General features: G+C 66.8%; 59 protein-coding genes and 1 tRNA gene (1 of these 60 only partly in view). 30 read left to right on the top strand and 30 right to left on the bottom strand.

All coding sequences use genetic code 11. The annotated features are described in order from the left end of the window. From argS to B4A72_RS06495, 7 genes are all read left to right on the top strand, one after another. Positions 1-468: the 3' portion of an arginine--tRNA ligase gene (gene argS / locus B4A72_RS06525; RefSeq protein WP_292957866.1), read on the top strand. It extends 1,275 nt beyond the left edge of the window; only the last 468 of its 1,743 coding nucleotides appear in the window; the start codon falls outside the window, past its left edge; it ends in the stop codon at positions 466-468. 69 nt (positions 469-537) lie between these two features. After that, a complete protein-coding gene (locus B4A72_RS06520) occupies positions 538-1,680 on the top strand; it encodes an SPOR domain-containing protein (protein WP_292957863.1) in 1,143 nt (380 codons plus the stop codon). Next, a complete protein-coding gene (gene nagZ / locus B4A72_RS06515) occupies positions 1,680-2,660 on the top strand; it encodes a beta-N-acetylhexosaminidase (protein ID WP_292957860.1) in 981 nt (326 codons plus the stop codon). Before B4A72_RS06520 ends, nagZ begins: the two co-directional genes overlap by 1 nt. 134 nt (positions 2,661-2,794) lie before the next feature. Then, positions 2,795-3,592, top strand: coding sequence for a segregation and condensation protein A (locus B4A72_RS06510; RefSeq protein WP_292957971.1), 798 nt, complete (start codon positions 2,795-2,797; stop codon positions 3,590-3,592). Between the two features lies 1 nt (position 3,593). Further along, positions 3,594-4,277, top strand: coding sequence for an SMC-Scp complex subunit ScpB (gene scpB, locus B4A72_RS06505; protein ID WP_292957857.1), 684 nt, complete (start codon positions 3,594-3,596; stop codon positions 4,275-4,277). A 9-nt stretch (positions 4,278-4,286) separates the two neighbouring features. Further along, positions 4,287-4,481: a hypothetical protein gene (locus B4A72_RS06500; RefSeq protein WP_292957854.1), complete on the top strand. Its 195-nt coding sequence runs from the start codon at positions 4,287-4,289 to the stop codon at positions 4,479-4,481. A gap of 39 nt (positions 4,482-4,520) precedes the next feature. Next, positions 4,521-5,624 carry a THUMP domain-containing class I SAM-dependent RNA methyltransferase gene (locus B4A72_RS06495; protein WP_292957852.1) on the top strand — a complete coding sequence of 368 codons (1,104 nt, stop codon included), beginning with the start codon at positions 4,521-4,523 and terminating at the stop codon, positions 5,622-5,624. A 17-nt stretch (positions 5,625-5,641) separates the two neighbouring features. Here the strand turns inward: B4A72_RS06495 and B4A72_RS06490 are convergent, their stop codons facing one another. The 4 genes from B4A72_RS06490 to ihfA all read right to left on the bottom strand — a co-directional run bounded on the left by B4A72_RS06490 (position 5,642) and on the right by ihfA (position 7,862). Then, positions 5,642-6,709 carry a 2'-deoxycytidine 5'-triphosphate deaminase gene (locus tag B4A72_RS06490; RefSeq protein WP_292957849.1) on the bottom strand — a complete coding sequence of 356 codons (1,068 nt, stop codon included), beginning with the start codon at positions 6,707-6,709 and terminating at the stop codon, positions 5,642-5,644. 69 nt (positions 6,710-6,778) lie between these two features. After that, positions 6,779-6,856: transfer RNA gene (locus tag B4A72_RS06485), tRNA-Pro, on the bottom strand. Positions 6,857-6,926: 70 nt separating this feature from the next. Then, the gene (locus B4A72_RS06480) at positions 6,927-7,553 is read right to left on the bottom strand and encodes a MerR family transcriptional regulator (RefSeq protein ID WP_292978244.1); all 627 of its coding nucleotides are present in this window, start codon (positions 7,551-7,553) and stop codon (positions 6,927-6,929) included. A gap of 6 nt (positions 7,554-7,559) precedes the next feature. Further along, entirely contained in the window at positions 7,560-7,862 is a 303-nt protein-coding gene (ihfA, locus tag B4A72_RS06475) for an integration host factor subunit alpha (RefSeq protein WP_292957843.1), read from the bottom strand. Positions 7,863-8,044: 182 nt separating this feature from the next. Here ihfA and B4A72_RS06470 point away from each other — a divergent pair, with 182 nt between their 5' ends. Next, on the top strand, positions 8,045-8,320 hold the full coding sequence (locus tag B4A72_RS06470; RefSeq protein ID WP_292957840.1) for a DksA/TraR family C4-type zinc finger protein: 276 nt from the start codon (positions 8,045-8,047) through the stop codon (positions 8,318-8,320). Positions 8,321-8,332: 12 nt separating this feature from the next. Here B4A72_RS06470 and B4A72_RS06465 read toward each other — a convergent pair whose 3' ends face one another. From B4A72_RS06465 to B4A72_RS06450, 4 genes are all read right to left on the bottom strand, one after another. Further along, entirely contained in the window at positions 8,333-9,307 is a 975-nt protein-coding gene (locus B4A72_RS06465; protein ID WP_292957837.1) for a beta-ketoacyl-ACP synthase III, read from the bottom strand. Beyond that, complete coding sequence (plsX, locus tag B4A72_RS06460; protein WP_292978243.1) at positions 9,304-10,410, bottom strand: phosphate acyltransferase PlsX; 1,107 nt, start codon at positions 10,408-10,410, stop codon at positions 9,304-9,306. The genes B4A72_RS06465 and plsX overlap by 4 nt, the downstream gene beginning before the upstream one ends. A 22-nt stretch (positions 10,411-10,432) precedes the next feature. Then, positions 10,433-10,639, bottom strand: a complete 207-nt coding sequence (gene rpmF / locus B4A72_RS06455) for a 50S ribosomal protein L32 (RefSeq protein ID WP_090742511.1) — start codon at positions 10,637-10,639, stop codon at positions 10,433-10,435. Between the two features lie 248 nt (positions 10,640-10,887). Further along, positions 10,888-11,436 (bottom strand): YceD family protein, encoded by a 549-nt coding sequence (locus B4A72_RS06450; RefSeq protein ID WP_292957825.1) that lies wholly within the window; start codon positions 11,434-11,436, stop codon positions 10,888-10,890. Positions 11,437-11,579: 143 nt separating this feature from the next. Here B4A72_RS06450 and B4A72_RS06445 point away from each other — a divergent pair, with 143 nt between their 5' ends. Then, positions 11,580-12,023 (top strand): outer membrane protein assembly factor BamE, encoded by a 444-nt coding sequence (locus B4A72_RS06445; RefSeq protein WP_292957822.1) that lies wholly within the window; start codon positions 11,580-11,582, stop codon positions 12,021-12,023. Between the two features lie 22 nt (positions 12,024-12,045). Here B4A72_RS06445 and B4A72_RS06440 read toward each other — a convergent pair whose 3' ends face one another. Next, positions 12,046-13,038 (bottom strand): serine hydrolase domain-containing protein, encoded by a 993-nt coding sequence (locus tag B4A72_RS06440; protein WP_292957819.1) that lies wholly within the window; start codon positions 13,036-13,038, stop codon positions 12,046-12,048. Between the two features lie 96 nt (positions 13,039-13,134). On the opposite strand from B4A72_RS06440, the gene B4A72_RS06435 reads away from it, so the two are divergent. Both B4A72_RS06435 and B4A72_RS06430 read left to right on the top strand, forming a co-directional pair. Continuing rightward, complete coding sequence (locus B4A72_RS06435; RefSeq protein WP_292957816.1) at positions 13,135-13,866, top strand: SseB family protein; 732 nt, start codon at positions 13,135-13,137, stop codon at positions 13,864-13,866. 75 nt (positions 13,867-13,941) lie between these two features. Then, entirely contained in the window at positions 13,942-14,640 is a 699-nt protein-coding gene (locus B4A72_RS06430) for a CDP-alcohol phosphatidyltransferase family protein (protein WP_292957813.1), read from the top strand. 90 nt (positions 14,641-14,730) lie between these two features. Here the strand turns inward: B4A72_RS06430 and B4A72_RS06425 are convergent, their stop codons facing one another. Both B4A72_RS06425 and B4A72_RS06420 read right to left on the bottom strand, forming a co-directional pair. Beyond that, the gene (locus B4A72_RS06425; protein WP_292957810.1) at positions 14,731-16,278 is read right to left on the bottom strand and encodes an alanine/glycine:cation symporter family protein; all 1,548 of its coding nucleotides are present in this window, start codon (positions 16,276-16,278) and stop codon (positions 14,731-14,733) included. Positions 16,279-16,301: 23 nt separating this feature from the next. Next, positions 16,302-16,736, bottom strand: coding sequence for a universal stress protein (locus B4A72_RS06420; RefSeq protein ID WP_292957807.1), 435 nt, complete (start codon positions 16,734-16,736; stop codon positions 16,302-16,304). A gap of 399 nt (positions 16,737-17,135) precedes the next feature. Between B4A72_RS06420 and B4A72_RS06415 the strand changes: the two genes are divergently transcribed. From B4A72_RS06415 to B4A72_RS06385, 7 genes are all read left to right on the top strand, one after another. Continuing rightward, on the top strand, positions 17,136-18,692 hold the full coding sequence (locus B4A72_RS06415) for a 2-isopropylmalate synthase (protein WP_292957804.1): 1,557 nt from the start codon (positions 17,136-17,138) through the stop codon (positions 18,690-18,692). Between the two features lie 363 nt (positions 18,693-19,055). Then, a complete protein-coding gene (locus B4A72_RS06410; protein WP_292957801.1) occupies positions 19,056-20,090 on the top strand; it encodes a rod shape-determining protein in 1,035 nt (344 codons plus the stop codon). Between the two features lie 35 nt (positions 20,091-20,125). Next, the gene (mreC, locus tag B4A72_RS06405) at positions 20,126-21,079 is read left to right on the top strand and encodes a rod shape-determining protein MreC (protein ID WP_292957798.1); all 954 of its coding nucleotides are present in this window, start codon (positions 20,126-20,128) and stop codon (positions 21,077-21,079) included. Then, a complete protein-coding gene (locus B4A72_RS06400; RefSeq protein ID WP_292957795.1) occupies positions 21,076-21,615 on the top strand; it encodes a rod shape-determining protein MreD in 540 nt (179 codons plus the stop codon). The genes mreC and B4A72_RS06400 overlap by 4 nt, the downstream gene beginning before the upstream one ends. Continuing rightward, positions 21,612-23,558: a penicillin-binding protein 2 gene (gene mrdA, locus B4A72_RS06395; RefSeq protein ID WP_292957792.1), complete on the top strand. Its 1,947-nt coding sequence runs from the start codon at positions 21,612-21,614 to the stop codon at positions 23,556-23,558. Before B4A72_RS06400 ends, mrdA begins: the two co-directional genes overlap by 4 nt. 15 nt (positions 23,559-23,573) lie before the next feature. After that, positions 23,574-24,713 carry a rod shape-determining protein RodA gene (gene rodA, locus B4A72_RS06390; protein WP_292957789.1) on the top strand — a complete coding sequence of 380 codons (1,140 nt, stop codon included), beginning with the start codon at positions 23,574-23,576 and terminating at the stop codon, positions 24,711-24,713. A 4-nt stretch (positions 24,714-24,717) separates the two neighbouring features. After that, complete coding sequence (locus B4A72_RS06385; protein WP_292957786.1) at positions 24,718-25,626, top strand: 2-hydroxyacid dehydrogenase; 909 nt, start codon at positions 24,718-24,720, stop codon at positions 25,624-25,626. Between the two features lie 14 nt (positions 25,627-25,640). On the opposite strand, the gene B4A72_RS06380 is transcribed toward B4A72_RS06385, so the two are convergent. The 4 genes from B4A72_RS06380 to folK all read right to left on the bottom strand — a co-directional run bounded on the left by B4A72_RS06380 (position 25,641) and on the right by folK (position 29,596). Further along, positions 25,641-26,372, bottom strand: coding sequence for a DUF2062 domain-containing protein (locus B4A72_RS06380; protein ID WP_292957783.1), 732 nt, complete (start codon positions 26,370-26,372; stop codon positions 25,641-25,643). A gap of 64 nt (positions 26,373-26,436) precedes the next feature. Next, on the bottom strand, positions 26,437-28,551 hold the full coding sequence (locus B4A72_RS06375; RefSeq protein ID WP_292957780.1) for a RelA/SpoT family protein: 2,115 nt from the start codon (positions 28,549-28,551) through the stop codon (positions 26,437-26,439). A 30-nt stretch (positions 28,552-28,581) separates the two neighbouring features. After that, positions 28,582-28,935, bottom strand: coding sequence for a DNA-directed RNA polymerase subunit omega (gene rpoZ, locus B4A72_RS06370; protein WP_292957777.1), 354 nt, complete (start codon positions 28,933-28,935; stop codon positions 28,582-28,584). Between the two features lie 67 nt (positions 28,936-29,002). Then, positions 29,003-29,596 (bottom strand): 2-amino-4-hydroxy-6-hydroxymethyldihydropteridine diphosphokinase, encoded by a 594-nt coding sequence (folK, locus tag B4A72_RS06365; RefSeq protein ID WP_292978242.1) that lies wholly within the window; start codon positions 29,594-29,596, stop codon positions 29,003-29,005. Positions 29,597-29,703: 107 nt separating this feature from the next. Here folK and B4A72_RS06360 point away from each other — a divergent pair, with 107 nt between their 5' ends. After that, a complete protein-coding gene (locus tag B4A72_RS06360; protein WP_292957772.1) occupies positions 29,704-30,252 on the top strand; it encodes an NYN domain-containing protein in 549 nt (182 codons plus the stop codon). 19 nt (positions 30,253-30,271) lie between these two features. Beyond that, positions 30,272-31,495: an MFS transporter gene (locus B4A72_RS06355; RefSeq protein ID WP_292957769.1), complete on the top strand. Its 1,224-nt coding sequence runs from the start codon at positions 30,272-30,274 to the stop codon at positions 31,493-31,495. A 33-nt stretch (positions 31,496-31,528) separates the two neighbouring features. Here the strand turns inward: B4A72_RS06355 and B4A72_RS06350 are convergent, their stop codons facing one another. The 3 genes from B4A72_RS06350 to secG all read right to left on the bottom strand — a co-directional run bounded on the left by B4A72_RS06350 (position 31,529) and on the right by secG (position 34,978). Continuing rightward, entirely contained in the window at positions 31,529-32,440 is a 912-nt protein-coding gene (locus tag B4A72_RS06350) for an aminoglycoside phosphotransferase family protein (protein ID WP_292957767.1), read from the bottom strand. A 169-nt stretch (positions 32,441-32,609) separates the two neighbouring features. After that, positions 32,610-34,253 carry a CTP synthase gene (locus tag B4A72_RS06345; RefSeq protein ID WP_292957765.1) on the bottom strand — a complete coding sequence of 548 codons (1,644 nt, stop codon included), beginning with the start codon at positions 34,251-34,253 and terminating at the stop codon, positions 32,610-32,612. A gap of 152 nt (positions 34,254-34,405) precedes the next feature. Continuing rightward, a complete protein-coding gene (gene secG, locus B4A72_RS06340) occupies positions 34,406-34,978 on the bottom strand; it encodes a preprotein translocase subunit SecG (RefSeq protein WP_292957763.1) in 573 nt (190 codons plus the stop codon). Positions 34,979-35,050: 72 nt separating this feature from the next. Between secG and B4A72_RS06335 the strand changes: the two genes are divergently transcribed. From B4A72_RS06335 to queF, 5 genes are all read left to right on the top strand, one after another. Further along, positions 35,051-36,511 carry a cobyric acid synthase gene (locus tag B4A72_RS06335; RefSeq protein ID WP_292957759.1) on the top strand — a complete coding sequence of 487 codons (1,461 nt, stop codon included), beginning with the start codon at positions 35,051-35,053 and terminating at the stop codon, positions 36,509-36,511. A gap of 102 nt (positions 36,512-36,613) precedes the next feature. Continuing rightward, complete coding sequence (gene ispH / locus B4A72_RS06330) at positions 36,614-37,573, top strand: 4-hydroxy-3-methylbut-2-enyl diphosphate reductase (RefSeq protein WP_292957756.1); 960 nt, start codon at positions 36,614-36,616, stop codon at positions 37,571-37,573. Between the two features lie 236 nt (positions 37,574-37,809). After that, complete coding sequence (gene rnhA, locus B4A72_RS06325; protein ID WP_292957754.1) at positions 37,810-38,259, top strand: ribonuclease HI; 450 nt, start codon at positions 37,810-37,812, stop codon at positions 38,257-38,259. Then, a complete protein-coding gene (locus B4A72_RS06320) occupies positions 38,256-38,894 on the top strand; it encodes a trimeric intracellular cation channel family protein (RefSeq protein WP_292957748.1) in 639 nt (212 codons plus the stop codon). The genes rnhA and B4A72_RS06320 overlap by 4 nt, the downstream gene beginning before the upstream one ends. 74 nt (positions 38,895-38,968) lie before the next feature. Beyond that, a complete protein-coding gene (gene queF / locus B4A72_RS06315) occupies positions 38,969-39,430 on the top strand; it encodes a preQ(1) synthase (protein ID WP_292957745.1) in 462 nt (153 codons plus the stop codon). Between the two features lie 3 nt (positions 39,431-39,433). Here queF and B4A72_RS06310 read toward each other — a convergent pair whose 3' ends face one another. The 4 genes from B4A72_RS06310 to B4A72_RS06295 are packed head-to-tail and all read right to left on the bottom strand — an operon-like array spanning position 39,434 to position 41,853. Next, positions 39,434-39,919 (bottom strand): MarR family winged helix-turn-helix transcriptional regulator, encoded by a 486-nt coding sequence (locus B4A72_RS06310; protein ID WP_292957742.1) that lies wholly within the window; start codon positions 39,917-39,919, stop codon positions 39,434-39,436. A gap of 3 nt (positions 39,920-39,922) precedes the next feature. Continuing rightward, positions 39,923-40,780, bottom strand: coding sequence for a carbon-nitrogen hydrolase family protein (locus tag B4A72_RS06305; RefSeq protein ID WP_292957739.1), 858 nt, complete (start codon positions 40,778-40,780; stop codon positions 39,923-39,925). After that, positions 40,777-41,049, bottom strand: a complete 273-nt coding sequence (grxC, locus tag B4A72_RS06300; protein ID WP_292957736.1) for a glutaredoxin 3 — start codon at positions 41,047-41,049, stop codon at positions 40,777-40,779. The genes B4A72_RS06305 and grxC overlap by 4 nt, the downstream gene beginning before the upstream one ends. A gap of 33 nt (positions 41,050-41,082) precedes the next feature. Then, positions 41,083-41,853, bottom strand: a complete 771-nt coding sequence (locus tag B4A72_RS06295; RefSeq protein WP_292957733.1) for a ComF family protein — start codon at positions 41,851-41,853, stop codon at positions 41,083-41,085. A 1-nt stretch (position 41,854) separates the two neighbouring features. Here B4A72_RS06295 and B4A72_RS06290 point away from each other — a divergent pair, with 1 nt between their 5' ends. The 3 genes from B4A72_RS06290 (at position 41,855) to B4A72_RS06280 (ending at position 44,507) form a co-directional block, all read left to right on the top strand. After that, the gene (locus B4A72_RS06290) at positions 41,855-42,697 is read left to right on the top strand and encodes a methyltransferase domain-containing protein (protein ID WP_414692492.1); all 843 of its coding nucleotides are present in this window, start codon (positions 41,855-41,857) and stop codon (positions 42,695-42,697) included. Then, positions 42,694-43,734, top strand: coding sequence for a ferrochelatase (gene hemH, locus B4A72_RS06285; protein ID WP_292957727.1), 1,041 nt, complete (start codon positions 42,694-42,696; stop codon positions 43,732-43,734). The genes B4A72_RS06290 and hemH overlap by 4 nt, the downstream gene beginning before the upstream one ends. A gap of 257 nt (positions 43,735-43,991) precedes the next feature. Continuing rightward, entirely contained in the window at positions 43,992-44,507 is a 516-nt protein-coding gene (locus tag B4A72_RS06280) for a CAP domain-containing protein (RefSeq protein ID WP_292957724.1), read from the top strand. 37 nt (positions 44,508-44,544) lie between these two features. Here B4A72_RS06280 and B4A72_RS06275 read toward each other — a convergent pair whose 3' ends face one another. The 6 genes from B4A72_RS06275 to B4A72_RS06250 all read right to left on the bottom strand — a co-directional run bounded on the left by B4A72_RS06275 (position 44,545) and on the right by B4A72_RS06250 (position 50,961). Then, positions 44,545-45,060, bottom strand: coding sequence for a L,D-transpeptidase family protein (locus B4A72_RS06275; protein WP_292957721.1), 516 nt, complete (start codon positions 45,058-45,060; stop codon positions 44,545-44,547). Positions 45,061-45,121: 61 nt separating this feature from the next. After that, positions 45,122-46,345 carry a class I SAM-dependent RNA methyltransferase gene (locus B4A72_RS06270; RefSeq protein WP_292957719.1) on the bottom strand — a complete coding sequence of 408 codons (1,224 nt, stop codon included), beginning with the start codon at positions 46,343-46,345 and terminating at the stop codon, positions 45,122-45,124. Beyond that, the gene (locus tag B4A72_RS06265) at positions 46,342-48,186 is read right to left on the bottom strand and encodes an ABC transporter ATP-binding protein (protein WP_292978240.1); all 1,845 of its coding nucleotides are present in this window, start codon (positions 48,184-48,186) and stop codon (positions 46,342-46,344) included. The genes B4A72_RS06270 and B4A72_RS06265 overlap by 4 nt, the downstream gene beginning before the upstream one ends. Next, positions 48,183-49,343 (bottom strand): CCA tRNA nucleotidyltransferase, encoded by a 1,161-nt coding sequence (locus tag B4A72_RS06260; RefSeq protein WP_292957713.1) that lies wholly within the window; start codon positions 49,341-49,343, stop codon positions 48,183-48,185. Before B4A72_RS06260 ends, B4A72_RS06265 begins: the two co-directional genes overlap by 4 nt. After that, complete coding sequence (locus B4A72_RS06255) at positions 49,340-49,930, bottom strand: NUDIX hydrolase (protein WP_292957710.1); 591 nt, start codon at positions 49,928-49,930, stop codon at positions 49,340-49,342. Before B4A72_RS06255 ends, B4A72_RS06260 begins: the two co-directional genes overlap by 4 nt. Then, a complete protein-coding gene (locus tag B4A72_RS06250) occupies positions 49,927-50,961 on the bottom strand; it encodes an Hsp33 family molecular chaperone HslO (protein WP_292957707.1) in 1,035 nt (344 codons plus the stop codon). The genes B4A72_RS06255 and B4A72_RS06250 overlap by 4 nt, the downstream gene beginning before the upstream one ends. 158 nt (positions 50,962-51,119) lie before the next feature. Between B4A72_RS06250 and B4A72_RS06245 the strand changes: the two genes are divergently transcribed. Then, positions 51,120-51,578, top strand: a complete 459-nt coding sequence (locus B4A72_RS06245) for an NUDIX hydrolase (protein WP_292957969.1) — start codon at positions 51,120-51,122, stop codon at positions 51,576-51,578. A 7-nt stretch (positions 51,579-51,585) separates the two neighbouring features. Here B4A72_RS06245 and B4A72_RS06240 read toward each other — a convergent pair whose 3' ends face one another. Next, complete coding sequence (locus B4A72_RS06240; protein WP_292957704.1) at positions 51,586-52,881, bottom strand: PP2C family protein-serine/threonine phosphatase; 1,296 nt, start codon at positions 52,879-52,881, stop codon at positions 51,586-51,588. Between the two features lie 93 nt (positions 52,882-52,974). Further along, a complete protein-coding gene (ilvA, locus tag B4A72_RS06235; protein WP_292957701.1) occupies positions 52,975-54,222 on the bottom strand; it encodes a threonine ammonia-lyase IlvA in 1,248 nt (415 codons plus the stop codon). Between the two features lie 114 nt (positions 54,223-54,336). On the opposite strand from ilvA, the gene B4A72_RS06230 reads away from it, so the two are divergent. Further along, the coding region (locus B4A72_RS06230; RefSeq protein WP_292978239.1) for an argininosuccinate synthase domain-containing protein at positions 54,337-54,975 on the top strand (639 nt) is incomplete at its 3' end.

Below are 54,975 nucleotides of genomic sequence, written 5' to 3'. Positions count from 1 at the left end.
AAGAACGACGCGGCGCTGGATTTCGACTTTGCCAGGGTGCTGGAACAATCCCGGGACAACCCGGTCTGGTATGTCCAGTATGCCAGCGCGCGGGTCAGTTCGGTCCTGCGCCGCGCGACAGAGGTTGGCATCGACGTCTCGGATTCGGCCCTTGCGGACGCCGATCTGTCGAAACTGGCCCATCAATCAGAACTTGACCTGGCCCGGAAAGTTGCCGAATGGCCACGCCTTGTCGAACATGCCGCCCGCGCGCACGAGCCGCATCGGATCGCGTTTTTCCTCTACGAGATCGCGTCCGACCTGCATTCGCTGTGGAACCGGGGCAATGACGATCAGTCGCTGCGCTTTGTCCAGGATGGCGATTCGGCCACGAGCCAGGCAAAAATCGCGCTGGTCCGGGCGGTTGGCGTTGTCATTTCCGCCGGTCTGGGTATCCTTGGCGTCACTCCGGTCGAGGAAATGCGCTGACCAAAGGCGCCCCGGCCGAAGTGGACGAGCAGTCGAGGCAAGTCGGATCAACCGGCAGACAGGCAGGCTATGGCAGTAATGGATTTCCGCGAAGGCGGTTACGTGTTCTCGCGGCACAAGGTGCGGCGCGAATTCTCTTACGATCAGGACAACTGGGACGGCGCCGGCGATGCCGTATCCGGCGACAGCCGATTCGCGGCCGATCCCGACGGGTCGGAAGGCATTTCGGTTCGGTTGACCCGGCTGACCCATTATCTGGGCGCCGTGGCCTCGGTCGGGCTGATGGTCGGTCTGATGGTCTGGGGCTGGCAACTGGTGTCGCGCGATGTGTCGGGCGTGCCGGTCATCAAGGCCATCGCGGGCGATGCCCGCACCACGCCCGAGGATCCGGGCGGCAAGCTGACCTCTTACACCGGCTATTCGGTCAACGGCGTGACCGAGGGGGCCGAACCCGCGCGAACCGATACGGTCGCGATCGCGCCCGCCGCGGTGGGCCTGACCGACGAGGATGTCGCGATGGGCACGCTTGGCGCCGAGGCGCGCGATCCCGCCAATACGCCCGACGCGCCGCTCAGCTTCGATGGCGAGGAAATCACGCCGATGTCTGACAGCGAGGCCCGCGCCCTGGCCGAGGAACAGGCGGCGGCCGAAGCGAACCGCCTTGCCGTGGCCAGCGATTCGGTCGAGGATTCCTCGGTCATCGACGCGCCCGTGATCGAGGGATCGGTCAACGAGGCGCTGACCGACGAGAACGGCGTCCCCGCGCAGACCGATGCGATCAACGCGGCTCTGGCGCAGGCGCAGGCCGCGGCCAATCTTGGCGCCATTGTGGCCTCGCCCCGTCCGGCTCCGCGCCCGCGCATCACCCGTCTGGCCTCGGCCGGCACGATGGCAACCGACGCGGCGCCGGCGGCCCCGGCCCGCCGCCCGGCCGAGCCGACCGCGAAGCCGGCCGTCGATACCGGCAGCGGCCCGCTGGTCCAGCTTGGCGCCTTTGACAGCAATGCCATCGCCAACGGCGAATGGAACCGCCTTTCGGGCAAGTTCGGCTCGCTGTTCTCGGACAAGGGGCAGGTGATCCAGAAATACGATTCGAACGGCCGCACCTTCTGGCGGTTGCGCGTGGCAGGCTTTTCCTCGATCAGCGATGCGCGCCAATTCTGTTCGGCGGTCAAATCGGGCGGCACGGACTGCATCGCGCTGTCGCGCTGATGGCGCCGAACGCGACGATCCTCGGCGGCATCGCCGGGACCAGCCTCACGACGGGCGAGCGGTCCTTTTTCCGCCAAGCCGATCCGTGGGGCTTCATCCTGTTCGGCCGCAACGTGGACGACCCTGACCAGCTGCGCCGCCTGACCGGTGATCTGCGCGAGGCCGTGGGCCGCGACGCGGTGATCACCGTCGATCAGGAAGGCGGCCGCGTCCAGCGCCTGCGGGCGCCGCATTGGATGGAATGGCCCGCACCGCTGGATCAGGCCCCGGCCGGGCCGCGCGCCATGTGGCTGCGACACTACCTGATCGGGCGCGAATTGCGCGATTGCGGCATCGATTCGGATTGCGCGCCGACGCTGGATGTGGCGCAGCCCGACACTCATCCCTTCCTGCGCAACCGCTGTCTCGGAACCGATCCGCAAACCGTCGCCGAACTGGGCCGCGCTGCCGCCGATGGCCTGCTGGCTGCCGGAGTGCTGCCGGTTGTGAAACACATGCCCGGACATGGCAGGGCTGCCGCCGACAGCCACAGCGACCTGCCCGTGGTCACCGCGCCACTGGCCGAACTCGACGCAACGGATTTCGCGCCGTTCAGGGCGCTCAACGATCTGCCGATGGGCATGACCGCCCATATCCGCTTTGCCGACCTGGACGACGCCCCCGCCACCGCCTCGGCCCGGATCATCGCGCTGATCCGCGACCGGATCGGCTTCGACGGCCTGCTGATGAGCGACGATATCACCATGAACGCCCTCGCCGGGTCCGAATCCGACCGTGCCGCGGCCTCGATCGCCGCCGGATGCGATCTGGTTCTGCATTGCAACCGCGATGTGGCCCAGATGGAACCGGTGGTCGCCGCCGCGGGGCCGATGACGCCCCTCGCCCGCCGCCGTGCCGATGCAGCACTTGCCCGGCGCCGTGCGCCCCGGAATCTGGACCGTGCCGCGCTGCTCGCCGAATGGCGCGCGCTGACCGCCTGATTTCTTCGTTGCACAAATACCCCTTGCGCGCCCGCCGCGCTTGACTCGCGCAGGGCTTGGGCCGAGTCTGCCCGTCGCAGCAAACGGGAATTCCCTTGGCCAGATCCTCGACAGACGTTCCCTATCTGAAGCCGGTGCCCGACAGCCCGCCGGAGGATGATTTCGACAGCGTGGCGCAGCGCCGGGCGGACGAGGCGCTGATCATCGACGTGGACGGCTATGAAGGCCCTCTGGACCTGCTGCTGACCCTGGCGCGGACCCAGAAGGTCGATCTGATGAAGATCTCGGTCCTGCACCTGGCCGAACAATACCTGGCCTTCGTGGAAAAGGCCCGCGCCCTGCGAATCGAGCTGGCCGCCGATTATCTGGTCATGGCAGCCTGGCTGGCCTTCCTGAAATCGCGCCTGCTGTTGCCGCCCGACCCCGAGGCCGAGGGCCCCTCGGCCGAGGACATGGCCGCCCATCTGGCCTTCCAGCTGGAACGGCTGCAAGCCATGCGCGAGGCGGCAGCCCGCCTGATGGGCCGCGATCGGCTGGGCATCAGCCGCTTTGCGCGCGGCGCGCCCGAAACCATTGCCCGCAAGCGGCGCACCGAATGGCAGGCCGGGCTGATCGACCTGATGCGCGCCTATGCCCGCCTGAAGACGAAAGAGGAATTCCGCCCCTATGCCTTCGAGCGCCACGACACATTCACCATGGAACAGGCGCTGGACCGGATGCGCGGGCTGATCGGCTTTGCCGGCGACTGGACCGACCTGTCGGATTTCCTGCCCGATGGCTGGGACGGTGACGGCAGGCGCCGCCGCTCGGCCACCGCCGCCACCTTTGCCGCCTCGCTGGAACTGGCCCGGCAGGGCAAGCTGGAGATCCGCCAGGCCGGGACCTTCGCGCCCATCAGCTTCCGCCGCAACCCTTCAGCCGACCGCTCCTGACGTGACCGATCCGACCCCGCAAGACGACGCCGAGGCCGAAGCCCGGCCCGAGTTTCCGCCGCCGCCGCCGGACCAGCAGGAACGAATGGTCGAAGCCATCCTTTTCGCCGCCGCCGGTCCCATCACCGTTCGCGACCTGGCCGCCCGCCTGCCGCGCGGCTGCGATCCGGCCGAGGCCGTGTCGGCCCTGCGCCGCCGCTATCAGGGCCGCGGCGTGGCGCTGGAACGAATCGGCGACGGCTATGCCTTCCGCACCGCCCCCGATCTGTCCTTCCTGATGCAGACCGAAACGGTCGAGCAGCGCCGATTGTCCCGCGCTGCCGTCGAGACATTGGCGATCATCGCCTATCACCAGCCGGTCACCCGCGCCGAGATCGAGGAAATTCGCGGCGTCGCGGTCAGCCGCGGCACGCTGGACCAGCTGATCGAGATGGAATGGGTCCGTGTCGGCCGCCGCCGCATGACACCGGGCAGGCCGGCGACCTTTGTCGTGACCGAGACATTTCTGGACCATTTCGGCCTGGAATCGGCCCGCGATCTTCCCGGATTGTCCGAGTTGCGCGCGGCAGGGCTGCTGGATTCGCGGCCGCCGCGCGAGGGGATCGCCACCCCTCTTGCGCCGGCCACCGAGGATGACAATATCGACCGCGGCATTCCCGCCGACGATCTGTTCGAAGATGAGTGAGGTCACAGGATGAACGGCTTCATCAACATGTTCACCCGTCTGTTCATGCGCCGCATGATGAACTGGGGCATCAACAAGGGCATCAACCGCATGTCGCGGCGCAAGCCGGGGGCCACGCCGAAGCCACAGCAGGCCAGAACCAACCGTCAGGCCGCCAAGCGTGCCCGGCAGGCGGCGAAATTGGCGCGGCGGATCGGCCGCTGAGCCTCGCCTTTTCCGTCGCCAGCCGCTAGGGTTCGGCGCATGCGCGACGATCCTTTCGACATTTTCCTGGTGGCGACGCCGGGGCTGGAACAGCCCTTGGCCGCCGAGGCGCGCGCGCTTGGCTGGGTGCCAGAGATCCAGCCCGGCGGCGTGACGATTCGCGGCGGCTGGGCGGATGTCTGGCGGGCCAATCTTTGGCTGCGCGGGGCGACGCGGGTTCTGGCGCGGATCGGCAGCTTTCGGGCGCTGCATCTGGCGCAGCTGGACAAGCGGGCGCGGAAATTTCCCTGGGCTTCGGTGCTGCGCCGCGATCTGTCCGTCAGGGTCGATGCCGTCTGCCGCGCCAGCCGCATCTATCACGCGGGCGCGGCGGCACAGCGGGTCGAACGCGCCATCGCCGAGGAACTGGGCGCCCCGATCGCGGCCGATGCCGGAATCGTCGTGAAGGTCCGGATCGACGACGATCTGGTCACGATCAGCCTCGATACGACCGGCGAATCGCTGCACAAGCGCGGCCACAAGCAAGCTGTCGCCAAGGCCCCCATGCGCGAGACGATGGCGGCGATGTTCCTGCGCGAGATGGGGTTCGATGGCAGCCAGACCGTGGTCGACCCGATGTGCGGGTCGGGCACCTTCGTCATCGAGGCGGCCGAGATGGCGGCCGGTCTCGCCGCCGGTCGCAGTCGCGGCTTTGCCTTTGAAAACCTTTCCAGTTTTGATCCCGCAGCCTGGCGGGCAATGCGCGCATCCCCGGCGCCGACAACCCCCGAAAACCGCTTTCACGGAAGCGATCGCGACGCCGGTGCCATTCGGATGAGCGTTCAGAACGCCGCCCGGGCTGGCGTGTCGGAATGGACCGACTTTGCCTGCCTGCCGGTTGGCGACCTGACGCCGCCCAAGGGACCGCCCGGCATCGTCATCGTCAATCCGCCCTATGGCGCCCGGGTCGGAAACAAGGGGCCGCTATACGGGTTGCACGCCGCCATGGGCGAGGTGTTTCGCGACCGGCTTGCGGGCTGGCGGGTCGGGATCGTGACCAGCGAGGCCGGGCTGGCACGGGCGACCGGGCTGCCGCTGGAGGCCGGTCCCATCATCGCGCATGGCGGGCTGAAGGTCCGGCTGTGGCAGACACCGCGAGGGTGACCGGACGGCATTCGCGGTCAGCGGAACTGCTTGGCAAGTTTCAGGCCCTGACCCTGATAATTCGACCGGATGCCCGCGCCGTAGAGGCGGTCGGGGCGGGCGGCCATGCGTTCATAGACCAGGCGCCCGACGACCTGACCATGTTCCAGCGCAAAGGGTGCCTCGTGACAGCGCACCTCCAGCACGCCGCGCGCGCCGGCGCCGGCCGCCCCGATGCCGAAGCCGGGATCGAAGAAGCCGGCGTAATGAACGCGGAATTCACCCGCCATGGCCAGATAGGGGGCCATCTCGGCGGCGCAATCGGCGGGGATCGCGACCGATTCGCGACTGACGAGGATATAGAACGCACCGGGGTCGAGGATCAGGCGGCCGTCGCCGGTCCGCAACTCATCCCAGAAATCGCGCGCGTCATAGGCCCCGATCCGGTCCAGGTCGATGACACCACTATGGGGTCGCGCGCGATAGCCGACCAGATCGCCGCCCGAGGGACGCAGGTCCACGGAAAAGCCAAGCCCCTGGTCGATCAGCGCCTTGCCGCCGACCAGCGGCTCGCGGGCGTCCAGATCGCGCAATTCGGCGTCCGTCAGCACCGCCTGACCGCGCCGCAGGCGAAGCTGGTTCAGGCGCATTCCGGGGCGCACCAGAACCGAAAAGCTGCGCGGGCAGATTTCGGCATAAAGGGGACCGTCATAGGCTTCGGGCAGGCGATCGAACTCGGTGCCGTCATCGGTCACAAGCCGGGTCAGCAGATCCAGCCGCCCGGTCGAGGATTTGGCATTGGCGACGGCGCTCAGCCCATCGGGCAGGGTCAGCCGTTCCATCAGCGGCACCAGATAGACGCATCCCCGTTCCAGAACGGCACCGCCGGACAGATCCATCCGGTGCATTCCGAAATCGGCCAGACGGTCGCTGATGCGATGGCCCTTTCCGGCCAGAAAGCTGGCGCGCAGTCGACAGGCCGTCGTGCCCAGCCGCAAGTCCAGGCTGGCGGGCTGGACCTGTTCGGGCAGGATCGCGGGATCGGCGGTGATGGCGCCCTTATCGATCAGGTGCCGGATCTCGCTGTCGGGCAGGACTCCGTTCATGCCATCCTTCCTTGCAGATCAGGCGGATACGAAAACGCCCACCCCGTGGAGGGATGGGCGTTTTCGAAATGGTCGGGCCGGCGAGATTCGAACTCGCGGCCTTCCGCCCCCCAGACGGACGCGCTAACCAGGCTGCGCCACGGCCCGACGCCGGCCATATAGAGCGAAGCGGCGGGCCTGCACAAGGGCCACGGGACGGGAATCTTCATCCTGCCGGTCAGGTGTTTTCGTAATGCGCGATGATGATGCCGCGCAGTGCGGCGGCGCGGGGCGCGGCCTGCTGCTGCCACCGCGCGTCGCGATGGCTGGCCGCGCGCAGGCGAACCGACAGTCGGGCAAGCTGCGCCAGCCAGCCGGTGGCCTGCGCGTCGGCGGACAGGTCGGGAAACAGAGGCAGCGCATCATGGCCCGACTGCCGGCGGCGGCGCTGCCGCGCGCGGGGCGGATGGTCGGGCATCGGATCGTCCTGCGGCGCGGGTTCGTCGGGCATCTCGATCAGATGCTTCGCGATGGCGGCTTCCTTGCGCGGCGTCGCCTCAGGGGCGCCGGGCGCGGCCACCTGCTCGCCCAGGCGCTCGGCGCCGCGACCGCGAATCGCCGCGCCACGATCCTTTGCGATCAGCTTCTTCGCGCCCCTGATGGTCATGCCGTCGTCGCGCAGAACCTCGCACAGCCCGGCTACCAGCCGGATATCGTCGGGGCGATAATAGCGCCGACCATCAGGCCGCTTCATCGGCTTCAACTGCGGGAACTGCGTTTCCCAATAGCGCAGGACATGCGGGGCGACGCCGATCAGCTTGGCGACCTCTCCGATCGAACGGAATGCCTCGGCGCTTTTCTGCATCAGCAATTATCGCTTGTTGCCGGCAGCGACCCGCTCCTTCATCAGGTGCGATGGTCGGAAGGACAGCACCCGGCGCGGCGTGATCGGCACCTCTTCGCCGGTTTTAGGGTTGCGGCCGATCCGTTCGTTCTTGTCGCGGACGCTGAATGTGCCAAAGGACGAGATCTTGACCTGCTCGCCACTGACCAGCGCGTCCGAAACGTGATCGAGAACGCTTTCGACAAGCTGGGCGGATTCGTGACGCGACAAGCCGACATCGCGGAACACCGCCTCGGCCAGATCCATCCGGGTCAGAGTCTTGTCGCCCATGACTTTTCCTCTTTTGTCACAACAGGATGAAGCGGAATGATCGCCGTGTCAACGAGGGCCGGCGCCAAATCGTTCCGCCATCCGCACCGGATCGGCGCGTTTGCGCGGACCGCCGCGCAGCACGCGGGCTTTGAAACCGGCCCGAACGACGCCTATCTTGAAGCGACGAAAAGGAGGATACCATGGCCGGAGGATGGGCCCGCGACGATGCGGTGAATGATCAGATCGAGGTCAGCACGGCCGAGGCCGTGGCCCGCGCCAGGGCGCGCGCGGCCCGCGCCGCCGAGGCGCCATCGGCCGAATTCTGCGCCGAATGCGACGACCCGATCCCCGAGGCCCGCCGCCGGGCGGTGCCGGGGGTGCAGCTTTGCGTCACATGCCAATCCGGACGCGACCGCCGAATTCGCCCGGAAGGCGGGATCAACCGGCGCGGCAGCAAGGATTCACAGATGAAATAGCCGCGCCCGGCGTTACCAGCGCAGCACGACGCTGCCCCAGCTCAGCCCGCCGCCGATGGCTTCGGTCACGATCACATCGCCGCGTTTCAGGCGTCCGTCCGCTGCGGCCACGGCCAGCGCCAGCGGGATCGAGGCCGCCGAGGTATTGCCGTGATCGGCCACCGTCAGCACGACCTTCTGCATCGGCAACTGCATCTTCTGTGCGGTGGCGGTGATGATGCGCATGTTGGCCTGATGCGGCACCAGCCAGGTCACGTCTGCGGCGGTCAGCCCGGCCTTGTCCAGGGCCGTGTGCGCGGTCCTGGCCAGTTTCTCGACCGCGTGGCGGAACACCAGATTGCCCTGCATCCGCAGATGCCCCGCCGTGCCGGTGGTCGAGACGCCGCCATCGACATAGAGCAGGTCGCGATACTGTCCGTCGCTGTTCAGATCGGCGGACAGCACGCCGCGATCGGCATTGCCGCCCGCGCCCTCCTGCGCCTCCAGCACCACGGCGCCGGCACCGTCGCCGAACAGCACGCAGGTCGAGCGGTCGGTCCAGTCCATGATGCGCGAAAAGGTCTCGGCCCCGATGACCAGGACCCGGTCGGCCATGCCGCCCCGGATCATCGCATCGGCATTGGCCAGCGCGAAGACGAAGCCCGCGCAGACGGCCTGCACGTCATAGGCGAAGCCGTGGGTCATGCCCAGACCGGACTGCACCATCGTCGCCACCGCCGGAAAGGTTAGATCGGGGGTCGACGTCGCCAGGATGATGCCGTCGATCTGGTCGGGTTCCAGCCCGGCTTTCGACAGCGCGTCGCGGGCAGCGTTCAGAGCCAGATCGCTGGTCGCCTGACCTTCGGCGGCGAAGTGGCGCCGCTCGATCCCGCTGCGCGAACGGATCCATTCGTCGCTGGTATCCAGCTTGTCCTCGAACCAGCTGTTCTCGATCACCGTTTCAGGCAGATAGAGGCCGGTTCCGCGAATGACGGATCTTCGGGTCACGTCGAGGTCTCCGATTCGCCGGCGGTCGTGGCCGAGGCAACCTGGGCCACGCGCGCGGCAAGCCGGTCCTGAAAGCCCGACTTCGCCAGGGTGAAGGCCAGCTTGATCGCCGCCGAAACGCCGGTCGCATCGGCCGAGCCGTGAGATTTGACCACGGTGCCATTCAAGCCCAGGAAGATGCCGCCATTCACCCGACGCGGGTCGATCCGCTTTTGCAGGCGCTTCAAAGAGGTCATGGCCAGCACGGCCGCGAATTTCGACATGATCGAATTGGCGAAGGCCGCGCGCAGGAACTCGCCCACCAGCTTGGCCGTGCCCTCGCCCGTCTTCAGGGCGATATTGCCGGTAAAGCCGTCGGTCACGATCACATCGACGCGCGACGACGGCAGATCGCCGCCCTCGACGAAACCGACATAGTCGAAACCGCCGGTTCCGGCGGCGTCAGCGATCAGGTCGTGGGCCTGTTTCAGTTCGGCGCGCCCCTTGTGTTCCTCGGTGCCGACATTCAGCAGGCCGACGCGCGGGCGTTCGACGTCCAGGCCGTTGCGGGCGTAGGAGGCGCCCATCATCGCATATTGCAACAGGTCAGGCGCGTCGGCGCGGATATCCGCGCCCACATCCAGCATGATGTTGAAGCCCTGAGGGTTCTTCGAGGGCCACAGACAGGCGATGGCGGGACGGTTCACGCCCGGCAGCTTGCGCAGGCGCAGCATCGACAGCGCCATCAGCGCGCCGGTATTGCCGCAACTGACGGCGGCCCCGGCCTCGCCCTTGCGAACCGATTCGATCGCCGACCACATCGAGGTGCCGTCGCCCTTGCGCAGGATCTGGCTGGGCTTGTCTTCCATCGTCACGACACCCGCGGCATGGCGGATGTCGCAGCGGTCGGACAATTGCTTGCGGCGGTTGATCAGACGGCGAAGCTGATCCTGGTCGCCATGCACGATAAAGCGGATCTCGGGGTTCTTTCCGGCGCTTTCGGCCATGCCGGCCACCACGGCGAGGGGGCCGCGATCGCCACCCATCGCGTCAACCGAAATCACCACGCTGCCCCGGTTCTCGGGGGCGCGCTGTTCCTGAATGGTCGCTGGATCGTCGGTCATATGGCGGGAGGGCCCGACCCGATCAGGCCGCGTCGTCGTCCAGGTCGATCTCGTTCGCCTGGGCGATCACCTCGCGATCGGCGTAATGGCCGCAGGACGGGCAGACGTGATGCGGACGCTTCAATTCGCCGCAATTCGAACATTCGTTGGGGTTGCCGGCGACCAGCGCGTCATGGGCACGACGCATGTTGCGCTTGGAGCGGGTGACGCGATTCTGAGGGACAGCCATGTCTCGACCTCGGTTGTCTGGGTGCGGGCCGAAAGCCGTGGCACCATGAGTTTTGTATTCGTAAATGAACCGCGCAGATACGCGATAGAACCCGCGCCTGCAAGCCCTCGCTTGGGTCGGCTTGCCCATAAATGCGCCGCGGCGGTGGCGCCGCGCCAGCCCATTCTGGTCCGGCAGGACGAATCCGCATGATCGGCCGCGATTCTGTGGCTGCATTGCAACGGCGCGGCGGCGCAGGTTCCGGGCCCCTATCCCTGGACGTCGCCGTCCCCCCGCATCAGCCGGTCCAGCCCCTCGAAGGGCCGTCGCGTCTCGGGCCGGCCGTCATCATCGCGGGCATCCGGCGTCAGTTCGGCGCCTTGCGCGCGGGGATAATCCGGCAAGGACAGCGCCAGTTCCTCGATCATCACGGCCGAAAGGTCGATGAACTGGCCCAGCGGTTCCAGCGTTTCGTCCGGCATCTCGACCTCGTCGCCCTCGGGGTCGCGCAGATGCGGGGAATAGAGGCGGCGCACATCTTCCTCGATCCGGGTCTTCACCGGCTTCAGCGTCACCACGCAGGACTGCACGACCTGTGCCGTCAGCCGGCCCGACAACGCCCAGGCTTGGCCGCCCTCGGCCCTGATCCGGCCCTCGAAAGCCAGGCGGGGCAGGGCGAGGATGTTCAGTTCGGCCGCGATGGCCGCGCGCGCCTCGGCCGCGGGACGCAGCGCGAAATCGGTCGGGCCGCGCGGATCCAGATGGGCGACGCGCAGGCGTTGCGGCTGCGACGCGGAGGGCTGTGCTGGGGCTGTCATGATCGTGCCTCGGGCAGTTGGCTTGCGACATGCGGCGGTGACCTGCGGCACAAGCCCTCGTCGCGGATGGACTTCTTGAGCGCCGCGCCGGAGTTTGCTAAGCCGGGCGGGCCGCGTCAACCGCCCGCACAAAGGAAACCCGCATGGCTGCCTTCAGGAACCTTCTGATCCTGGCTTTCGTGGCCGTGCTGGCCGCCTGTGCGCCCGTCTATCGCAATCACGGCTATGTGCCGCCCGATTCCGATCTGGCGAAGGTGGTCGTCGGCCAGACCAGCATGGATCAACTGGAGGGGCTGATCGGCCGGCCCTCGGCGCAGGGTCTGCTGACCGGTGCGGGGTGGTATTATGTCGGCTCGCGCTGGCGCAATTTTGGCGCGCTGCCCCCGCAAGAGGTAGATCGAGAAGTCGTGGCGATTTCCTTCGCGCCCAGCGGGGTCGTGTCCAATATCGAACGTTTCGGGCAGGAACGTGGCCGCGTCGTGGTGCTGTCGCGCCGCGTGACGGAGGGCAGCGTTACCGAGGTTTCGTTCATCCGCCAGCTTCTCGGCAACCTGGGCAATTTCCAGGCCGGCGACTTCATCGAGTGACGCGGCGGGCGGGCCGGGCCGTTCAGGTGGTCTCGATCAGGCGGGCCGCCAGCCGATGCAGTTGGTCACGATATCCTGTCCGCGCCGAGGGAAGGTCGGGGTCGGACGTCATCGCGATGGCGCTGGCCGGGCGGTCGCGCGTGGCGGGAAAGACATAGATCATCTGCCCGCCATAGCCCCAGCCATAGCGCAGGTCGCGACCGGCCATGCGGTCGATGAACCAGCCATAGCCGTATCCCTGGCCGCCGAAGATCGAGGCTGTGCGGACCTGCCAGCTTTGCGCGATCCAGTCCCGCGACAGGATCCTCTGCCCGCCGGCGCGTCCGCCCGTGGCATAAAGCGCGCCGAAGGCCAGCAGCGACCGGGTGCTCATCGCCATCTGGTTGCCGCCCAGATAGATGCCCTGCGGGTCGCGCTGCCAGCCGGCGATGCGAAAGCCCGGAACATCGCCCAGCCAGTCCCGCGCCAGCGCCATCGTGGATCGCTGTGACACCCGCGTCAGGATGGCCGAGACGAGATGGCTGGATGCGGTGGAATACTGCATCGGCCCGCCCGGATCCTGGGTGAAAGGCGCGGCCAATGCGGCGCGGACCCAGTTCGCAGTGTTGACCCAGCGGCCGTAATTCGGTCCCGATTGCCGTTCCAGTCCCGCCTGCATCGACAGCAGATCACCCAATGTCACCTGCGCCAGGCGCGGATCGGGGTCGCGCGGCAGATCGGCCTTCAGGATCGGGGCGATCGGCTGGTCGGGACCGTCCAGCAGCCCCTTGTCGATGGCGATGCCCGCCAGGGCCGAAATCACGGATTTCGAGGCGGACTTGATGTTGGTCGGCCGGTCCGGGGTAAAGCCGCCATAGCCGCGGGCCGCGATCTCGGCGCCGTCGCGCCAGATCGCGACGGCGCGCAGAGGCTCCAGCCGCGACGCCTCGGAGAGGATCGGCGACAGCGAGGCCCGCGCAAGGTTCGGCGCGGCAAGGACGGCGGCGGCGGCAGCCAGCAGGATGCGTCTGTGCATGGCCCCATTATGCGGGCGCGGCGGCGGCAGGCGAAGTCACGCTTGCGTCAGGCGGGGTCGCGCCTGTAGGGCGGAACGCGATGAAAGGGGGGGGCCATGTCCGCGCTTGACGATCTTGCCACCAGTCCGTTCCACGATGCCGAGGCACCGCTTCGGGCGCGGATGCTGTCGCGGCTGGCCGATACCGAACTGGCCGTCGCGCTGGTCTCCGAACCCAGGGGCGAGACGCTGGAATTCCGGATCTTCGCGCTGGAAGACGGCCCCGTCGCCCTGGCCTGCGACGGCGAGGACCGGCTGGCGGGGTTCCTGGGCGGCCCGGTCGCCTATGCCGCGTTGCCCGGGCGGGTGCTGGCGGCGATCCTGCGCACCGAGGGCACGGGCCTGCTGGTCAATCCCGGCGCACCCTCCGAGATGCTTCTGGACGCCGCGACGCTGGATTGGCTGGCGGGCGCGCTGACCTCTGCGCCCGAAACCGCCGAGGCGCGGCTGCGGCCTGTCGCGCCCGACCCGGCCGCCGTCGCGGCGCTGGCCGAACCCCTGGCGGCGCGGCTGTCCGATCTGCGCGGCCTGGTATCCGGCGCAGCCCTTGCGGGTATCGCGGGCCGGGCCGGACATCTGCTGCTGATTTCGGGGGCGTCGCCGGACCACCAGCCCGCCATCGCCAAGGCCCTGGCCGAAACGCTGGCCTTCCTGCCGCCGCAGCCCGGCGGTGTCGATATCAGCTTTTCCGAGACCGTTCCTCCGACCGGCGCGCTGCGATTCGACCTGCCGCCGGACGTCCTCCCCGACCTGCCGAAAGGCCCGAAAGGGCCGCCGATCCTGCGCTGATCGTCGCGTCGGTTTCGCCCCGCGCCGTGACGCAGGATTGTTGCACCGTCGTCGCCAAACTGACAGAAGGGATGGATGCAGCCGCGATACAAGGCCCTTCTTGTCCATCTTCTGACCGCGACAGGCGCGGTGCTGTCGATGCTGGCGATGCTGGCGGCGGTCAACGCGGAATGGTCGATGATGTTTCTGTGGCTGGTCGCCGCCTTCGCCGTCGATGGCGTCGATGGCCCGCTGGCGCGCAGATACGATGTCAGGGTCAACTGGCCGACCTATGACGGCGTGCTGATGGATCTGATCATCGATTATCTGACCTATGTCTTCATTCCGGCCTTCGCGTTGTTCAAATCCGGGCTTCTCAGCGGCTGGACCGGCTGGTTCGCGATCATCGTCATCACCTATGGCAGCGTGATCTATTTCGCGGATACGCGGATGAAGACCAGGGATTATTCCTTCGCGGGCTTTCCGGGATGCTGGAACATGGTTGTTCTGGTCCTGTTCGCGGTCAAGCCGCACTGGACGGTGATCCTGGCCATCATCGTGGCGCTGACCGTCGCGATGTTCAGCAACATCAAGTTCATCCACCCGGTGCGCACCGAACGCTGGCGCGCGATCTCGCTGCCCGTGGCCATCGCCTGGGTGATCTTTGCCGTCCGCGCGGCATGGGTCGATTTCCACCCCTCGAGCTGGGCGATCTGGGGATTGGTGGTGACGACGCTGTGGCTGATCCTGGCGGGCGCGGCCCAGCAGCTTCTGGATCGCCGCATCCGGCCCTGAACGCAGGGGGCGGACAAGTCGTCCGCCCCCCTCGCACTCTTTCCCAATACCTCGGGGGGTGCGGGGGGCTGGCCCCCCGCCGGTCCCGTCTCAGGCGAACTTCCTGATCTCGCCCGACCGGAGCCGCGAGAGATAGCTGTTCATCTCGGTCTTCACGACCGGCATCAGCACATAGAGCGCGATGATGTTGACGACCGCCATCGAGAAGATCATCGCATCCGAGAAGTCGATGACCGGCCCCAGGCTCGCCGCCGCGCCGATCCAGGTGAAGATGCAGAAGATCACCTTGAAGACCAGTTCCTTGGTCCGGCCCTCGCCGAACAGGAAGGTCCAGGCCTTCAGGCCGTAATAGCTCCACGAGATCATTGTCGAAAAGGCGAACAGCACCACCGCCAGCGCAAGGATATAGCGGAACCAGCCGAAGCTTTCGCTGAAGGCCGCCGAGGTCAGTGCCACGCCGCTATTGCCGCTGAGCGTCTGGATCGCGTCGCCCGACTCGTTCAGCACGAACATGCCGGTCTGGGGATCGGTGACCAGCTGGCCGGTGATGATGATGACCAGCGCCGTCATGGTGCAGATCACGACGGTGTCGATGAAGGGCTCCAGCAGCGACACGAAGCCTTCGGTGATCGGCTCGTTGGTGCGCACGGCCGAATGGGCGATCGCGGCCGAGCCGACGCCGGCCTCGTTGGAAAAGGCGGCGCGGCGGAAACCCTGGATCAGCGCCCCGGTGGCCCCGCCGACGGCGCCGTCCCAGGTAAAGGCCCCGCGGAAGATCTGGCCGAAGGCGTTTCCGATCTGGTCGTAGTTCAGCAAGATGATGATCAGCGCCGTGCCGACATAGAGGATGCCCATGAAGGGAACGACACGTTCGGTCACCTGCGCGATCGCCTTGATGCCGCCGACGATGACCATGAACACGATCAGCGCGAAGACCAGTCCGGTGATCCAGCCCGGATAGTCGCCGAAGACATTGGCAAGCTGGGCATGGGCCTGGTTGGACTGGAACATGTTGCCGCCGCCGAAGGCGCCGAGGATGCAGAAGATCGAGAACAGGACCGCCAGCACCTTGCCGCCGCCGACGCCGCGTTCGGAAAAGCCCTTGGTCATGTAATACATCGGCCCGCCCGAAACGTGGCCGTCTTCGTATTCGTTGCGGTATTTCACGCCCAGCGTGCATTCGGTGAATTTCGATGCCATGCCCAGAAGACCCGCCAGAATCATCCAGAAGGTCGCGCCCGGACCGCCGATGCCGATGGCGACCGCGACGCCGGCGATATTGCCCAGCCCGACCGTGCCCGACAGCGCCGTGGCCAGCGCCTGGAAGTGGCTGACCTCGCCCGCGTCGTTGGGGTCGGAATAATCGCCCCGGACCAGCGCGATGGAATGGCCGAAGGCGCGGAACTGGATGAAGCCGAAATAGATGGTGAAGATCGTCGCCGCGACCACCAGCCAGCCGACGATCCAGGGGAAGGAGGTGCCCGGAAAGCTGGAAAAGATGAAGCTGACGAACCAGCCGGTCGAACTGGCGAAGACGCTGTTGACGGCCTCGTCCAGCCCCTGGGCCGCCGCGGGTCCTGTCGCGGCCAGGGTTGCAAGCGCCGCCGGGACGCCCAGTCGTTTTGCGAAATGGGTCATGTCAAATCTCCTTGTCCCGTGGCTCATGGCACGATCGTCACCGGCACCGGCGATGCCTGCGCCAGCGTGCCCGCAACGGATCCGAAGATGCGCGAGGTGAAGCCCGAATGGCCCATGCGTCCGATGAAGATCAGCGCCGCGTTTTCGTCCTGCGCGATCTTGCACAATGTCTCGGCGATGTGGCCATAGCGCATCGCGGTCGAGACCGGAATCCCTTCGGCCTCGACCAGCCTGACCATCGGCTGGATCAGCATCTCTTCGGCGCGCTGCAATTCTTCCTTGCGCCGCTGGTGACGTTCTTCGATCTCGTTGGGCGTGAGGAAACTGTAGGGCGACCATTCCAGGACATGCGCGATGATGATGCTGTCCCCCTGCGCGCCGGCCCGACTTATCGCAAAGTCCAGCGCGCGGCGTGACGCCTCGCTGCCGTCATAACCGACGACGATCTTGCGTGACATGAATCCCCCTTTCCGTTGCTTCGTGGTTTTTCGGTGCTCGCTTCTGCGTCGATCATCAAATGATAGGCAAATGACCGGGGCAGCGGCCAGCAAAAAGATGACGAAACCGTGAATGTCCTTTCACGCCGGCGGATTGGCGCTATCGGCCGCGCCGTGCTGCACGGCCCTGGGCGGCGATTTTTCGCTTTTCAAGCCGGCCCGCGGGCGGCATAGTCGCGGCCATGACCCGGATGCTGCATATCCCGACCGCCGCGACCGCGCCCTTTGGCGCGCGTCTGGCCGTCAATCTCCGCGGTCTGCTGCTTCTTACGCTGCGCTGAGCGGGTCTTCCGGGCCGCCGCTCAGTCAGGTCGGCGCCCGGATATTCCCGATACCGGACAGCGCAAGAAAGACAGACCCATGAGCGACGAGAACCGCGTCTTCATCTTCGACACCACCCTGCGCGACGGCGAACAATCGCCCGGCGCGACCATGTCCCACGCCGAAAAGCTGGAAATCGCCCAGATGCTGGACGAGATGGGCGTGGACATCATCGAGGCCGGCTTTCCGATCGCCAGCGAAGGCGATTTCGCCGCCGTCAGCGAGATTGCGCGACAGGCGCAGACCAGCGTGATCTGCGGTCTGGCCCGCGCCCAGATCCCCGATATCGACCGCTGCTGGGAGGCGGTGAAACATGCCCGCCGCCCGCGCATCCACACCTTCATCGGCACCTCGCCGCTGCACCGCGCGATTCCCAACCTGGACATGGACCAGATGGCCGAGCGGATCGAACAGACCGTCACCCATGCCCGCAACCTGTGCGACAACGTGCAATGGTCGCCGATGGACGCCACGCGGACCGAACATGATTACCTGTGCCGCGTGGTCGAGATCGCGATCCGGTGCGGCGCCACGACCATCAATATCCCCGATACGGTGGGCTATACCGCACCGCGCGAATCCGCCGATCTGATCCGGATGCTGATCGAACGGGTGCCCGGCGCGGATGACATCATCTTCGCCACCCATTGCCACAACGACCTGGGCATGGCGACGGCCAACAGCCTTGCAGCGGTCGAGGCCGGCGCCCGCCAGATCGAATGCACCATCAACGGGCTGGGCGAACGCGCCGGCAACACCGCGCTGGAAGAGGTGGTGATGGCGCTGCGCGTGCGTCACGACATCATGCCTTTCGACACCGGAATCGACACCACCAAGATCATCGGCCTGTCGCGTCGGGTGGCGCAGGTTTCCGGCTTTCCGGTCCAGTTCAACAAGGCCATCGTCGGCAAGAACGCCTTCCTGCATGAAAGCGGCATCCATCAGGACGGCGTGCTGAAGAATGTCGAGACCTTCGAAATCATGCGCCCGGCCGATATCGGCCTGAACGAAACCAACATCGCGATGGGCAAGCATTCGGGCCGCGCGGCGCTGCGGGCCAAGCTGAAGGATCTGGGCTACGAGGTCGGCGACAACCAGTTGAAGGACATCTTCGTGCGGTTCAAGGCGCTCGCCGATCGCAAGAAAGAGGTCTATGACGAGGATATCGTCGCGCTTGTCCAGGACGCCGCCGCAAATACCGAGGACGATCATCTGCAGGTCAAGCATCTGCGCGTCGTCTGCGGAAGCGACGGACAGAGCGCCGATCTGACCATGATCGTGGATGGCGAGGAACGGACCGTCCATGCGGTGGGCGACGGCCCGGTCGATGCCTGTTTCAACGCGGTCAAGCAGATCTTCCCGCATGACGCGCGGCTGCAATTGTATCAGGTCCATGCCGTCACCGAAGGCACCGATGCGCAGGCCACGGTCAGCGTCCGGATGGAGGAAGACGGCCGCATCGTGAACGGGCAGGCGGCCGATACCGACACGATCCTGGCCTCGGTCAAGGCCTATGTCGGCGCGCTGAACCACCTGATCGTGCGCCGCGCCCGCACGGGCCGGGACGACAAGCAGATCAGCATGTATTCGCATTGATCCCCTGGCGCGGATGGAAGCCCGCCCGCAAGCCTGCGGGGCATTCCCCGCGCGGATGCGATTGGCCCGATGATGCGAAAGCGGGGACGCCCTGTCACGTCCCGGAAACCGCCTGCCATCGGCGCCACGGATGATGCAAGGATCCGAAGGGGCGGTCCGCCGCCGCGCGTTGTGGCACGGTCGCCGCACCCCGCCGCCCGGCACAGCGCGGTTGTGCCGGGCGGCGCTAGACAGGGCTTTCGCTTGGGCCTGAGGGCTTCTATACCGGGCGAGGCCCGCACCGGGGGCGATTCCCGCCGGTTGTGCGGGGCGTGAAATTCGGGCAGGCCGGGATCAACCCGGTGCGAACAGGGGACTACGGGCATGGCATTCGGCGGTTTGTTTTCGACCGATATCGCAATCGACCTCGGCACGGCGAACACGCTGATCTATGTCAAGGGCAAGGGCATCATCCTGAACGAGCCCTCGGTCGTGGCCTATCACGTCAAGGACGGCAAGCGGCAGGTTCTGGCGGTGGGCGAGGACGCGAAACTGATGCTGGGCCGCACACCGGGCAGCATCGAGGCGATCCGGCCGATGCGCGAAGGTGTCATCGCCGATTTCGACAGCGCCGAGCAGATGATCAAGCATTTCATCAAGAAGGTGTTCAAGCGCACCACCTTCTCGAAGCCCAAGATCATCGTCTGCGTGCCCCATGGCGCCACCCCGGTCGAAAAACGCGCCATCCGTCAGTCGGTCCTGTCCGCCGGCGCCCGCCGTGCGGGCCTGATCGCGGAACCCATCGCGGCGGCCATCGGTGCGGGGATGCCGATCACCGAGCCCACCGGCAGCATGGTCGTCGATATCGGCGGCGGCACGACCGAGGTCGCGGTGCTGTCGCTGGGCGATGTGGTCTATGCGCGTTCTGTCCGCATCGGCGGCGACCGCATGGACGAGGCGATCATCAACTATCTGCGCCGCAACCAGAACATGTTGATCGGCGACAGCACGGCCGAGCGCGTGAAGACCAGCATCGGCACCGCGCGGATGCCCGATGACGGACGCGGCGCCACGATCATGGTGCGCGGACGCGATCTGCTGAACGGTATCCCCAAGGAAATCGAGATCAGCCAGGCCATGGTCGCCGAGGCGCTGACCGAACCGATGCAGGCGATCTGCGAGGCGGTGATGGTCGCGCTGGAGGCGACGCCGCCCGACCTGGCCGCCGATATCGTCGATCGCGGCGTGATCCTGACCGGTGGCGGCGCCATGCTGGGCGATCTGGATCTGGCCCTGCGCGAACAGACCGGCCTTTCGATCACCCTGGCCGATCAGCCGATGAGTTGCGTCGCGCTTGGCACCGGCAAGGCGCTGGAATTCGAAAAGCAGTTGCGCCACGTCATCGACTACGAAAGCTGACGCAGCGCGGCGGTATCGCGAAGGCGCGTTTCCGAATGGCACGAAAGGGACCCGATTTCGTCACCCCGATCCGGCGCGTCCTGATCGCGCTGATGACGATTGTCCTGATCGGTCTGTTCCTTTTCTGGCGCATCGACAGCCCCCGGGCCGAACGGATGCGGGTCGCGCTGATCGACCGTTTCGTGCCCGGTTTCGAATGGGCCTTCGCGCCCGTGACCAAGGTCAGCCAGATGATCGCGGGCTTCCAGTCCTATGCCCGCATCTACGAGCAGAATCAGGAACTGCGCCGCGAGTTGCAGAAGATGCAGGCCTGGAAAGAGGCCGCCGTCCAGCTGGAACAGGAAAATTCCAAGCTGCTGGCGCAGAACAACGTCCGACTGGACCCGGCGCTGACCAGCGTGACCGGCGTGGTTCTGGTCGACAGCGGCTCGGCCTTCCGGCAATCGGTGCTGCTGAATGTTGGCGCCCAGGACGGCATCGTCGAGGGCTGGGCGGTGATGGACGGTCTTGGCCTTGTGGGCCGGATCGCCGGGGTGGGGCAGAGGACCAGCCGTGTCGTGCTGCTGAACGATCCCTCGTCGCGGCTGCCTGTCACGGTCCAGCCCTCGGGCGAACGCGCGCTGCTGACGGGCGACAACACGCCGCTGCCGTTTCTGGACTTCATCGAGGCGGTCGACAACGTGCGCCCCGGCGACCGGGTCGTGACCTCGGGCGATGGCGGGGTGTTTCCGCCCGGCCTGCTGGTCGGGCAGGTGGCCCAGGGCAGCGACGGGCGGATGCGGCTGCTGCTGGCGGCGGATTACGGTCGGCTGGAATTCCTGCGGGTCCTGCGTTCCCACCCGGCCGAGACGGTGGCCGATAGCGACGCGATCATACGCCCCGACAATTCCGGCGCAATGATCGGCCCGCAACGGCCCTCGTCGCCGGTCGAGGCGGCGCAGGCGGCCGATCCCCTCTCCGCGGGCCTGCCGGAAGGCGCCGGCGAATGAGCCGGGGTCCGGGGCGGCAGGTCGTCGGTGGCACGGTCCTGTTCGGGCTGTGCTTTGCCGTGCTGCTTTTCGTGCGCCTGCTGCCGCTTTCGACCGGGCTGACGGGCTGGCCGGGTCCGGACGTGGCCCTGGGCCTGACCTTCGCCTGGGTGCTGCGCCGCCCGGACCAGTTGCCCGCCCTCGTGATCGTCGCCGCCTTCCTGCTGGAAGATGTTTTTCTCTATCGTCCGCTGGGCCTGTGGCCGCTGATCGTGCTTCTGGGCAGCGAGGCCGCACGCCTGCGTGAGCCCCGTTGGCGCGATCAGTCTTTCATGGTTGAATGGCTGCGCGTCGCGATCCTGATCGGGGCGATGATGCTGGGCTACCGGGTCATTCAGGTGGTGTTCTTCCTGCCGGTCCCGGCCCTGGGCCAGGCGATCCTGCAATATCTGGCCAGCATCGCCGCCTACCCGGTCACGGTGTTTGCGGCGCGCTGGCTGGTCGGGTTGCGGCGGGTCAGCCCGGGCGCGGCCGAACGGACGAGATTCGCGAGATGAAGAAGACCGAACGTCAGATCGTCGACAGCGCCCGCCTGATCGGGCGGCGCGGTCTGCTGTTGGGCACCGTCCAGCTTGGCGTGGTCACGACGCTGGCGCTGAAGCTGCGCTCGATGCAGGTCGAGCAGGCCGACGAATATCGAATGCTGGCGGATGGCAATTCGATCAAGATCCGCCTTTTGCCGCCCGCGCGCGGTCTGATCCATGACCGCAACGGGCTGGTCATCGCCGGAAACGAACAGAACTATCGCGTCACCCTGACCCGCGAAGAGGCCGGCGGCGATGTCGAGCCGGTCCTGCGGCGTCTGTCGCAACTGATCCCGATCGGCGACGATCGCATGGCCGAGCTTCTGGAAGAATTTTCCAGACGCAGCGCCGTCACCCCCGTGGTGCTGGCCGACCGCCTGACATGGGAACAATTCAGTTCGATCGCCGTGAATGCGCCCGCGCTGGCTGGTGTGACGCCGGAATCGGGCCTTTCGCGGATTTATCCGCGCGCCGGCGACCTGGCGCATGTGCTGGGCTATGTCGGACCTGTGTCGGATTACGATCTCTCGAAGATCGAGGATCCCGATCCGGTGCTGATGCTGCCCGACTTCCAGCTTGGCAAGGTCGGCATGGAAGCCAAGATGGAGGCCGATCTGCGCGGCAAGGCCGGGGCGCGGCGGGTCGAGGTCAACAGCACCGGCCGCGAGATGCGCGAACTGAGCCGGCAAGAGGGTCAGCAGGGCGCGACGATCCAGACCACACTGGATGCCCGGCTGCAGAATTACGCGGCGCAGCGGCTGGGCCAGGAAAGCGCCGCGGCCGTGGTCATGGATGTGCAGACCGGCGATATCGTCGCGATCTGTTCCTCGCCCAGTTTCGATCCGAACAAGTTCGTCCGCGGCATATCCTCGGCCGATTATCGCGGGCTGATGCAGCACGAACTTCGGCCGCTGGCCGACAAGACGGTTCAGGGGCTCTATCCGCCGGGCTCGACCTTCAAGCCGGCGCCGCTGCTGGCCGGGCTCGAATCGGGGCTGATCAACGAAAATACCCGCTTCTACTGTCCCGGTTACATCGAGGTCGGCGGCCGCCGCTTTCATTGCTGGAAGCGCAGCGGACACGGCAGCATGAACCCGATCCAGAGCATGGAGCAAAGCTGCGACGTGTTCTATTACGAACTGGCCCAGCGGGTCGGCATCGACCGGATCGCCGCGATGGCGCGGCGACTGGGAATCGGGGTAGAGCATGATCTGCCGATGTCCGCGGTGGCAGAAGGCATCGCGCCCGACCGGGCCTGGAAGGCTGCGCGTTATGGACAGGATTGGCAGATCGGCGACAGCCTGAACTCTTCGATCGGGCAGGGCTATGTGCTGGCTTCGCCGCTGCAACTGGCGTTGATGACGGCGCGCGTGGCCAGCGGCAAGGTTGTGGTGCCGCGCCTGATCCGCAGCGTTGACGGCATCCCCCGGCCGCTGGCCGAATTTCCCGATCTGGGCGTCGATCCGGGCCTGATGCGGCTGGCACAAGGCGGAATGGAGGCGGTGATGAACGGCGCGCGCGGAACCGCGCGACGATCGCGCATCATCCGCGAGGACTGGCGCATGGCCGGTAAGACCGGCACCAGCCAGGTGCGCAACATCACCGCTGCCGAACGCGCGCGTGGGGTCGTGTCGAACGAGGATCTGCCCTGGAGCCGCCGCGATCACGCGCTGTTCATCTGCTACGCCCCCTATCAGGCGCCGCGCTATGCGGTTTCCGTGGTCGTGGAACATGGCGGCGGCGGTTCGACCGTGGCCGCGCCGATCGGTCGCGACATCCTGCTGTTCGCGCTGGCCGGCGGTCTGCCGCCGCTGGATGCCATTCCTGACAGCGAACGCGCCGCGATGCAGGAACGCCATGCCGCGATGAATCTCTACGTGCCCGATCCGCCGCGCGCCACGCGCTCGCGCGCCTGACGGGAACGGTCCGGAATGTCCTATCTCGATTATCAGGTGCTTCAGACCCCGACCGGGTGGCGCAAGCTGCTGTATCTGAACTGGCCGCTGATCCTGCTGATCACCGCCGTTGCCGGGATCGGCTTTCTGATGCTGGTTTCCGTCGCGGGCGGCGATGTCGATCGCTGGGCCAAGCCGCAGATGTATCGTTTCGCGGCCGGCATGGTGATCATGATCGGCCTGGGCTTCGTTCCGATGTGGTTCTGGCGCGGGATCTCGGTCGCGGCCTATATCGGCTGCTTCCTGCTGCTTGTCGGCGTCGAGGTCGCTGGCGAGGTCGGCATGGGCGCGCGGCGCTGGATCGATTTCGGACCGATTCGCGTGCAACCCTCGGAACTGATGAAGATCGCCCTGGTCCTGCTGCTGGCCGCCTATTACGACTGGCTGCCGCTGAACCGGGTCTCGCGCCCGCTCTGGGTGCTGCTGCCGGTGGTGCTGATCCTGGCGCCGACCGGGCTGGTCATCATCCAGCCCGACCTCGGCACGTCGATCATGCTGGTCGCGGGCGGCGGAATCGTGATGTTCGCCGCCGGCGTGTCGCTGTGGTATTTCGGCGCGGTGATCGGCATGGCCGTCGGCCTCGTCGCCACGGTGCTGGAAAGCCGGGGCACCGACTGGCAGCTTTTGAAGGATTATCAGTTCCGCCGGATCGACACCTTCCTCGACCCCGCCGCCGATCCGCTGGGCGCGGGCTACAACATCATACAGAGCCAGATCGCGCTTGGTTCGGGCGGCTGGTCGGGCCGCGGCTTCATGCAGGGCACGCAGTCGCGGCTGAACTTCTTGCCGGAAAAGCATACCGACTTCATCTTCACCGTGCTGGCCGAGGAATTCGGCTTCATCGGCGCGGTCTCGCTGCTGGTGCTGTATACGCTGATCGTGGGCTTCTGCCTGCATTCGGCGCTGACCAACCGCGACCGCTTTGCCAGCCTGATCACCATCGGCATCTCGGGCACGTTCTTTCTGTATTTCGCCATCAACATGGCGACGGTGATGGGTCTGATCCCGGCCAAGGGTTCCCCCCTGCCGCTGATCAGCTATGGTGGCACCTCGCTGATGATCCTGATGCTGGGCTTCGGCCTGGTGCAATCCGCCCATGTTCACCGATCGAGGTAGCCAGATGCGCGTTCTCTTTGCCGCCCGTCCCGAGGCGTGGCAGGCCTGGGCCCCGGCCCTGCGCGAAGCCTGTCCCGAAATGGATCTGGACAGGGGCGGCGAACCGGCCAGCTTCGACGCCATCATCTACGCGCCGGGCGGCGAGATCGAGGATCTGTCGCCCTATGGAAATGCACGGCTGGTCCAGAGCCTGTGGGCCGGGGTCGAGCGGATCGTCACCAACCCGACCCTGACCCAGCCGCTGGCGCGGATGGTCGATCCGGGCCTGGCGCGGGGCATGGCGGAATTCTGCACCGGCTGGGCGATGCGGGCGCATCTGGGGATGGACCGCTATGCACAGGACGGCACCTGGCGCAACGATGTCGTCGCACCGCTGGCGCCCCAGCGGGGCGTGACCATCCTGGGCCTCGGAGAGCTGGGCCGTGCCACCGCCGCGATGCTGGGCGCGATCGGCTTTCGGCTGGCGGGCTTCAGCGCCTCGGGCCGCCCGGTCGAAGGCGTCGAGGTCTTTGACGCGGACCATCTGGCTGCGGCCCTGGGCCGGGCCGAAATCCTGATCAACCTGCTGCCCGACACCGCGCGGACGCGGGATCTGCTGGATGATGATCACCTGGCCATGCTGCCGCGCGGGGCCTGGATCATCAATCCCGGCCGGGGCACGGCCATCGTGGACGCCGCGCTGATCGCCGCGCTGGATCGAGGCGATCTGGGACATGCGGTGCTGGATGTCTTCCGCACCGAGCCGCTGCCCGGCGGCCACCCGTTCTGGTCCCATCCCGGCGTGACCGTCACGCCCCATATCGCCGCCGAGACGCGGCCCGAAACCGCGGCCCCGGTGGTCGCCGAAAACCTGCGCCGCGCCATGTCCGGGCGACCCATATTGAACCTCGTGGACCGCGACCGGGGATACTGAGGCGGTTTCCGCCGTCAGATGCTCCGGGGCGGATCGCCATCCTCCGGCGGGTGATCGGGGCGGGCGGCGTGTCCGGCAGGCGCCGCGGAATCGCGGCTGGGTGCCAGATCCGGGGCGGTGGTGACGATTTCGCCCTGCTTGCGCACCCGCGCGATCCGCTCGGCCATCTTCTTGGCGCGCCGCCAGTGATAGGCGCGAATCACGGGGACGCTGAGGTAGTGGGTCGCGATGGCCGCGATCAGACCCAGAATCAGGCCGCCCACGAGATAGGGCAGATAGACCTGCTGGAAGAAATCGACCAGATTGCCCCAATGCGCGCGTTCAGGCCCGAAAAGCGACCGGATATTGTGCCACATCTCGCCGCTTGCGCGGGCGAATTCGCCGAAGATCAGTTGCGGAGACAACTCGCCGCCCATCCCCAGCAATCGGCGTCCCAGGCTGACGGCCACGACGGCGATGAAGGGAAAGGTGATCGGATTGCCGACAAAGGTCGCCAGCAGCGCGGCCAGCACATTGCCGCCGATCAGCCAGGCACAGCCCGCCGCCGACAGGAAATGAAAACCGAAAAGCGGAGTGAAGGAAACGAAGACCCCCGACGCCACGCCGCGCCCGATCCGGTGCGGCTGGTCGGGCAGACGGCGCAGGCGGAACCAGACATAGGCACCCGCGCGCCGCCAGCCGCCGCGCGGATAGATCATGTCGCTGGCGATCTGCCCATAGCTGCGTGGCTTGCGGCGCTTGAACACCCCGGCCTACCCCATCCCAATCCTGTCCTGCCGGGCAAGACCTACCCGGATCGGCCCCGCTTGCCTAGGGTTTCAGCGCCGGATCGCGGATGCGTGCGACCTGGGCCACGTCGCTTTCGGTCTCCAGCACCGTCAGCAGATTGTGCAGATGTTCGCGATCGCGCAATTCCACCTCGATCTCGATGCGATAGAAATCCGGCTTGCGGTCGATGAATTCGAGGTTCGAGATATTGGCCCCCTGCGACCCGATGAGGCTGCAAATCCGGCCCAGCACGCCCGCATCGTGGCGGATCGTCAGATCCAGCAGCGTCGAATAGGCCGCAGGATGGCGCCCCTCGCGCCAGTGCAGGTCGATCCAGCGGTCGGGGCTGTCCTCGAATTCGGCAAGGACGGGGCAGTCGATGGCATGGATGACCACGCCCGTGCCGCGATAGGTGATGCCCACGATCCGTTCGCCCGGCAGCGGGTTGCAGCAGGGCGCGCGGGTGAAGTTGGCATCGGCCTCCAGCCCGGCGAAGGGGCGGGCGCCGTCGATTTCGTCCTGATGGCCCGCGAGTTCGGGATAGAGAACCGCCAGAACCTCCTTGGCGGAATTCTCGGCGCTGCCGATCCGCGCCAGCAATTCCTCCGCATCGGCCATGCCCATCTGCCGTGCGGCGGTGCGCAGCGTCTTGTCCGTGGCCTTGCGCCCGACATGTTCGAAACTGACGCGGACCAGTTCGCGGCCCAGCCGGATGAAGCGGTCGCGGTCCTCTTCGCGCAGGGACCGACGGATTGCCGCCTTGGCCCGGCCGGTCACGACGATATCCAGCCATGTCGCCTGCGGGCGCTGTCCCGAGGCCGCGATGATCTCGACCGACTGGCCGTTCTTCAGCCGGGTCCACAGCGGCACCCGAATCCCGTCCACCTTGGCGCCGACACAGGAATTGCCCACGCGGGTGTGGATCGCATAGGCAAAATCGATCGGCGTCGCGCCTTTCGGCAACTGGATCACGTCACCCTTGGGCGTGAAGCAGAAGACCTGATCCTGATACATCTCCAGCTTGACATGTTCGAGGAATTCATCGTGATCCTCGCCGCCGAAACGGTCGGTCAGGCTGTCGATCCAGGCCGCCGGATCGACCGCGAAGGGGTTCTTCGCGCGCACGCCGTCGCGATAGGCCCAATGCGCGGCCACGCCCGCCTCGGCCACCTCGTGCATCTGGCGGGTGCGGATCTGCACCTCGACCCGCTTGCCGTCTCGGCCCGACACGGTGGTGTGGATGGATCTGTAGCCGTTCGATTTCGGCTGGCTGATATAGTCCTTGAAACGCCCCGGCACGGCCCGCCAGCGATGATGGATCACCCCAAGTGCGCGATAGCAATCCATCTCGGACCGGGTGATGATGCGAAAGCCGTAGATGTCCGACAGGCGCGAGAAGGCAAGCTGCTTTTCCTGCATCTTGCGCCAGACCGAAAAGGGCCGCTTGGCGCGTCCGAACACGTCGGCGTCGATCCCGGCCTTGTCCATCTCGGTGCGGATATCGGCGGTGATCTGGCCGATGATGTCGCCCGATTCCCGCTGCAGGCTGACAAAGCGGCGGATGATCGAGTTGCGCGCCTCGGGATTGATGACCTTGAAGGCCAGATCCTCCAGTTCCTCGCGCATCCACTGCATCCCCATGCGCCCGGCCAGCGGCGCATAGATGTCCATCGTTTCGCGTGCCTTCTGCACCTGCTTGTCGGGCCGCATGGACCGGATCGTGCGCATGTTGTGCAGCCGGTCGGCCAGCTTGACCAGGATCACGCGCAGATCGCGCGACATGGCCATGAACAGCTTGCGGAAATTCTCGGCCTGCCGGGACTGGGTGTTGCTGAGTTGCAGATTGGTCAGCTTGGTCACGCCATCGACCAGATCGGCGATCTCGGGGCCGAAGATGGTGACGATCTCTTCCTTGGTCGATCGCGTGTCCTCGACCGTGTCGTGCAGCAGGGCGGTCACGATGGTCGCGTCGTCCAGCCGCATCTCGGTCAGGATGGCGGCGACGGCGATGGGATGGGTGAAATAGGGCTCGCCGGAATGGCGGAACTGACCCTCGTGCATCCGCATCCCGTATTCATAGGCTTCGCGGATCAGGTCTGCATTGCTGCGCGGGTTGTAGTTGCGGACCAGCGCGATCAGGTCTTCGACGTCGATCATGTCCTGCCGAAGACCTCGTTCGCCTCTGCCCTAGCGCTGGTTGGCTTCCAGCATCATGCGCAGCATCCGTTCCTCGGATTCCTCGTCGGCGGGCTTGGGGCGGTCCACTTCCGTGCCCAGCAACAGCGCCATCGCATCCTCTTCGGGCTCATCCACCTCGATCTGGGTCTGGGTCGATTCGATCATCCGCTCGCGCAGGTCGTCGACCGGCTGGGTCTCGTCAGCGATCTCGCGCAGGGCGACGACCGGGTTCTTGTCGTTGTCGCGGTCCACCGTGGGCGGGCTGCCTGCGGCGATTTCTCGCGCGCGATGCGAGGCGAGCATCACCAGATCGAACCGGTTGGGAACCTTGTCGACGCAATCTTCGACGGTTACGCGGGCCATGTCATCACCTGTGCTAAACTGCGAATCGGGTATCCAGAGCGAAACCGGATAACTGATGGCCGAGGGGTCAAATGTCAAGGCTTTCGGGGGAAAGCGGCTGCATTCCGGCCAGCCCGCCGGGTCCCAGGCCGGCCAGCATGGCCGCCACGCTGCGCCCGGTCAGCGGATGGCGCCATCCCGGCGCGATCTCGGCCAGCGGCGCAAGCACGAAACCGCGGTCCTGAATCCGCGGATGCGGCAGGATCAGGCGGTCGGGCGCCTCGCACCCCTGCCGGTCGGGCGGCAGGCCGATCCAGTGCGCCAGGGTTTCGGGGTCCGGCGCGATCCGGTCGGCCAGCGCGAGAAGATCAAGATCCAGCACCCGCGCCGACCAGCGCCCGGTTCCGCGGTCCCGTCCGAACCGGGCCTCGATGGCATGAAACCGGGCCAGAACCGCCTCGGCCGGCAGGATCGTGCTGAAGCAGAAGGCAGCGTTGCAATAATCCGGGCCCGATCCGGCGGGAACGGCGGGTGTCCGCCAGAAGCGGCTGATCGCCGTTATTGAAATGTGTTGTTCACTATGCAGAATGCCCGCAGCCGCGCGCAGTGTCTGACCGGCACTGCCCGCAGCCGAGGGCAGATTGGCGCCGACTGCACCGATACCGAAAGACAGGTTAACCATGTCAGTCCTTCTGTCCTAAGACGTTCCGGCCGGTCTGGAACAATCAGGCCCCTCACTCTGATCCGCGACCGCCGGGAGCAAGAAAGATCCATTGAAGGCAACACAGAATGTTTTACAAGGACGACCGGCTGGCCATCTTCATTGATGGAGCCAATCTCTACGCCGCCGCGAAGGCGCTTGGTTTCGATATAGATTACAAGCTGCTGCGGCAAGAGTTCGACCGTCGGGGCAAGCTGATGCGGGCCTATTACTATACCGCCCTGATGGAAAGCGAGGAATATTCCCCGATCCGTCCCCTCGTCGATTGGTTGCACTATAACGGCTATTGCGTGGTCACGAAGCCGGCCAAGGAATATATCGATCCGATGGGTCGGCGAAAGGTCAAGGGCAACATGGATATCGAACTGGCGGTGGATGCGATGGAGCTTGCGCCCCGGCTGGACCACGCCGTCCTGTTTTCCGGCGACGGCGATTTCCGCCCCCTGATCGAGGCGTTGCAGCGTCAGGGCGTGCGGGTTTCGGTCGTCTCGACCATCCGCTCGCAGCCGCCGATGATCGCGGACGAGCTGCGCCGTCAGGCCGACAATTTCATCGAACTCGATGCACTGCGCGACATCATCGGCCGGCCCCCGCGCGAGGGTCAGGCCGAAACCTGATGCGACGCCGACCGCCCCCATGAGCGATGCGTCCGATCCCGTCGCCGGGCGCTGGAGGGCACTGGCGCTGATCTGCGCCGGCGTCGTCGGGGCGATGACCTGCTGGTTCTCGGCCACGGCCGTCGTGCCGGATCTGATCGTGGCGTGGAATCTGTCGCAGGGTCAGGCGGTCTGGCTGACCAACGCGGTCCAGATCGGCTTCGTTCTGGGCGCCCTGGCCGCGTCGCTGGTGAACCTGCCCGACATCATGCCGCTGACGCGGCTGATCGCCGGTGCGGCGTTGCTGGCCGCAATTGCCAATGCCGCGCTGCTGCTGGAGCCGGGCTTGCCCGGTGCGGTGGCGGCGCGTTTCGTGACGGGCGTGGCGCTGGCCGGTCTCTATCCCCCGGCGATGAAACTGATGGCCACCTGGTTCATCCGCGGACGCGGCCTGGCGATGGGGTTCCTGATCGCGGGCCTGACGCTGGGTTCGTCGATGCCGCATCTGCTTCGCGCCCTCGGCGGCGGCTTCGACTGGCGCATGGTCGTGCTGGCCTCGACGCTTGCCACGATCGTATCGGCCCTGATCTTCGGCCTTCTGGTCCGCGAGGGGCCCCATGCCTTCGGCCGCGCCACCTTCGACCCCCGTCAGTCGCTGGCCGTGTTGCGCGATCGACCCGTCCTGCTGGCCAATCTGGGCTATTTCGGCCATATGTGGGAACTTTACGCGATGTGGGCCTGGTTTCTGGCCTTCGCCATGGCGGCGGGGCAGGGCGGTGTGGCGCCGTTCGGATCGCCGTCGATGTTCGCTTTCATCGTCGTGGCCTCTGGCGTCGTCGGCTGCGTCCTGGGCGGTGTTCTGTCCGACCGTATCGGACGCTGCCTGACCACGGCGGGAATGATGGCGGTTTCGGGCGCCTGCGCGGTGCTGATCGGTTTTGCCTTCACCGGCCCGGCATGGCTGCTGGCGCTGGTCGCGGTGATCTGGGGTATCGCGATCATCGGCGACAGCGCCCAGTTCTCCGCCGCCGTGACCGAGCTGGCCGATCCGCGTCTTGTCGGCACGGCGCTGACGCTTCAGGTCAGCATCGGCTTCGCGCTGACGGTGCTGGCGATCTGGCTGATGCCCCACATCGCCGGTCTGCTGGGAGGCTGGCAGTGGACCTTCTTGGCGCTGGTGCCGGGGCCTTTGGCGGGCGCCTGGGCGATGCTGCGGCTGCGCGGGCTGCCGGCGGCACGGCGGCTGGCGGGGGGCAGGCGCTGAGGGCCGCGTCGCCTGCCGCCACCCCAACGCGGCTCAGTCCACGGGATGCAGCAGGCCCCGCTGGCGCATCCGCTTGCTCAGATGGAGAAACTCGGCATCTGCCAGCGGCGCGCGTGTGTCGGCCTTGGCGTGGTGGTGCCACATCCGGGCGATCTTGACATCAAGGGCAAAGTCCAGCAGCCGTTTGCGGCGCGGTTTCAGCGCGCCGTATCCATCAAGAAACGCTCGCCGATCCTGCCCTCCGCAATCGGGCCAACCATCGCCCCGCATGGCCGCGTGCAGGCGATAGACCTCGCACAGGACCAGAAAATCGGCGACGTCGTGGACGGGCAGGCCGCGACGAGACGTCATCGGATCGAATGCGATGATCCGTTCGCCATCGACGAAAAGATTGCCCATGTGGAAGTCGGTATGAAGAAGCGAATGGCGATGAAGGCGCAAGCCAAGCCGTGTCCGCCGGTTTCGCAGTATCGCATCGATTTTCCTGAATTCGCCGCCCTGTGGGCCGATCAGAAGGTCGCCCTCGATCTGGCGGTCGCGGCGCGGGGTCCAGCACCTGGTCGCGGAATGCAGCCCTTTCAGCCAGCGTCCCGCCTGTCGGATCAGATCCAGACGTCGGGGCCGCTGCATCATCTGTTTCAGCGTCGGGGCCTCGATCCATTCCATCGCGAAGACCGAAGCCTGTTCGTCCAGAAAGACCGGCCTGATGCAATCGCCCCGCGCCGCCGAAAGCGATTGCAGCGCGATGAATTCCTCGATCGCCTTCCGCGGATGGGCACAGTGCTTGATGGCCAGCTTGCGCCCGTCCGGGCCTTCGGCGCGAAACACCGCCTCGGACCGGCCTGACTTGATCTTGAAAGAGACGCGGAAAACCCGCCAGCCCCTGAAAAACTTGTCTCTCAGGTTCTGGGCGATCAACCGTTCGTGGCTTGTCTTGTCCTTCATGAAAATTCAGGCCCGGCTTTTATGAAATGGGATTTTTCAACGCAATCATGGCAGGTCAGGGCCGCCTCCGGTCCCGCCGGTGCGGCCTTGGCTTGCCATGACGCCAGATCGAACTGACGATATCAAGTTGTCCGTTCAGAAAAATGCAGGCGATGGCAGGAAATTCTTCCTAGACCAGCCGCCCTTCTTCCATCGCCGCGCGAACGAAGCCCGCAAACAGAGGCGCCGGAGCAAAGGGCTTGGATTTCAGTTCCGGATGCGACTGAACGCCGATGAACCAGGGGTGGTCGGGATACTCGATCACCTCGGGAAGCTTGCCGTCCGGTGACATGCCCGAGAAGGACAGGCCCGCCGCCTCCAGCGCCTCGCGGAAGGTCGCGTCCACCTCATAGCGGTGGCGGTGCCGGTCCTCCATCTCGCGCGCGCCGCCATAGATCTGGCTGATCTTCGATCCCTCGGCCAGGATTGCGGTATAGGCGCCCAGCCGCATCGTGCCGCCCTTGTCGTCGCCGACCTTGCGCTGCACGGTATAGTTCCCCTGAACCCATTCCTTCAGGTGATAGACCACCGGCGTGAAGCGCGTTTTGCCCGCCTCGTGGTCGAATTCCTCGGAACCCGCGTCCGGCATGTCGGCCAGATTGCGCGCGGCCTCGATCACAGCCATCTGCATCCCCAGACAGATGCCCAGATAGGGCACGTCCTTCTCGCGGGCGTATTTCGCCGCCGCGATCATGCCCTCGGTGCCCCGCTCGCCGAAGCCGCCCGGCACGATGATCCCGTGATAGCCGTCCAGCAGATGCGCGCCTTCGCCCTCCAGCTTTTCGCTGTCCACCCAATCGGCCCTGACGCGGACGCGGTTGGCCATGCCGCCATGGGTCAGCGCCTCGGCGATGGACTTGTAGGCGTCTTCGAGCTGCGTGTATTTGCCCACGACGGCGATGTTGACGCGGCCCTCGGCATTGTCCAGCCGGTCCATCACGTCTTCCCATTTCGACAGGTCGGGGCGGGGCGCGGGGCTGATCCGGAACGCGTCCAGCACGGCGCGGTCCAGACCCGCCCGGTGATAGGCCAAGGGCGCTTCGTAGATGGTTTTCAGGTCATAGGCCGGGATCACGGCATCGGGACGCACATTGCAGAACAGCGCGATCTTGGCGCGTTCCTTTTCCGGGATCGGGTGTTCGGACCGGCAGACCAGCACGTCCGGCGCAAGACCGATCGACTGCAATTCCTTGACGCTGTGCTGTGTCGGCTTGGTCTTCAGCTCGCCCGAGGCTGCCAGATAGGGCAGCAGCGTCAGATGCATCAGAATGCATTGACCGCGCGGGCGTTCATGGGTGAACTGGCGGATTGCCTCGAAAAAGGGCAGGCCCTCGATATCGCCGACCGTGCCGCCGATCTCGCACAGCATGAAATCGACCTCGTCCTCGCCGATGGCCAGGAAGTCCTTGATCTCGTTGGTGACATGCGGAATGACCTGAATGGTCTTGCCCAGATATTCGCCGCGCCGTTCCTTTTCCAGCACGTTGGAATAGATGCGGCCGGAGGACACGCTGTCGGTCCGGCGCGCCGCGACCCCGGTAAAGCGTTCGTAATGGCCCAGATCCAGATCGGTCTCGGCGCCGTCATCGGTGACGAAGACCTCGCCGTGCTCGAACGGGCTCATCGTCCCCGGATCGACGTTCAGGTATGGGTCCAGCTTGCGCAGGCGGACGGTAAAGCCGCGCGCCTGCAACAGCGCGCCCAACGCCGCCGACGCGAGGCCCTTGCCAAGGGACGAAACCACGCCGCCGGTGATGAAGATGTAACGCGCCATGAGGCCCCCGTGATGTGCCGGAATCGTTGTTCTGCGGGCCGCCGAACTGCCGGCACCACGGGACTTGAGATATAGTCGATTCGCCCCGTGGCCGCAACGGACCGCAAGTTGATGTGGGGCAGATTTTCTCTGCCCCTAGTTGTTGTGTGACCTTAATTCGACGGTTTTGTCCCGGCCGGGTCGGCCGGGGCATCGCCGGCGGGCACCGCCTCTGTCGTGGGCGCCTCTGGCGCGACAGCCTGGCCTGCGCCGGTTTCGGGGGCCGGCGCCTGGGCTGCGGGCGGCGTTACCGGCTCGGCCGCGGGCGCCTGGGTGGACGCGGCGGGCGCCTGGGTGGCGGGCGCCTGGGTTGCGGGCGCATCGGGCGCGGGCGGCGTCAGCGGATCGCCTCCGGTCACCGGCGGGGGCGTGTAGGCCGGCAGATCGGGAAGATTCTGGTCCGGGGCGGGCTGTTCGTTCGTCGCGCCAAGCTGATCCATGATCGATCCACCGGATCCCTGCTGCGCGGCGATGATCGTCAGGCCGATCGAGGTCACGAAGATCGCGATTCCGAAGATCCAGGTCAGGCGGGTCAACGCGTTCGCGGCCTGCCGGCCGGTCATCACGCCGGTGCCTCCTCCGCCGCCGCCCATGCCCAGCCCGCCGCCTTCGGATCGCTGCAACAACACGACACCGGTCAGCAGCACCGCCAAGATCAGGTGGATGGTCAACAGGACGTTTTGCACGGAATTCGACCTTTCACTTTCGGACGCGCCTATCTAGTCACCCATGATGGTGAAGGCAAGCAGGGTGTCCGGATGCCGGCATTGATGATCCAGGGCACGGGCTCGAACGTGGGCAAGTCGATGCTGGTCGCGGGGCTGTGCCGCGCGGCGCGGCGGCGCGGCTTGTCGGTCGCGCCATTCAAGCCGCAGAACATGTCGAACAACGCCGCCGTGACGCTGGACGGGGGCGAGATCGGCCGGGCGCAGGCCCTGCAGGCGCGCGCCTGCGGGCTGGATCCGGTCACCGACATGAATCCGGTCCTGCTGAAGCCCGAGACCGATACCGGCGCCCAGGTCGTGCTGCATGGCCGCGCCATCGCGCGGGCCGAGGCGCGGGATTATGCGCGGTTGAAGGACCGGCTGATGCAAGGGGTGCTGGACAGCTTCGCCCGCCTCGTCTCGGCCCATGATCTGGTGATCGTCGAAGGCGCGGGCAGCCCGGCCGAGATCAACCTGCGCCCCCGCGACATCGCCAATATGGGCTTTGCGCGCGCGGCGGGCGTGCCGGTGGTGCTGGCGGGCGATATCGACCGGGGCGGCGTGATCGCCCAGATCGTCGGCACGCGGGCGGTGCTGGACGCGGGCGATGCCGCGATGATCCGGGGATTCATCATCAACAAGTTCCGCGGCGATCCGGCGCTGTTCGAGGATGGATACCGGATGATCGAGACGCGCAGCGGCTGGCCCGGCTTCGGTGTGGTGCCCTGGTTTCCCGCGGCCCACCGCCTGCCGGCCGAGGATGCCGTCGATCTGCGCGCCTCGACAGGCAGCGGTTTGCATGTCGTCTGCCTCACCCTGTCGCGGATCGCGAATTTCGACGATCTCGATCCGCTGGCCGCCGAACACGGCGTCCGGCTGACCATGCTGGGTCCGGGCCGCCCGATCCCCGGCGATACCGATCTGGTGGTGATTCCCGGCACCAAATCCACGCTGGGCGATCTGGCTTTCCTGCGCGCGCAGGGCTGGGATCTGGATCTCGCCGCGCATGTCCGGCGCGGCGGCCATGTGCTGGGTATCTGCGGCGGCTATCAGATGCTGGGCCGGATCATCCGCGACCCGCTGGGTCGCGATGGCGCCGTGGGCGAAGTTGCGGGCCTGGGTCTGCTGGACATCGAGACCCTGATGGCCGCCGAGAAACGCCTTGTCCGCGTCGCCGGCACTGCCCTGGGCCAAAGGGTCAGCGGCTACGAGATCCATATGGGCCGCAGCCACGGGGCCGACTGCGCCCGCCCCTTCGCCCATGTCCCGGCGCCCGATGGCGCGATCAGCCCGGATGGCCGGATCGCCGGAACCTATCTGCATGGGATGTTTTCGGATGACGGCTTCCGGGCGGCCTACCTCGCCCGGCTCGGCACAGCCTCGCAGCCGGGCTATGAAATTGGCATCGAGCAGACGCTCGATCAGCTTGCCGATCATCTCGAAACGCATCTCGACATGCCCGCGCTTCTGGCTCTGGGCGGGGTATCCGCTTCTTCGTTGTCCAAATACCCATGAGACGCGAAGGCCGTGCGTGACGTCCCCGGGTTTCGCGCGGATTGAGGTCTTGTGACCGTCGCGGCGCTGGACGAAAAGGCTTCGCCGCGCTAGGTCAGCCGCATGGAACAGCCAAAGCCGCCCTTGACCCTCTATCTCGCCGCGCCGCGCGGATTCTGCGCCGGCGTCGATCGCGCCATCAAGATCGTCGAGATGGCACTGCAGAAATGGGGCGCCCCGGTCTATGTCCGCCACGAGATCGTCCACAACAAGTATGTCGTCGATGCCCTTCGGGACAAGGGCGCGGTCTTCGTCGAGGAACTGGACGAATGCCCCGACGACCGGCCGGTGATCTTCTCGGCCCATGGCGTGCCGAAATCGGTCCCGTCCGAGGCACGCCGCCGCGAGATGGTTTTCGTGGACGCCACCTGCCCGCTGGTCAGCAAGGTCCATGTCGAGGCCCAGCGTCATCACGCGACGGGTCTGCAATTGATCATGATCGGGCACGCCGGCCACCCGGAAGTTCTCGGGACCATGGGGCAATTGCCCGAGGGCGAGGTCATCCTGGTCGAAACTGCCGAAGATGTCGCCCGGATCGAACCTCGCGATCCGCAGGCGCTGGCCTTCATCACCCAGACCACATTGTCGGTCGATGACACCGCCGGCATCGTCGCCGCGTTGCAAGCCCGCTTTCCGAACATCGAGGGCCCGGCCCGGGAAGACATCTGCTATGCCACGACCAACCGGCAGGCGGCGGTCAAGGCGGTGGCGCCCAGAATCGACGCGCTGCTGGTGATCGGTGCGCCGAATTCCAGCAATTCCAAGCGTCTGGTCGAGGTCGGTCGCGCGGCGGGTTGCGCCTATTCACAGCTCGTCATGCGTGCCGACCAGATCGACTGGCGCGCGATCGAGGGCATCCGCGCGGTCGGCGTCACCGCCGGTGCCAGCGCCCCCGAAGTGCTGGTCAACGAGGTGATCGACGCCTTCCGCGACCGCTTCGACGTTACCGTCGAGATGGTCGAGACGGCGCAGGAACGGGTCGAGTTCAAGGTGCCGCGCATCCTGCGCGACAATGTGGCCTGAAAAGCGCAGGACCGGGGACGAAGTGAAAGGTCAGGGATGCGATTTTATGCGATTCCCTCGTCGGGCAACACACCCACGTCACAATTGATCCTGCCGCAGGCGGGTTGTCAGGCGGGGATACCGGCCGGCAACCCTGGCGCCGGACCGCGCGATTCGGTGAAACGGCGCGATCTTTCGGCCATCGGACCAGGGTTGCGTCGGCCTGAACCCCGGCCCGGCCATGTCGGCCTGACCGCATGACAGACCTCTTTGCCTGGACCGATGGCGCGTGCAGCGGCAACCCCGGCCCTGGCGGGTGGGGTGTGCTGATGCGCGCCATGGATGGCGAGGCGGTGCTGAAAGAGCGCGAATTGCAGGGTGGCGAGGCCGCCACCACCAATAACCGCATGGAACTGATGGCCGCGATCTCGGCGCTGGAGGCATTGACCCGGCCCAGCCGCATCGTGATCGTCACCGACAGCGCCTATGTCAAGAACGGCGTCAGCCAGTGGATCCATGGCTGGAAGCGCAACGGCTGGCGCACGGCTGACCGCAAGCCCGTCAAGAACGTCGAATTGTGGCAGCGGCTGGATCAGGCGCAGGCGCGCCATCAGGTCGAGTGGCGCTGGATCAAGGGCCATGCGGGCCATGCCGAAAACGAACGCGCCGACGAACTGGCCCGCGCCGGCATGGCGCCCTTCAAATGAGCCCCGGCACGCTGGTCGCGGCGCTGGATTACGGATCGGTGCTGATCTTCGCGCTGACAGGGGCCCTGGTGGCCAGCCGGGCCCAGCTTGACCCGGTGGGCTTCGTCTTCATGGCGGCACTGACGGCGGTCGGCGGTGGCACCCTGCGCGATCTGCTGCTGGGCCGCGCGACGGTGTTCTGGGTCGCCCAGCCCGCCTATGTGATGCTTGCGGCCGGGGCCGCGCTGGTGGTGTTCTGGACCGCGCATCTGATCGAAAGCCGCTATCGCCTGCTGATCTGGCTGGACAGCGTCGCGCTGTCGGTGGCGGTCGCCGCCGGCGCGGCCGTGGCGATCCAGGCGGGCTTTGGCCCCGCCATCACCGTCATCATGGGCGTTGTCACCGGTACCTTCGGCGGATTGATGCGCGATGTGGTCGGCAACGAGGTGCCGCTGGTCCTGAAACAGGGCGAACTCTACCTGACGGCGGCCTTTGGCGGCGCCCTGGTCGCGGCCGGCCTTGTCTGGCTGGGTGTCGCCCCGCCCGCCGCGCTGATCGCGGGCGCCGTGGCGGTCTGGATTCTGCGCGCGGGCAGTCTGCTGCGGGGATGGCAATTGCCGGTGTATCGCCCGCGTCCGCCGCGCGACCCGGACTGATTTGACGCAAGCGCGGCGCGCTGCTATCGCCTGCGTTCCCGGTCGCAGCCCATCCGGTCAAGGCAGGAGCCGCCATGCCCCATCACACCGACACGCTGACCCAGCTTGGCGCGAAGACCGACCTGCCGGCCAGCCCCGACGCGGCCGTGCTGGAGCGGGTGCCGAATCCGCATCAGGACGAGACCTATCTGGTCCGCTTCACCCAGCCGGAATTCACCAGTCTCTGCCCGATCACGAACCAGCCCGATTTCGCACATCTGGTGATCGATTATGCCCCGGGCGACTGGCTGATCGAATCGAAGTCGCTGAAGCTGTTTCTGGGCAGTTTCCGCAATCATGGCGCCTTTCACGAGGATTGCACGGTCGGGATCGGCAGGCGGCTGGTGCGGTGCCTGACCCCGCGATGGCTGCGGATCGGCGGCTACTGGTATCCGCGCGGCGGAATGCCGATCGACGTGTTCTGGCAGACCGGCGCCGCGCCGGCGGGCCTGTGGCTGCCCGATCAGGGCGTCGCGCCCTATCGCGGCCGGGGCTGAACCCTAGTCCGGCCCGCCCTCCAGCCGGATACGCAATTCCCGCAGGACGGGCAGGGCGCCACGGACCTTGTCGGCGCCGATGTCGCGGACGACGCCGGCGATCAGCGGCATGAAGGCCGCGATCGCCGAATCGCGCGCGTCCCGTCCGGCCTTGCTGATGGACACGAACTTGCGCCGCGCATCGTCCCAGTCGGGGCGGATATGGACATGCCCGGCCCATTCCAGCCGCGACAGCGTGTTGGTCATCGCGCCTCTCGTGACGTGGAACGCCTCGGCCAGTTGCGCGGGGCTTCGTTCCTCGTTCACGTGAGCCAGAAGGTTCAAGACCGAGAAATGCGAGATCTGCATCCCGCGCGGCAGCGCCTTGCTGATCAGATTGCGCGACAATTGCTCGGCAATCAGCACCTCGGCGAACAGGCTGGCCGCCAGACGGTCGGTCGTCTGCGGCTTCTCGGGCGTGCTGGCGCGGTCCGGTGCGGAGGGAAACATCTGTCAGGGCCCGGAATAGGGACGGTCATGGTCAAGCGAGGGGATGCGGGACCGTGCCCTGTCAACCGCTCCAAGGTCAAGCCGGACGATGGTGACACCGGGTTCGGATCCCGCATCCGCAATGACCTTGCCCCAGGGATCCACGGCCAGCGAATGCCCGTGGCTGCGGCGCGGCTGGCGGTCGGGGCTGTGGGGCGCGGGATGGGTGCCGCATTGCGCCGGGGCCAGCACGAAACAGCCGGTCTCGATGGCGCGGGCGCGCAGCAGGGTTTCCCAATGCGCCGCCCCCGTGGTCGGGCTGAAGGCCGAGGGCACGGTCAGGATTCGCGCGCCCGCCTTTGCCAGATCGCGATAGAGATGGGGAAAGCGAAGATCGTAGCAGATCGTCAGGCCCAGACCGATCCCGTTCAGATCGGCCAGAACCGCGCGGTCGCCCGGCCGGTAGGCGGCGCTTTCACGGAAGTGTTCGGTCCGGGAGATGGTCACGTCGAACATGTGCAGCTTGTCATAGCGCGCCGCGATCCGGCCCGTCGGGTCGATCAGGAAGCTGCGATTGGCGAAGCGGCCATCCGCATCGCCGGTCTTCAGCGCCAGCGATCCGATCAGCAGCCAGATCCGTGCAGCCCCCGCCGCCTCGCGCAGTGCGGCGAGGGTCGGATCGTCGTCCTCGCGCTGCAGCATGGCCTGCTGTCGCGCGCGATCGGGCGACAGCATGTTCGTGACCTCGGGGGTCAGCACGATCTCGGCGCCCTGCGACGCGGCCTGGCGGATCAGCAACAATGTCGGCGACAGGTTCCCGGCCGGGTCGTCGCCGACATTCAGCTGCACCAGACCGGCGCTGAGGACGCGGGCCTGGTTCATGCGGCGCGGCCGGCCAGCAACGCCTCCAGCTTGCCGGCGCGGTCCAGCGCGAACAGGTCGTCGCAGCCGCCGACATGGGTGTCGCCGATGAAGATTTGCGGCACCGTGCGGCGGCCATTGGCCCGCTGGATCATGGCGGCGCGCTGATCGGGCCGGACACCCACGTCGATCTCGTCGAAATCGGCGCCTTTCCGGGTCAGCAGATCCTTGGCGCGGATGCAGAAGGGACAGGTGGCGGTGGTGTAGATCGTGATCCGGGGCTGGCTCATGGAGGTCCTTGGTTTCGAGGGTTCACCCCCAATCTAGTCATCCTTGACCGCGCGCGCCAGAACCGCGACCGAGACCGGCCCCGAGCCCGCCGCCAGCAGCGCCTCGGCCGCCGCGGCCAGCGTCGCGCCCGAGGTCATCACGTCATCGACCAGCAGCACGGCCCTGCCCTCGATCCGCGCGGCGCGGCGGCGATTGACGGTGATCGCGCCGGCGATATTGGCGAAGCGGTCGCTGACGCCGCGGTGATCCTGGCCTTCGGTATGGCGATTGCGCAGCAGCAGGTCGGGCAGATGGTCCAGCCCGCGCGAGCGGGCCAGCGGGGCCGACATCAGACCCGCCTGGTTGTATCGCCGTTTCATCAGCCGGCGCAGATGCAGCGGCACGGGCGCGACGACCATGCCGGGCCGGATCAGCGGCGCGGCCGCCCGCGACAGCCAGCCGGCCAGTGCCGGGGCCAGGTCGGGGCGGTCGCCATGTTTCAGCGCCAGCACCAGCCGCCGCCCGGTTCCGGCATAGACCAGCGCCGCCCGGCCGTGCCGCCAGGGCCGCGCAAGGGTCAGGCAATCGTCGCAGGTCAGCGCACCATCGGGCAGGCTGGTGCCGTCATCGGGCAGCGGCGCGCCGCAGCGGCAGCAGGCGGTTCCGGTGATGAACCGCGCCTCGCGCCAGCAATCGGGACAAAGCTGGATGCCGCCATCCCCGCCCGCCGCGACCGGCTGGCCGCAATCCAGGCATTGCGGTGGATAAAGCAGGCGCAGCGCGCCTTTCATCGCCGCGCGAAGCACCCTATGTTCCAGCCCCATGATGACCCTCTCCGATCCCGCGCCGGCCCCCCAGGGCCTGACCGACCGCGTAGCCTTGCTGCGCCAGCGTGATCGCGCGGTCCGGTCCGGCCATGTCGACGTGCTGCACCGCCTCGCGGCCGCCGAAATCGAGGATAGGCTGGCCGAGATTAACAGAAGGTTTACGCAACCCGTCGTCGTGACCGGATTTGGCCCTCTGTGGCGCGAACTGATCCCCGGGGCGCAGGTCGTGGCCGATGATCCGGTCCTGGATCTGGCCCAGGGCGCGCATGATCTGGTGATCCACGCCATGGCGCTGCACTGGGCCGAGGATCCGGTCGGCCAGATGGTGCAATGCCGCCGCGCGCTGGCGCCCGACGGTCTGTTCATCGCCGCCTGTCTCGGCGGCCAGACCCTGCACGAGGTTCGCGCCGCACTGGCCCAGGCCGAGGCCGAAGTCACTGGCGGCCTGTCGCCCCGCATCCTGCCGATGGGCGAGATCCGCGACATGGGGGCGTTGCTGTCGCGGGCCGGGCTGGCGCTGCCGGTCGCCGATCTGGTCAGTCAGCGCGCCTCCTACCGCGATCTGATCCATCTTGCCCATGATTTGCGCGCCATGGGCGAGGGTAATGCCATGGCGGCGCGCCTGCGCCGTCCGACGCGGGCCACAATCTTTGCCCGCGCCGCCGCGATCATGGCCGAACATCACCCCGACCGCGACGATCCGTCCCGTATCGCGACCACCTTCGATCTGGTCTTTCTGACCGGGTGGGCCCCGTCCGAGACGCAACCAAGACCGCTGCGACCCGGCTCGGCCACGACCCGCCTTGCCGATGCGCTGAACGAGATCAGGACCAAGACATGACGCAAGCCGCCGCGCCAGCGAATGCCCCCGCCGACCACCCCCCGATCCAGCAACCCAGAACCGGCATCCTGATCGCCAATCTGGGCACGCCCGACGGCCATGATTACTGGTCCATGCGCCGCTATCTGAACGAATTCCTGTCGGACAGGCGGGTGATCGACTATCCGGCGTGGAAATGGCAGCCGTTGTTGCAGGGCATCATCCTGACCAGACGGCCCTTCACCTCGGGGAAGAATTACAAGCTGATCTGGAACGAGGAGCGGAACGAAAGCCCGCTGATGACAATCACCCGCGATCAGACGGCGGCCCTGGCCGCGCGCGCCGCCGAGGAATGGGGCGATCGGGTGATGGTCGATTTCTGCATGCGCTATGGCAATCCCTCGACGCAGGAGGTGCTGGACCGGATGGTCAAGGCGGGCTGCCGCCGGATCGTGTTCCTGCCGCTCTATCCGCATTATGCGGGCGCGACCTCGGCCACTGCGAATGACCAGCTTTTCCGCGCGTTGATGGCGCAGAAATGGCAGCCCTCGGTGCGCACCTGCGATCCCTATTTCGACCGGCCCGACTATGTTCAGGCGCTGGCCGCCTCGGTCCGCCATACGCTGGGCGACCGCAAGCCGGGCAGGCTGGTCGCGTCCTATCACGGGATGCCGAAACGCTATCTTCTGGAAGGCGATCCCTATCATTGCCAGTGCCAGAAGACCTCGCGCCTGCTGCAACAGGCCCTCGGCTGGGAGGATGGGATCATCGATACCAGTTTCCAGTCCGTCTTCGGTCCCGAGGAATGGTTGCGTCCCTATACCGTCGAACATGTCGCCGAACTGGCGCGGTCCGGGGTCAGCGACATTGCCGTCATCTCGCCCGCCTTCGCCTCGGATTGCATCGAGACGCTGGAAGAGATCAATGGCGAGATCCGCGAAAGTTTCGAACATGCGGGCGGCAAGGACTTTGCCTATATCCCCTGCCTGAACGACGATCCGGCCCATATCGAGGTGATGATGGGCGTGATCCGCGACAATATCGGGGGCTGGGTCTAGGCCGTCGCGCGGCGCCCCGGGCCAGAGCCGGGCAGAGCCGGCGCGGCGGCCATCCTGGCTTGTGGCCTGGCTTGCGGCCTGGCCCGGCCCCCGCAGGGATGCGGGACGGGCCGCGCCGGTCGGACGATTCGCGCCGAACGGACCGCCGTCAATCGGCATCGAAGCCACAGCGCCCCGGTTTCACGCAAACTTGCGTTTGTGGCGCTTCGCCGCCTTCGCTACACCTGCGCACGAAACCGTCAGGAAGGATGGCGACGATGACCAAATTCACGCTGCTGGCCTTGGGCGCACTGGTTGCGCTGTCGGCCTGCGCGCCGATCACCAGCCCGTCGCAACCGGGACCGGACGGTCAGCCTGTGCCCGCAGCCTCGATGATCGACGCCCGCGAGGCGCAGGCAATTCCGGCCCGCGTCTTGCAGCAGATAAACACCCTGCGCGGCAATATCGCCGCGCCCGCGATGCGGATGAACCCGCAACTGACCGCGGCGGCGCTGGCCCATTCGCGCGACATGGCGGCGCAGAACCGCGCCTGGCACTGGGGCTCGGACGGCTCGTCGCCGCTGGAGCGGGTCAGGCGGCAGGGCTATTCCGGCCAGCTGGTGGGCGAGAACATTTCCGAAAGCTATGAAAACGACATCCAGACGCTGAACGCCTGGATGCAGACGCGCGACACGCGCGACGTGATCATGGATCCGACCGCGACCAGCCTGGGATTCGCCTGGTATCAGGAACCCTCGGGCAAGATCTGGTGGACGCTGATCAGCGGCACCTGAGGGCGCCGCGACAGCAGGCAGGTCAGGCGGCTATCGGTCAGGGATTGATAACGATCGGCGTGCCGGGACGCAGCATCGCATAGATATCCTCGATCTCGTTGTCCTTCACGGCGATGCAGCCGGCAGTCCAGTCGCGCTTCTTGGGCGCCAGGACCCTGCCTTCGGGCCCCCATCCGTGGATGAAGATGTCGCCACCCGGCTTGCGGCCCATCTTTTCCGCATAGGCGGTATCCTCGGCATTGGGATAGGACATGCCGACGGACAGATAATACCGGCTGCGCGGATTGAAACGGTCGATGAAATATGTCCCCTCGGGCGTCTTGCCGTCGCCCTCGAACTGCTTGTCGCCGACAGGCTCGTTGCCCAGCCCGATGTCATAGGATTTCAGCACGGTCTGGTTGTTCAAAAGATACAACCGCCGCTGCCCCTTGTTTATGACGACCTGAGTCACCGGAGGGCCGCTATAGGTCTTGAATTTCGTGTTCTTGCTGCCGCAGGCCCCCAGAAAGGCCAGCAGCGACAGCGCCATCACGCGCCGGTTTGCTCGATACATCACTGCCTCTGCATTTTATCGTTTTTATGGCCCTGACATAGCATGAAGACCGGGTCCTTGCCTAGCGCCTGACGAATTCGGCCGCGGTTTCGATATGGGGCGACCAGCGGAACTGATCGACGATCAGAAGCCGGGTCAAACTGAAACCGCCATCGGCCAGAATCCGCGCATCGCGGGCAAAATTGACCGGATCGCAGGCAACAAGGGCCAGTCGCCCGACCCGCGAAGCCGCGATTTCGCGTGCCTGCGCCGCAGCCCCGGCGCGGGGCGGATCGATCACGATTGCGTCAAAGCGTGACACTTCATCGGCCAGAAGGGGATTGCGCGCCAAATCGCGAATCTCGGTCGTGACGCGCTGCAGGCCGGGCGTGGCGCGCCATGCCGCGTCCAGCGCGGCCAGCGGGGCGCCCAGCCCCTCGACCGCATGGACCTGCGCGCTTTCGGCCAGACGCAGCGAGAATGTCCCGCAGCCGGCGAACAGGTCCGCGACATGGCGCGCGCCGCGCGTAAAATCGTGCACCGCGGCCGCCAGGGCGGCTTCGCCCTCTTCGGTCGCTTGCAGAAAGGCGGCGGGCGGCGGCACCACCTTGGCCCGGCCCATCGGCACGGCCGGCGACCGGCGCGTGATCGTCTGCCCGTCCCAATCCAGCCGCGCCAGGTCGCCCTCGGCTGCCAGCGCGGCGAGGGCGGCGAAAAGCTCGGCCTGCATCGGTTTGCCGCCCGCGACCGCGACATCCAGACCGGCAGGCCCATCAATCACGTTGATCGTCACCTCGCCCATGCGCGAGGCGCCCGCGGCCACGATCCGCCGCAACAGCGGCAGCGCGGCGGTGATCCGGGGCCGCAGCACATGGCAATCGGCCAGATCGACGATCACGTCCGAGGCGCGCGCATGAAATCCCACCAGCGCGCCCTTCTTGCTGCGCCGACCCGACAGCACCGCGCGCCTGCGCGAACGCGGCGGCGACACATGGATGCCCTGGATCGGCGCCGGCAATCCGCGCGCCGCCAGCGCCGTTTCGACCACCTGCCGTTTCCAGCCGGCCGTGAAGCCCTGGCTGGCATGCATCAGCGAACAGCCGCCGCAGGTGCGATAATGGGCGCAGGCAGGGCGCACCCGATCGGCCGAGGGCGTCACGATCCGGGGCGCGCTGATGCGGCCATCCGTGGCCTCGCCCTCGATCACCTCGCCCGGCAGGGTCAGCGGCGCCAGCGCCCGGCCCCGGTCGCCGACCGCCACCCCGTCGCCGCGCCGTCCCAGCCGCCCGATGGTCCACAGGCTCACTCGGCCGCCTCCCGGGTGCCCAGAAAGCCGCCCGATTGCCGGTTCCAGTATCGCGCGTAGAGCCCGCCAAGGGCGAGCAGATCGTCATGGCTGCCCTGTTCCACGATCCGGCCCGCATCCATGACCACGATCCGGTCTAGCTGGGCGATGGTGGACAGCCGATGCGCGATGGCAAGGACGGTCTTGCCGCGCATGGCGCGCGACAATGCCTGTTGCACCTGCGCCTCGACCTCGCTGTCCAGGGCGCTGGTCGCCTCGTCCAGCACCAGGATCGGCGCGTCCTTCAGAAAGGCGCGGGCCAGCGCGATTCGCTGGCGCTGCCCGCCCGACAGCTTGACGCCGCGTTCGCCCAGATGCGCGTCATATCCCTTGCGGCCGGCGTGATCTTCCAGCGTCAGGATGAAATCATGCGCTTCGGCCGCGCGGGCCGCCGTCTCGATATCGGCCTGCGTGGCGCCGGGGCGGCCATAGAGGATGTTGTCGCGCGCGGACCGGTTGAACATCGCCGTTTCCTGCGTGACCATCGCCACCTGCCGGCGCAGGCTTTCCTGGGTCACGCCGCGCAGGTCGTGCCGGTCGATCCGGATCGCCCCGCGTTCGACATCGTAGAGCCGCAGCAGCAGCGCCACCAGCGTCGATTTCCCCGCGCCCGAGGCGCCGACGATGCCGATCTTCTCGCCCGGCCGGATATGCAGATCGACGTCCTGCAAGCCGCCCAGATCGCGGCCATAGGCAAAGCCCACCGCGTCGAAATCCACGCGGCCCTGCACGCGGTCCAGCGCGATCGCGTTCGGGGCGTCCTTCAGGTCGTGGGGCGGCGACAGGGTGCGCATCCCGTCCTCGACCTCGCCGACGCTGCCCCAGATGCCCATCAGCGCCATGCTGACCCAACCGGTCATCTGGCTCAGCCGCATGGCGATCGCACCGGCTGCCGCGATATCGCCGGGCGTGGCCAGGCCCTGCCGCCACAGAAGGATCGAACCGCCGACCAGGATCACCGGCAAGACCCCCGCGATCACCATCAGCGACAGCCGGAAGCTGCTGCTGACGATGCCGAAATCCAGTGCGCGTTCACGGAACCCGGCCATCGCGCCAAGCGCCGCGCGATCCTCGTGTTCGGCATGGGCGAACAGCTTGACGGTCTTGATGTTGGTGATCGTGTCGACGACCTGCCCGGTCACCATGGCACGAGCCGATGCGCGCGCGCCCGACCGCGCCCGGATGCGGGGCAGGAAAAAACGGATCAGCCCGAAATAGGCCGCCAGCCAGACGATCAGCGCCGCAGCGCCCCAGCCATCGACGCTGACAAGAAACGCCGCCGAACCCAGAACCGAGGCCAGCGCGAAGGCCACCACGTTGACCATCTCGGTCGCGACATCGGTGACGGCGCGGGCGGTCTGCATCTGTTTCTGGGCCAGCCGCCCGGCGAAATCGTTGTCAAAGAAGGTGACCGAATGGCCCATCGTCCAGCGATGCAGCCGCGACAGGACCAGCGGCAGCACGTTGGGACCCACGATCACGCTTGAGGTCGCGGTCGAGATGCCGAAGATCACCGGCCGCAGCAGCAGGAAGAACCCCACGAAGGCCGCGATCAGCAATCCGTTGTCAACCCACAACCTTTCGGGGACGCCCTGCGTCACCGCATCGACGACGCGGCCCAGAAGGATCGCCGCCACAACGTCCGCCAGCCCGCCAAGCGCCGATGCGAGGGCCGCCAGTGACAGTCCCCGCCATGCACCCGACAGGCACCAGCCGAAAAAGGCCAGCAGCCGGTCGGGCGGCGGCCCGGCGGCGGGCCGAAAGGCATCGATCAGGCGGCCCAGGCGGCGGTGCAGGCTCATGACCGCTCTCCGGCCAGCAGGGCGATGTCGATCAGCGCGGGCGCGGGCATGACGAAATCGGCCGCGATCCAGGCCGCCTCGGCGGCGCGCATTCCGCGTCCAAGCGCCGGTCCGCGAAGCCGCGGCATCAGGTCGTCGGCAGAAATCGGGAACCGCGCCGACGCGGCTTCGGCCAGTCGCGTCTCCCAGTCCTGCGGCAGCTCCTGCCCCCGAGCGGCCCGGATCAGCGCGCAATCGGTGGCAGCCTCGAAGCCCAGCCGGTAGCCCGCCTCGTTCAGCGACCACCCGGCATCCAGCGCCCCGCGCAAAACCTGCTGTGCCCTGGCCTCGTCGCGCGACAGGCGCAGCAGATCGGCGCTGTTGCGATCAGCCAGGCAGGCCAGACGGCGCCGCCACGAGGGCGGGCGCGGGCCTTCGGCGGCGATCAGCGCAGGCAGGTCATCGACGGTCGCGGCGGGCAGGATCCGCGCCAGAACGCCGGTTTCGGCCATCAGCGCCATCGCGGGCGCGGGATCGGACGCGGCCAGCAGCTTTTTCATCTCGGCCCCGATCCGTTCGCGCGCGATCCGCGCCAGACCATCCTTCAGCGCGCTGCAGGCGGCGACGGCCTCGGGGTTCGCGTCACGCCCATACCAGGCCAGGAAGCGGAAAAACCGCAGGATGCGCAGGTAATCCTCGCGAATCCGGGCCTGTGCCTGGCCCACGAAGCGCAGCCGCCGCGCCGCCAGATCGGGCAGGCCGCCCACCGGGTCGACGACCTTCCCGTCGCGGCCGGCATAAAGCGCGTTGATGGTGAAATCACGCCGCCGCGCATCCTCGGCCAGATCGTCCGAGAAGGCCACGACCGCGTGGCGGCCGTCGGTTTCGAGATCGTGGCGAAAGGTCGTCACCTCGAAGCCGCGCGTGTCCGAGACCACTGTGATCGTGCCATGGTCGATCCCGGTCGGCACGGCCTTCAACCCGGCTGCCCGCACCAGCCGCATCACGTCGTCGGGACGGGCATCCGTGGCGATGTCGATATCCTCGACCGGACAGGCCAGCAGCGCGTTGCGCACCGCCCCGCCGACCAGCAGGGCGCGATGGCCGCCGGCCTCGATGGCGTCAAGCACCGCGATCAGCGCCGGATCGCGCAGGATGTCGGCGGGCAGGCGGGTCACGCCGCCATCCTGCGCGCCAGTTGCAGCAGCACCCGCGCCGTCGCGCCCCACAGGTAATAGGGTCCATAGGGCGCCACGTAATAGTATCGCCAGCCGCCGCGCCAGCGCCGTCCCTCGATGCGGTAATGGGCGGGGTCGGCGATATGGGCGAAGGGCAGCGAAAAGACCTCTTCGACTTCGCCGGGCTCCGCAATGGGTGTGAAGGGGCCGCGGATCACGGCCAGCACCGCAGTCATGGCAAATCCGGTCACGGTCCGGTGCGGCGGAAGCGTGCCGATCAGATCGATCTGCGCGGGATCAAGGCCGACTTCCTCGCGGGCCTCGCGCAGCGCGGCCGCGGTCTCGTCGGTATCGCCGGGATCGACCTTGCCGCCCGGCAGCGCGATCTGGCCCGGATGATGGCGCAACCCCGATGCGCGCTTGGTCATCAGGATACGCCCGTCATCCTCGTGGAAGGCAGCCAGAACGCCGGCCGGCCGCAACGCGGTCTCGGGGGCCGGATCGGCGTTCAGGTCATAGTCCGAACTGGGCCCCGCCGGAATCGACAGGGCCCGCCGCAGCCGGTCCTCGGACCAGCCGCCGGTCACTCGGCCGCCCTGTTCTGAGCATCGTCATCGGGGTCGATGGGATTGCCCTCGGCATCCAACGTCGCCTCGAAACCCAGCGAATTCGGATCGAATTCGTAATGCGCGCCGCAGAACTGGCAATCGGCGGTGACGATCCCCTCGTCGGTGGTCATGTGCGCGATGTCCTTGGCCGAATAGATCGACAGGGTGTCGCGCACCCGGCCCGCGGTGCAGGAGCAGCCGAATTCCACCCTCTGCGCATCGAAGACGCGCGGAGCTTCCTCGTGGAACAGGCGCAGAAGCAGGTCGGTCGGACCGACGCGGGGACCGATCAGTTCCAGCGTCTCGACCGTGTCCAGCAGCAGGTTGGCACGGTTCCAATCCTCGGATTCGCCGCCCTGCAGGATGTCGGCGGCCTCGATCAGCCCGCCTTCGCCACTGCCGCCCTTTCCGGCATCCATCGGCTGTGCGGGCAGGGTCTGCAACATCACGCCGCCGGCGCGCCAATGCGCCGGCTCGCCGGTCAGTTGCGAATGGCCGCTGGCCAGCGCGAACCGCGACGGCAATTGTTCGGACTGGGCAAAATAGGTCTGCGCGCAGGCTGACAGCGATCCCCCGGCCAGCGGCGTGATGCCCTGATAGGGATGCGTGCCCTGGCCCTGGTCGATGAGGATGGCGAAATAACCCTCGCCGATCTGGGCAAACGGCTCGCTCGCGTCCAGCCTGTCGGCATCGAAACTGGCCCAGGCGCGGATGCGCGCGGGTTCGTCCTGCGAGGCGGGCGCATAAAAATCGGCGGCGATGGTGCGCACGGCGCCATTGCCCCGGACCTGCAGGCTCAGCTTCCAGCGCAACTTGATGGTGGGGCCGATCAGCGCGGTCAGCAGGGCCAGTTCCGCCACCAGGGCACTGACCGGGGCGGGATAGTCGTGGCGCGACAGGATGTGATCCAGCACGCCGTCCAGCCGTGCCACCCGGCCCCGGATCGAGGAGCGGTCAAGCTGGAAGGGCAGGACTGTATCGTCCCAGGCGATCTGGTTGATCATGCTCATGGCGGGTCCCTGAAAATTCAGTCTGGCCCGCGGCGCGGCGCAGGCGGTTTCGCCGCCCAATATAATCCATTCGCCGCCGATCCCAAGAGCCAGGGCGCATCGGCTTTCGCCGCGCGCCCCGCCGCGCTAGAGAGAAGCCGCAGCAGATGAGGCATTTGATGATCCCGCGCTACGGCCCGCCGCCCCGTCCCGCATCGCGCATCGGCCACGGCTGGCGCAGGCGGCCCGGGGCCTATGCGATCCTGATCCGGGACGGGTGGCTGTTGCTGACCCATCAGCAGGCACCGGTGCCGGAATTCCAGTTGCCGGGTGGCGGTATCGATCCGGGCGAAAGCCCGGTCAGGGCGCTGCACCGCGAAGTCGGCGAAGAGACCGGCTGGACCATCGCGGGTCCGCGTTTCCTGTCTGCCTATCGCCGTTTCGCCTATATGCCCGACCATGATCTTCATGCCGAGAAACTATGCGAAATCTGGCTGGCCCGTCCGATCCGGCGCCTGGGTCCGCCATCCGAACCCGGCCACAGCGCGCATTGGGTCCGCCCCGCCGTTGCGGCCGACCTGCTGGCCGATCCCGGCGCGCGCGCAATCCTGTCGCGCTGGCTGAAAGCGCACGGCTAGGGCCGGATCAGCGCGCGGGCAGGTTCAACGGCTTTGCCGGTCCCAGATATTCGATCAGCACCGCCGACATGTCGTCGGGCCTTTCGCCGCCCGCATATTGCGAGACCGACCAGGCCATGGCCTCGAGGAAGGAATGGCCGCCCAGAAAGGCGTTGGTGCGCATGATCGCCTCCAGCCCGTCATCGCCCAGCAGGCGTCCGGCCGGGTTCGACGCCTCGGTAATCCCGTCCGAGGTGATCAGCAGCCGATCGCCGGGATCCAGCATCACGTCCACCTCGTCGAAGACCGGTTCCTCGAAGACGCCGACCGGCATCCCGCCCCGGCCCAGCAGCCGGACCGATCCGTCGCCCTTTTGCAGGACCGGATGCGGATGGCCCGCCTGAACAATCCGAAGCTGACCGGTGACGTGGTTCAGATCGGCATAGATCATGGTGAAATAGGTGTCGGTGCACATCTCCTCCAGCATCATGTTGTTGAAGAAATGCGCCAGCGCCGCGGGCCTTACCGAATCGCTGCCCGACTGCGCCGCCCGCAGCGCCACATTCTGGTCTGACGAGCCCGACAGATGCACCGAAAGCTGCGCTGTCAACAGCGCCGCCGTGACCCCGTGACCCGACACGTCCAGGGCATAGATTCCGACGCGGTCTTCGCCGATGGGAAAGAAGCCGACAAGATCGCCGCCGATATGGCCGGCCGGTCGCAGCAGCAACGACATCTCGAACGGGCCAAAGCGGCCGCCGCGTTCGCGCACCAGACCCTGTTGCAGCTTGCGCGCCTCGCGCAGATCGCGGTCGATTGCCTCCTGCGCCTGTTCCAGCGATGTCAGCGCCTCTTGCAGGCGATCGTTGCTGGCGCGCAACTCGGCCTCGATCCGCAGCACCCGTTCGCTGACCGCAAGCCGGGCCAGGACATTCGCGCCCTGCGCGGGCATGGCCACGAAATCATTGGCCCCGGCCTGCAATCCGCGCGGGACCTGATCGCGCGGATCGCCATGGATCAGCATCACCAGATAGCTGTGCGCGCAACGCGGATCGGCGCGGAAGCTGCGGCAGAAGTCCAGCGCTCCGCCCCCCTCCTCGATCCAGTCATAGATCACGACGTCAGGCCGGTTCTCGACGCTCCATCCCAGAATGTCGTCGCCCGGGGTCTTCTCGACCGCCGCATAGCCGGCATCGCGCAACTGGCTGGCCAGCATCCGGCGCAGATCCGGATCGCCGATGACCAGCAGGACCAGACGCGCCTTGCCGGCCGCGGTCGATTCCGCGGTCTTGACGCTGCGCTGCTTTCGAGTCTCGGCTTTCATATCCAAGCTTCTAGGCGCGCCGCCGTGAATGATTGGTAAAGATCGCCCGGCGTAATCCGTCAAATGCTGCAGATCATGCAGGGCCTGCGACGTCTATACCAGCAGTTCGGCCAGAATCTCGTCATTGGTGATGTCGCGATAGACAAAGCCGGTCCGGTCCAGCCGGGCCTTCAGCGCGGTCAGGTTCGCGGGTTCGTTCGTCTCGATCCCGATCAGGACCGAGCCGAAATTGCGCGCCGATTTCTTCAGGTATTCGAATCGCGCGATGTCATCGTCCGGGCCCAGCATTTCCAGAAAGTCGCGCAGCGCGCCGGGGCGCTGCGGCATCCGCAGAACGAAATATTTTTTCACGCCGCTATAGCGCTGGGCGCGTTCCTTGACCTCGGGCAACCGCTCGAAGTCGAAATTTCCGCCCGAACAGACGCAGACGATCGTCTTGCCCGCGATGTCGTCCAGATCCTGCAGCACATCGACGGCCAATGCGCCCGCCGGTTCCAGCACGACGCCTTCGGTGTTCAGCATCTCCAGCATGGTGCGGCAGATGCGATCCTCGGGGGCCAGGCGGACATCGGCGGGGCTGAAGCGGCGCAGGATCTCGAAGGGCAGGGCGCCGATCCGGGCGACCGCGGCGCCATCGACGAAGCTGTCCACGGCGGGAAGGGCGACGGGTGCGCCGGTTTGCAGTGCGGCCTGCAGGCTGGCGCCGCCGGACGGTTCTGCAAAGGCAAAGCACGTCTCGGGCGCCTCGGTCCCGAAATAGCGCGTCACGCCCGATGACAGCCCACCGCCGCCCACGGGCAACACGACCAGATCGGGCGCGCGGCCCAGTTGTTCCAGCATTTCCAGCCCGACCGTCGCCTGACCCTCGATCACGTCGGGCGCGTCGAAGGGCGACAGGAAGGCGGCGCCGTTGCGGGACGAAAACGCCTGCGCGGCGGCCAGCGTCTGGTCGAAATAATCGCCGTTCAGGACGATCTCGATCGCGTCGCCGCCGAAGATCCGCGTTTTCTGGATCTTCTGCTGCGGCGTGGTGACCGGCATGAAGATGGTGCCTCTGGCGCCGAAATGACGGCAGGCAAAGGCCACCCCCTGGGCGTGATTGCCGGCGCTGGCGCAGACGAAATGGGCGCTGCTGCCCGGCTTGTCGCTGACCAGCTTGCGCATGGCATTGAAGGCGCCCCGCAGCTTGTAGCTGCGCACCGGTGTCAGATCCTCGCGCTTCAGCCAGATGTCGGCGCCGAACTTGGCCGACAGATGGTCGTTGCGTTGCAGGGGCGTGGGCTCGAACAGGTCGCGAAGCGCGGTCTCGGCAGCCCTGACGGAGGCGACAAAGTTTTCCATGCAGCCGCCCATGCCGCGAAAGCGCGGACTTGGCAAGGGCAATGACCCCTGCGGCCCTTGTGAGCAGCGCCGATTGACCGTATTCCCGCCTCGGCAATTCGAAAGGGGTCCGCCATGTCCGACGCGCCGAAGAAAGTCGTCCTCGCCTATTCCGGGGGCCTCGATACCTCGATCATCCTGAAATGGTTGCAGACCGAATATGGCTGCGAGGTCATCACCTTCACCGCCGATCTGGGCCAGGGCGAGGAACTGGAGCCCGCGCGCCGAAAGGCCGAGATGCTGGGCATCGCGCCGGAAAACATCCATATCGAGGACCTGCGCGAGGAATTCGTGCGCGATTTCGTCTTTCCGATGTTCCGCGCCAATGCGGTCTATGAGGGGCTGTATCTGCTGGGCACCTCGATCGCGCGGCCGCTGATTTCCAAGCGGCTGGTCGAACTGGCCGATCAGCATGGCGCCGATGCCGTGGCCCACGGCGCGACCGGCAAGGGCAATGATCAGGTGCGGTTCGAATTGTCGGCCTATGCCCTGGATCCGGCGATCCGGGTGATCGCGCCGTGGCGGGAATGGGAACTGACCAGCCGCACGAAGCTGATCGAATTCGCCGAACAGAACCAGATTCCCATCGCCAGGGACAAGCGCGGAGAGGCGCCGTTCAGCGTGGACGCGAACCTGCTGCATACCAGCAGCGAGGGCAAGGCGCTGGAAGATCCGGCCCAGGAGGCCGGGGATCACGTCTACCAGCGCACCGTC

This window comes from Paracoccus sp. UBA5162, from assembly GCF_002413585.1.
Lineage (GTDB): Bacteria > Pseudomonadota > Alphaproteobacteria > Rhodobacterales > Rhodobacteraceae > Paracoccus.
Note: the sequence above shows the minus strand (reverse complement) of the source record. Positions and strands in the feature narration are given on the sequence as shown.

What these genes read in the sequence shown, in the direction of transcription:
- B4A72_RS06500 (WP_292957854.1), top strand. Translation starts at nt 4,287, where the DNA reads ATGAACGGCTTCATCAACATGTTCACCCGTCTGTTCATGCGCCGCATG.
- ilvA (WP_292957701.1), bottom strand. Translation starts at nt 54,222, where the DNA reads ATGGAAAACTTTGTCGCCTCCGTCAGGGCTGCCGAGACCGCGCTTCGC.
- B4A72_RS06265 (WP_292978240.1), bottom strand. Translation starts at nt 48,186, where the DNA reads ATGAGCCTGCACCGCCGCCTGGGCCGCCTGATCGATGCCTTTCGGCCC.
- B4A72_RS06435 (WP_292957816.1), top strand. Translation starts at nt 13,135, where the DNA reads ATGTCCGCGCTTGACGATCTTGCCACCAGTCCGTTCCACGATGCCGAG.
- B4A72_RS06480 (WP_292978244.1), bottom strand. Translation starts at nt 7,553, where the DNA reads ATGCAGAAAAGCGCCGAGGCATTCCGTTCGATCGGAGAGGTCGCCAAG.
- plsX (WP_292978243.1), bottom strand. Translation starts at nt 10,410, where the DNA reads ATGACCGACGATCCAGCGACCATTCAGGAACAGCGCGCCCCCGAGAAC.
- B4A72_RS06420 (WP_292957807.1), bottom strand. Translation starts at nt 16,736, where the DNA reads ATGTCACGCAAGATCGTCGTCGGTTATGACGGCAGCGAGGCGTCACGC.
- B4A72_RS06280 (WP_292957724.1), top strand. Translation starts at nt 43,992, where the DNA reads ATGACCAAATTCACGCTGCTGGCCTTGGGCGCACTGGTTGCGCTGTCG.
- mrdA (WP_292957792.1), top strand. Translation starts at nt 21,612, where the DNA reads ATGAAGAAGACCGAACGTCAGATCGTCGACAGCGCCCGCCTGATCGGG.
- B4A72_RS06245 (WP_292957969.1), top strand. Translation starts at nt 51,120, where the DNA reads ATGATCCCGCGCTACGGCCCGCCGCCCCGTCCCGCATCGCGCATCGGC.
- B4A72_RS06275 (WP_292957721.1), bottom strand. Translation starts at nt 45,060, where the DNA reads ATGTATCGAGCAAACCGGCGCGTGATGGCGCTGTCGCTGCTGGCCTTT.
- B4A72_RS06490 (WP_292957849.1), bottom strand. Translation starts at nt 6,709, where the DNA reads ATGAACGGAGTCCTGCCCGACAGCGAGATCCGGCACCTGATCGATAAG.
- B4A72_RS06250 (WP_292957707.1), bottom strand. Translation starts at nt 50,961, where the DNA reads ATGAGCATGATCAACCAGATCGCCTGGGACGATACAGTCCTGCCCTTC.
- rpmF (WP_090742511.1), bottom strand. Translation starts at nt 10,639, where the DNA reads ATGGCTGTCCCTCAGAATCGCGTCACCCGCTCCAAGCGCAACATGCGT.
- B4A72_RS06445 (WP_292957822.1), top strand. Translation starts at nt 11,580, where the DNA reads ATGGCTGCCTTCAGGAACCTTCTGATCCTGGCTTTCGTGGCCGTGCTG.
- B4A72_RS06240 (WP_292957704.1), bottom strand. Translation starts at nt 52,881, where the DNA reads ATGAAAGCCGAGACTCGAAAGCAGCGCAGCGTCAAGACCGCGGAATCG.
- B4A72_RS06415 (WP_292957804.1), top strand. Translation starts at nt 17,136, where the DNA reads ATGAGCGACGAGAACCGCGTCTTCATCTTCGACACCACCCTGCGCGAC.
- B4A72_RS06375 (WP_292957780.1), bottom strand. Translation starts at nt 28,551, where the DNA reads ATGATCGACGTCGAAGACCTGATCGCGCTGGTCCGCAACTACAACCCG.
- ispH (WP_292957756.1), top strand. Translation starts at nt 36,614, where the DNA reads ATGGAACAGCCAAAGCCGCCCTTGACCCTCTATCTCGCCGCGCCGCGC.
- hemH (WP_292957727.1), top strand. Translation starts at nt 42,694, where the DNA reads ATGACGCAAGCCGCCGCGCCAGCGAATGCCCCCGCCGACCACCCCCCG.
- B4A72_RS06290 (WP_414692492.1), top strand. Translation starts at nt 41,855, where the DNA reads ATGACCCTCTCCGATCCCGCGCCGGCCCCCCAGGGCCTGACCGACCGC.
- folK (WP_292978242.1), bottom strand. Translation starts at nt 29,596, where the DNA reads ATGGTTAACCTGTCTTTCGGTATCGGTGCAGTCGGCGCCAATCTGCCC.
- rodA (WP_292957789.1), top strand. Translation starts at nt 23,574, where the DNA reads ATGTCCTATCTCGATTATCAGGTGCTTCAGACCCCGACCGGGTGGCGC.
- B4A72_RS06295 (WP_292957733.1), bottom strand. Translation starts at nt 41,853, where the DNA reads ATGGGGCTGGAACATAGGGTGCTTCGCGCGGCGATGAAAGGCGCGCTG.
- B4A72_RS06495 (WP_292957852.1), top strand. Translation starts at nt 4,521, where the DNA reads ATGCGCGACGATCCTTTCGACATTTTCCTGGTGGCGACGCCGGGGCTG.
- mreC (WP_292957798.1), top strand. Translation starts at nt 20,126, where the DNA reads ATGGCACGAAAGGGACCCGATTTCGTCACCCCGATCCGGCGCGTCCTG.
- B4A72_RS06440 (WP_292957819.1), bottom strand. Translation starts at nt 13,038, where the DNA reads ATGCACAGACGCATCCTGCTGGCTGCCGCCGCCGCCGTCCTTGCCGCG.
- B4A72_RS06400 (WP_292957795.1), top strand. Translation starts at nt 21,076, where the DNA reads ATGAGCCGGGGTCCGGGGCGGCAGGTCGTCGGTGGCACGGTCCTGTTC.
- B4A72_RS06470 (WP_292957840.1), top strand. Translation starts at nt 8,045, where the DNA reads ATGGCCGGAGGATGGGCCCGCGACGATGCGGTGAATGATCAGATCGAG.
- B4A72_RS06305 (WP_292957739.1), bottom strand. Translation starts at nt 40,780, where the DNA reads ATGAACCAGGCCCGCGTCCTCAGCGCCGGTCTGGTGCAGCTGAATGTC.
- B4A72_RS06310 (WP_292957742.1), bottom strand. Translation starts at nt 39,919, where the DNA reads ATGTTTCCCTCCGCACCGGACCGCGCCAGCACGCCCGAGAAGCCGCAG.
- B4A72_RS06425 (WP_292957810.1), bottom strand. Translation starts at nt 16,278, where the DNA reads ATGACCCATTTCGCAAAACGACTGGGCGTCCCGGCGGCGCTTGCAACC.
- rnhA (WP_292957754.1), top strand. Translation starts at nt 37,810, where the DNA reads ATGACAGACCTCTTTGCCTGGACCGATGGCGCGTGCAGCGGCAACCCC.
- nagZ (WP_292957860.1), top strand. Translation starts at nt 1,680, where the DNA reads ATGGCGCCGAACGCGACGATCCTCGGCGGCATCGCCGGGACCAGCCTC.
- B4A72_RS06355 (WP_292957769.1), top strand. Translation starts at nt 30,272, where the DNA reads ATGAGCGATGCGTCCGATCCCGTCGCCGGGCGCTGGAGGGCACTGGCG.
- B4A72_RS06320 (WP_292957748.1), top strand. Translation starts at nt 38,256, where the DNA reads ATGAGCCCCGGCACGCTGGTCGCGGCGCTGGATTACGGATCGGTGCTG.
- B4A72_RS06335 (WP_292957759.1), top strand. Translation starts at nt 35,051, where the DNA reads ATGCCGGCATTGATGATCCAGGGCACGGGCTCGAACGTGGGCAAGTCG.
- B4A72_RS06520 (WP_292957863.1), top strand. Translation starts at nt 538, where the DNA reads ATGGCAGTAATGGATTTCCGCGAAGGCGGTTACGTGTTCTCGCGGCAC.
- B4A72_RS06345 (WP_292957765.1), bottom strand. Translation starts at nt 34,253, where the DNA reads ATGGCGCGTTACATCTTCATCACCGGCGGCGTGGTTTCGTCCCTTGGC.
- rpoZ (WP_292957777.1), bottom strand. Translation starts at nt 28,935, where the DNA reads ATGGCCCGCGTAACCGTCGAAGATTGCGTCGACAAGGTTCCCAACCGG.
- B4A72_RS06410 (WP_292957801.1), top strand. Translation starts at nt 19,056, where the DNA reads ATGGCATTCGGCGGTTTGTTTTCGACCGATATCGCAATCGACCTCGGC.
- B4A72_RS06385 (WP_292957786.1), top strand. Translation starts at nt 24,718, where the DNA reads ATGCGCGTTCTCTTTGCCGCCCGTCCCGAGGCGTGGCAGGCCTGGGCC.
- B4A72_RS06360 (WP_292957772.1), top strand. Translation starts at nt 29,704, where the DNA reads ATGTTTTACAAGGACGACCGGCTGGCCATCTTCATTGATGGAGCCAAT.
- queF (WP_292957745.1), top strand. Translation starts at nt 38,969, where the DNA reads ATGCCCCATCACACCGACACGCTGACCCAGCTTGGCGCGAAGACCGAC.
- ihfA (WP_292957843.1), bottom strand. Translation starts at nt 7,862, where the DNA reads ATGGGCGACAAGACTCTGACCCGGATGGATCTGGCCGAGGCGGTGTTC.
- B4A72_RS06430 (WP_292957813.1), top strand. Translation starts at nt 13,942, where the DNA reads ATGCAGCCGCGATACAAGGCCCTTCTTGTCCATCTTCTGACCGCGACA.
- B4A72_RS06350 (WP_292957767.1), bottom strand. Translation starts at nt 32,440, where the DNA reads ATGAAGGACAAGACAAGCCACGAACGGTTGATCGCCCAGAACCTGAGA.
- B4A72_RS06450 (WP_292957825.1), bottom strand. Translation starts at nt 11,436, where the DNA reads ATGACAGCCCCAGCACAGCCCTCCGCGTCGCAGCCGCAACGCCTGCGC.
- grxC (WP_292957736.1), bottom strand. Translation starts at nt 41,049, where the DNA reads ATGAGCCAGCCCCGGATCACGATCTACACCACCGCCACCTGTCCCTTC.